Raw genomic sequence first — 56,500 nt, forward strand, 5'->3', positions numbered from 1 at the left:
AGAGCAGGCCTTGGATGTGTATCAGCGCGACGGCAAATTCATCGACCTGGTCCTGCTGGACTTGAGCATGCCGGGCATGGGCGGATGCGAATGTCTCCAGGCGCTGTTGCGCCTGGACCCCTCGGCCAAGGTGTTGATCATCAGCGGGAATGCGGCCAAATGCCAGAGCAAGGATCTCCTGTTGTCCGGAGCCAAAGGCTTTCTCGGAAAGCCGTATCACCTACGGGACCTGGAGGCCAAAGTGAGCGAGGTTCTGGGGTGATTTCGGCTGGAATGCGGCCCCCTTGGCTCATCCCTGCCCCATGTCGTCTCCGGGCAGCACCACTTCCATGGGGTGTCCGCGTTCCCGGGCCATTTTGAGCAGTTCGACGCGCAGGACCTCTCGCGCGCCTTGATCGCCGTGCACCAGACGGATTTGGCTGGGCCATTTGCGCATCCGCTTCACGAAATTGACCAGGTCGCGTTGATCGGCATGGGCCGAGTAGCCACTGATGGTTTCCACTTTGGCGCGGATGGTGAGCCGTTCTCCGTCCAGGATCACCCAGCCGCCTTCTGGTCCGTAGCGCTGAATGGCATGACCCGGGGTGCCCGGGGCCTGATAGCCGACAAACAGGACATCGTGCCTGGGGTCACCGAGCATGGCCTTCAGGTAGTTCACGATCCGCCCGCCCGCGGCCATGCCACTGGCCGCCAGGACCACTGCCGGATGTCTGGTCCGGGCCAGTCGTTCTACCATCTCCATATGTTGCTTGTGGCTGTCCACGGTGGTCAGGTTCTCGAAAGCCAAGGGGTGCCGGCCGGCGCGCAGCCGGTCATGGGCCTCGGTATCCCAGTAGGACTTCAGTTCACGGTAGACCTTGGTGAATCTGTTTGCCAGGGGGGAGTCCACGATAATCTCCAGTTCCCGCCATTTTGTCCCGCCGTCATGGGCCAGGGATTCGAACTCGTAGAGCAGTTCCTGGGTTCGCCCGATGCTGAACGCCGGGATGAGCACGGTCCCGCCGTCGGCCAGAGCACGGTCCACCGCGGCCTTGAGCCTGTGCCGCCGGGTGTGGCGGTCTTCATGCAAGCGGTTGCCGTAGGTGCTTTCCAATACCAGGGTGTCCGCCCGGTAGGGAGAGCGGGGCACGGGCAACAACGGTGCATGCGGTGCGCCCAGATCCCCGGAAAAGACCACCCGGTGGTTGGAACTCGAGCTTTTGCCCGCGCTTCTGGATGTCCGCTTGGCGGTGATGTCCACCTCCACGTAGCTGGACCCCAGGATATGTCCGGCACGTTGCAGCTTGATCCGAACCCGCAAAGATTGATCATCGATTAATGTATGCCACTGCTTGTACTCCAAGGCTTGCAACCTGGAATTCACCTTGGCTAAAAAATCATTGATCAGTCGTTTATTGCGGGTAAATCCGATCTTCAAGGCATCCTCAATTACCAGAGGCAGCAGTTTGGCCGAGGGTTTGGAGCACAGGATCGGCCCTGTATAGCCCGCGGCCACCAGATGCGGCAAACGGCCGATGTGGTCGATATGCACATGGGTGACCACCAGAGCGACCAGATCGTTAACAGGAAAATCAATGGCTTGATTGGCGGAATCGTCTCCTTCAGGCGCGTCCGTGCCTTGGCGGAGGCCGCAATCCACCAACAAGGCCCGCTCCTTGTCCAGGCGCAGGTGATGGCAACTGCCTGTGACGCCCTTGGCGCCTCCGTAATGATCAATGATCGGCTGCATGAATTCTCTCCTTTCAAAACGTTGGAACTCCTTGGCACTATAGGAATTACCTGCCGAACTTTGCAAGTCAGCCACATTCCAGTGGCCCCAATCCTCATTGTGCTGAACAGTTACGGAAGCGACGGTCTTTTTCGCGTGAGGTGCGACGATTACAGGTATACCAGCACCGTTCCGGCCAGGGCCAGGAAGACGTTGGCAAAGGTGTAGGTTCCGGCGTAGCCCAGGGCGGGGATGGGGCTTTTGGCGGCTTGGGTGATCACGTTCAGGGAGGGGGTGCTGGTCATTGCGCCGGTGATGGCTCCCAGGAGCAGGGCGGGTTGGATGCCGAGCACGAAACGGCCGAAGAGCAGGCCGACGATGACAGGAGTGAGGGTGATCACCATTCCGCTGAAAAAAAGCGGCAGGCCCACGGACAGCAGGGCGTCCACGATGCCTACCCCGGCCTTGACCCCGATGCCGGCCATGAAAAAGAGCAGGCCCAGTTCCCGCAAAATCCAGCGCGCCGCGGGCGGGACCCGGCCGAAGGTCGGGTGCATGGAGCGCAGAAAGCCGATGATCAGTCCGGCGAAGAGCAGGCCTCCGGCCGTACCCAGGCCCACGGCCACGTCGCCGATCTTTACGCTGATCTGGCCCAGTAGCATGCCGCCGACAATGCCAAAGCAGAAGGTCAGCAGGTCGGTCTGCACGAATCGACGCTCCACGTAACCGAAGGTGCTGACCAAGCGCTCCAGGCGGTTCTTCAGGCCGGTGACCACCAGCACGTCGCCCTTTTCCACCTGAAAATCCAGGTTCATCGGCAGTTCCACCTGGGTCCGGATGACCCTGGTAATGAAGCAGCCGTAGACCGCGGGAATGTGCAGCTCGCTGATCCGCTTGCCCACGGCCTCGGGCTTGCTGACCACTACGGCCACGGTGTCGATGGGGTTTTCCAGGAGATGGGCGTCGAAAGTTCCCGGGCCGATGTAGTCGGTCAATCCTTCCAGCTTGGACAGTGGGCCGGCCACGGCGACCAAATCTCCCTGTTGCAGGGTGGTCTGGGCGTCGGGCAGGAACAGTTCATCCCCGCGTCGAACCTGCTGGATCACGCACCCCGTGGTCCGCACGAACTGCAAGTCCCGCAGTGGTTTACCGATGATCTTTGGATTGGTGACCTCAAAGGCCCGGACTCGCAGGCTGCGGCTCTCTTCCAGATCCTGGTCCTCCCCCTCGTCCGTACCGAAGCCGCTCCGGCTCTCCCGGGCCAGCTTGGCGGCTTCGGCCGGCAGGTCTATGCGCAGCAGCCTGGGCAGAAACCGGATGCAGGCGATCAGTCCGGCCAACCCGAAAAGATAGGTGATGGCGTAGCTGGCCGTGAGGTCGCCCAGGAGAACTTCGATTTGCTCTGCGGACAGGGCGTGGGCCAGACCGTCGCGGATTCCGGCCTCGGAAGCGGCCAGGGTCGGCGTGCTGGTCAACGCGCCGGCGACCATTCCGGCGATCATGGCCGGACCGAGTTCCAGCATGGCCCCCAGGAGCAGGGCCGCGCCCATGGCGCTGAGCACGACCACTACGGACAGGGCCAGGTACTTCAAGCCGTCCTGGGCGAAGACGCTGAAAAACCGGGGGCCGGCCTGCAAGCCCACGGAGTAGATGAACAGGACGAACCCGACTTCCTGCACGGCGTGGGGCACCAGAAAACCGAAGTGGCCGAAGAACAAACCGGCCAAGAGCACCCCGGAGGTCGCGCCCACTTCGAACCCACGCCAGTTCAGGTTGCCGACCAGGTAGCCCAGGCCAAGAACAAGGAAGAATACCAGCAGGTTGTTGGCGTGGAGCAGCGAAACGACGTCGATGACCATGGAAGCAACCCGTAGTCGCTTTCCAGTGCCATTGCAAACCCGTGAAGCTTGTTCTCGCGCGGCTGATGAGCGAGCATTCAGCTTGCTTTATCCGATCTAATACCATTTCTAAATCAGCGATTCTCTATCGGCGTCGCTATCGGAATCGGCGCTTCGCTATCGGGGTCGAAGTCAGACTATGGGTATTAAATCCTCATCGATTCCGATGCCGACTCCGACGCCGACCCCGATAACTGCATTATCTTTAGCGAATAGCGCATTATCGAATTAGATTGGTATAACGCCATGACTTGACGGGTTTGGCTTTCTCCGTGCCTCGATTGTTCGTGGGCGACGGACGGGGATGCCTCAGGGGGGTGCTCCGAACAAAGATTGCGCAATACCTGAACTGCGGACCTCCAAAATTTCCTCCATGCCATCCCCGCCAACTCTGACCAGAAACAACGCCTCCACCCCGGACAGGGATTCAACCAGTTCCAGGCCTTTTTCAACGCCAAGCACCATCAGGCCCGTGGCCAGGGCGTCGGCGAAGGTCGCGTTTTCAGCCAGGACGGTGACGCTGGACACGTTGTTGTCCAGCGGGCGGCCGGTGCGCGGGTCCAGGATGTGGCTGAAAAAATGTCCATCCTGCTCGAAGAATTGCCGGTAGTCGCCGCTGGTCAGTACAGCGCCGTGGCCAGGGCGCAGCACCAGCAGGACCTCGTTCCAGTCTTGGCCTCGCTCTGGTTTGTTCACCCCAATGCGCCACGGCTTCCCTTCCGAACTGCGTCCGGAAACACGGACGTCGCCGCCGATGTCCACCAGATAGTCTCGTATCCCTCGATCCTCCAGCAGCTCGGCCAGCGCGTCCACGGCAAACCCCTTGGCCACGGCCCCCATATCCAGTTGCACGTCCGGATGCAGCTTGCCCAGCCGTCCGGACGTCGAGGCGTCAACCATGTGCAGCCCCACCGAAGCCAGAGCATGGCGCACGGCTTCTTCCGGTGGAGGACGCCATGATTCCCGATTCGCGGCTTCCGGGCCGAAGCCCCAGATGTCCAGCAAGGGGTTGACCGTCGGGTCGAACGCCCCTCCGGTCTGGTCGTGAACCTGTGCGGAAACCCGGAGGACGTACTCAAAGTCTTCGGAAATGGGCATGGATTCACCCATGGAAAGGGCGTTGAACCGGGAAATTTCACTTTCCGGACGATAGACGGACATGGAGGCGTTGATCTGCTCCAGTCGGTCCTGAATCGCCTTTTCCAGTCCGGAAAGAGCCGAGGCCGGAGCATGAGTCGCGCGTACCGTATACGCCGTGCCCATGGTCTTCCCGCGAAAGACATGCTCCGAGGGCCGGTCGCAGCCGAAGAGCAACGACAAGATTCCGGTCAGCAGGGCTGCGCTGAATACGGATGCAAAGCAGATTCGAAGGTCATACCGGGAGGCGCGAGAGAGAAAAAAAAATTGTGGAAACATGGGCAAGGTAGCGCGAAAAACCGGGCCGAAGCCCTCAATTCATGTACCAGCCAAGAACACGCCAGGAGATGCGTCCGGCCTGGTCCACGTCGTATTCCAGCCAGAGGTTGCCGCGAACGTGGCCGTCCTCGAACCCGGCCAGGACCCATCTGTCGGTGAGGACGTAGGTTTCCCCGGTGATGATGTGCATACTGCCGCCGAAGAAGGCTTCGGCTGGGATCAGGTCCGAGCGGCTGGCTAGATTCTGAATCAGGTCATAGACCGGATTGGACAGGCCCTTGCGTTGTAAGCGGCGCAGTTCGAACTCGCTCAGCCTGGGTTGAATTTCGCGCTGGATGGAGAGCAGCGGCGCCAGATTGGCCACGTCCAACTGCTCCCGCAAGTCACGGCTTTCCATTTCGCACAGACGCAGGGCGTCCCGTGATTGGTGCAGCTTGGCGTAGAGCGACAGGCAGGCTACGGCCAAGGCCAGTGCGACGACCCAGGGGAGGATATGTATGGAACGGGTGATCACCTGGGCCTACCTGTCTTGCCCGCCTCGCCCGTCGTGACTATAACCCTCGGAGCCTCTGTTTGAGGATGAATGCCGAGCTTGCGGGCCAAGCCCGCTGCTTCCGGAAACTTCTGGTTCAGTTCCCAGAGCCGGTTTTCCACGGCCCAAAGATTGAGCGGCAGGCCCAGGACCGCGAGGCGGTCAATGATATGGCCCGCCTCGGTCCACTCCGGTTGCTCGGAAGCCAGCAGTTCCAGAATATGCCCGGTCAGGCGGATATCGAATTCCCTCAGTGGTCTCCAGTTGGTGCGCAGGAAGGCGTGGAATTCCTCCTGGTCGTCAGCCGTCCGACCCAGGACGAGTTCAGCCCAGGCCAGTCCGGGCAGATGCAACAGCCAAACGTCTTCCCGAACCGGAAGATGTTGGTCTTCCTGCCATCCTTGAAACTGGACCAGGGCGGAGTTCGCGAATCGGAGCTGCCCGTCCCACCAAGCCTGGGTCCGACGTTCCAGCCATGCCAGGGAAATCAGTTCACGCCTGTTCCAGGCCAGATCCGCGATGGAACAGGAATCCACGGCTCCTTCCGGTGTACCCACGATTACGCAGACGCGCCCAGAATGTTCCGGCTTCCAGCGCCAGGAAAAGGATTCGACAGCTCCGGTATTGGAGGACGTTAGCTGACCGCTGCCTCGAACTTCCGCGCCGTCGGCCTCTGAAGTCCTGTCCAAGTCCAGTACCAGTTGCGCTCCGACCCAGGTGCGTTGGATGCGTCGCCCTGAATCTCGGTCGGCGTGCGCTTGCTCACCGTTTTCTCCGTCCATGAGCAAACCCAGCAGGGTCCAGGAGGCCAAAGTCATGCTACGAGGCAGAACGTGAGTGCGCCACAGGTCCGCTCCCGTGCCCTTGCCCGGAATGTTCGACATCGCCGCGGCCATGATCCGAACGAAATCCGGTGACCAGTCTCTGGCCCCGGTGGACCGGGCCAGCTCCATGGAGCGCAGGGTATAGGCCATGGCGTTGAGCGGTTCCACCCGGCTGATCTCGTCGAAAAACCAGGCGCAACTGGCCAGGGAACACATGGCCCATTCCTGCATGGCCAGCAGGTTGACGGCGGTTGCCTCCTCCCGCGAGGAAAGTCCCGGAGCGGCGTGCTGGTCGAGAAAATCGGATCGCGAGACGCCGCCGGCCAGCAAGCGGCCATAATCCAGCAAGGCGCGGCGAGGATCAACGAAGCACCGTCGGCCGGCGATGAAATAGTGCTCATCCACGCGCTGTTTGTTGCTGTGCAGAGCTTCGCGCAACGGCCCTCGCCAGCGCTGCTTCCAGCCCGGATGCCCGCCGTCAGCGCAGCCGCAGTCCGTGCGCCAGCGCTCCACCCCATGGACGCAGCTCCAGGAGGACGGTTCGTGGAGCAGTATCCGGCGAGTGGGCGGGTTGACGGCCAGATAGGCCGCGAAGTTGGTCAGCTCCAATCCTTCCCGACCCTGACGAATCTGCTCCAGGACATAGGCCAGGGCCATTTCGCCGAAGGAAAAATGATGGCCATAGGTCTCCCCATCCGTGGCCACGCAGAGCAGTCCCCGGCCAGCAGCCTGATTGATCCGCTGGAAGTAGCGCCCGCCATCTTCCAGGAGCCGTTCAAAGGCCACGGCCTGGGAGATAGGCCCATGATAAAAAAATACGGACAGCTCCCGCCCGGACGGCAGCGCGGCGGCATAGGGTTCGCTAATGTCCAGGCTGGATTCATCCACGTCGCGTTGGTTCGCGCCGTCCAGGTCGGCCACGGCCCGGGCCTGGCGTGGGGCCAGGACCACGAAGCGGAATCCGGCCTGGGCCACGGCTTCCAGAGTCGGGGTGTCCACCGCTGCCTCGGAAAGCCACAGCCCTTCCGGCTCACGCCCGTAACGCACCCGAAAGTCCGCCGCGGTCCAGGCCAGTTGCACTTCCTTGTCCAGGGGCGAGGCCAGGGGCATGATGATGTGGTGATAGCACTGGGCCAGGGCGTTGCCGTGCCCCCAACGCTCCAGGCTCTGACGGTCGGCGTCCAGAATCCGGGCGTAGCACGCGGGATCGGCTTGCTCCAGCCAGGAAAGCAGGGTTGGGCCAAAATTGAAGCTGGTCCAGGCATAGCAGTTGATCAGGTCCGTGATTTGACCCTGGGCGTCCCTGCGCCGGGCCCAGGCCAGCGGTGCATAGGACTCCTCCAAAATCCGCTGGTTCCAGTTCAGCCCCGGCGCGGCACTGCCCTCGGGCAGCAGTTCGCGCAGCCACGGATCAACGCGCGGAGGCTGATAATAATGCCCATGGATGCAGACCTTGCGTGTGGTCATCATGATCGTTCCTCCACTTCCCCTGTTGTTTCCTCCCGGATTCTGTCCCTGGCCTCCCGGCCGGTGAAGCCTCGTTTGGCCGCGAAAAACTCCAAGTTCTCCTCGGCATCGCAGGGCCGCAGGTACAGCGGTTCGATGGGCGTTAGGCCGAATGTGGCGTTCATGGCCGCCTGAATCAAGACATGGGCCTGGGGAGCATCCCAGGAAGGATCGAGAACACGCGCTTGGGGCAATTCGGCTTTGATCCATTCCAGGTTGCGCCGCACTCCACTGCCCAGCAGATACAACGGCTGATCATCGTCCCCCAGGAGCGAATGGAGATCGGAAGGGATGTCCACGGCCAGAATTCGCGGATCGTTCAGGGGCGTTACGCGAAGTTCTGTCGAGATTTCCCGGGAAGCAGGCGAGGCGGAGACTTGAAACGACTGGGCATGGACCAGCCGGGTCCGGGCATGGGTCAGTACGGCCAAGCGGCCCTGGAGCATCGGGGCCGGACCAGCGGCCAGCAAAGGCAGGTAATCCAGCCCGCCCATGGGCAGGCCCGCGCCCATGGCCAGACCATAGGTCGTTGCCAGACAAAGGCGCAGGCCGGTGAAATTGCCCGGCCCCCGGACGCAGGCGATGCCGGAAAGATCGTGCATTTTCAGCCCGAGAAGATTCAGAGCTTGCTCCAGGGCTGGAACCAGAAAACGCATCACCCGAGCCGGGGCGGCCCATTCCTGGTGCAAAACCAGGGTGGTTCCCCGGGCCAGGACGATCTGGACTCGGTCCTCCACGCCGTTCAGCGTCAGCAGGAGGCGCGACGGAGCTTCACCGCTTCCGGTAATAACGGACCCCGTGGAAGAGCGGTCACTTGAAGAAGCGATGGATGTCATTAAATACCGCGAAGGTCATCAGCGCGATCAGAAAGGCGATTCCCAGCTTGTAAGCGATTTCCTGCATCCGGGGGTTGAGTGGTTTTCCGGTGATCGTCTCAATGGTGTAGAAGAGAATGTGCCCCCCGTCCAACACAGGTATAGGCAAAAGATTCAGCAGACCGAGATTGATGCTGATCAGCGCGGTCAGGGCCAGCAGGTTGGTCAGCCCCTCGGAGGCCTGCTCGCTGACCAGTTGGGCGATGAGGATTGGTCCACCGATGTTGTCCGCCGGAATAATCCGCTCGATGAGCTTGATGATTCCCTGCACCGTGAGCACGACGATGGTCCAGGTTTGTTCCGCCCCAGCGACCAGGGCCGTGCCCGGACCCAAAGCGATGGACTGGGTCTCCCCCGAAGCCGTGATGCCCAGCATGGCCACCTTGATGTCCTCGCCGAAAAGGTTTTGGCGGACCTCCACCCGGGGCTGAGCCGCGACGTCCATCACCCGGTTTTCCCGTTGCACCGTCAGGAGCATGGTCTGCCCCTCGGACTGCTGAATACGCTCGGCCAGCTCGCTCCAGTAGCGGATGTCCTGGCCGTTGACGCTCAGGACCATGTCCCCGTCGCGTAAATCCGCGGCCTGGGCCGGACTGTCCTCCAGCACCTGGCCCACCACGGGCAGCAATTCCTGTTGCCCGTGCGCCCAGAACAGCCCCCAGTAGATGAATATGGCCAGGACAAAGTTGAAGACCGGGCCGGCGGCCACCACCAGGATACGTTGCCAGGGCGGCCGGAGGCTGAAACTGGATTCAGGCGGAATGCCCTCGCCCAGGTCGTCCTGGGCGCTTTCCCCGGCCAGCTTGACGTATCCGCCCAGAGGAACGGCGCAAAGCCGATATTCCGTGTCGCCGTATTGGAACCCGAACAGCTTCGGCCCGAATCCCAGCGCGAAAACCGGTACGCCGATTTTGAATAGACGAGCCACGATGAAGTGACCCAGTTCGTGAAAGAAAATCAGAACTCCAAGGACGAGAATAATGGCTAAGACGCTTTGCATTCGAAACTCAATGGCTGTTTGGTTGGAAGAAGGCTTCGGCTCGCGCTGGTATGCGGCTCAAAATGCCGGTCAGTGACAACCGACGTTTCTCATGGCCGAACCGAAGAAAGGAGCGTAATGGTCTTGGAAGGTATTTTGAGACTTCTCGGTCGCAAGTCAAGCCTTGCCACGAAAACTCAGACACCGGCACCGGAGTCGGCCAAGCGTCGCGTCTGGCCCTGGACGAGGATGCTAAGCTCCAGAATCGTTTCCAGGGAGTCCACGGACTGCCCGACATGGTTATCCAGAGCGCGGCGGATCAGGGCCGGGATGTGCGTGAAGGAGATACGTTCGTTCAGGAATAGATCCACGGCGGCCTCGTTGGCCGCGTTCAGGACCACCAGATGGCTGGGGCCCGCGCGGTAGGCCTCCCGTGCCAGTTCCAGACAGGAAAAAAGGTCGGTCCGAGGCTCCCGAAAGGTCAGGGTTCCGGCCTGAAGCAGATCCAAGGGGGCCAGACTCAGTCCCAGACGCTCCGGATACCCAAGACAATGGGAGATGGGCACCTGCATGTCCGCGGGGCCAAGGTGGGCCAGCAGGGAACGATCCGTGAACTCCACCAGGGAATGAACAATGCTCTGGGGATGAATCAGCACGGCCACTTGGTCCATATCCAGTCCGAACAGCAGGCAGGCCTCGATCACTTCCAGACCTTTGTTCATCAGGGTTGCGGAATCCACGCTGATCTTCGCCCCCATGGACCAGTTGGGATGGGCCAGGGCCTGACCCACCGTGACCGCGTCCAGCTCCGCCGCGTCCAGATCCCGAAACGGACCACCCGAGGCCGTAAGAATGATCCGCTGCAAACTGGAGCACGTCTCGCCGCGCAAGGACTGAAACACCGCATTGTGCTCTGAGTCCACGGGCAAAATCATGGCCCCGTAACGGCGGCAGGCGTCTCGGATCATGGCTCCAGCCAGGACCAGAGATTCCTTGTTGGCCAGGGCGATGATCTTCCCGGCACGGGCAGCGGCCAACGTGGCCGGCAATCCGGCAGCACCCACCTGGGCGGAGAGGACCATTTGGGCTTCAGGCAATCGGGCCAGCCCCTCGTACCCCTCCTGGCCGTGAACGATCTCCGGAGCATAACCCGAAGGCAGCAGCTCCCTCAGTTCATCTGCCAAGGCCGCATCCAGCACCGCCAACATCTCGGGCCGCCACCGCGCAGCCTGTTCAGCCAACAGGCGAACGTTGCGCCCCCCGGCCAGCCCCAGCACGGAAAAGCGTTCCGAGTGCTCGCTGATCACCTCCAGGGCGCTGCGACCGATGGAACCGGTACTGCCCAGGATGACCAAGCCGCGCGGAACGGACGTCGCTGCCGGAGGCAAGGCGCTGATATATCGGCAGGCGTGGAGGGAGGGCATATTGGACGGGTCCGGTACGGTGGAGTGATGGGTCACGGTATTAACTGTTGAAAACAGTCCTTTGTCGGCAGTCCGTTCAAAAAAACAACTGCAAGGAGCAAAAAACGTTCAAGATCGAAGCGTATTTATTGATACGTGAAAATTTGTTTTTTTACGGCGACGCGGCAATGGGGGATATTATAACGGACTGCTAAAAGAAAGGATAAACAAGGCTCAGGGCCGAGTAAGCCGGTAAAACGAAAAGCAGGCTGTCGATGCGGTCCAAAATGCCGCCGTGGCCGGGCAGAAGCGTGCCGGAATCCTTGACGCTCTGGGAGCGCTTCACAGCGGACTCGAAAAAATCCCCCACCTGGGCGGCCAGGTTCAAGACGACCCCGAGGAGGATGAACGCCGGAGCACTCGCCGCGCCCCAGGCCAACCCCACGATCACGCAGGCCCCCACGCAGGCCGCCATTCCGCCGCCGCTGCCCTCCCAGGTCTTCTTGGGGCTAATGGACGGCCAGACGTGACGACGGCCCCACTTGGAACCGGTGTAATAGGCGGCCGTGTCGGAGAGAAACGCCGCTGCCACCACCAGCAACAGTTCCGGCCAAGCCAACCCCAGGGCGAAGTGCAGCAACAGGGGCAGGTAGCAGCAGCCCCAAAAAAGCAACAACGCATCCGAGAACGACGCGGTTTCGGGGTCAGAGCTGTAGCTGACCAGAAACAAGACTCCGAACAGACAGAACAGTCCGGCCAGGGCCGCCGGAACGGCGGGTGGGGCCAGGTACGCGGCCAACAAAAAAAACGCCCCGCTGGTGACGCCCACCACCTTCCAACCTGGTCGTTCTCCCTTCCAGAACATGGAATACAATTCCCATTGGCCCAGAGCGGCCAGGATCATTACGAGAAGCAACAGCGGCACCCCGCCGGAAAACAAAATCCAGAGCAGGATGGGCAACGGCAGTAGCCCGGTCAACAAGCGTTTGTGGTGCGAGGTCAAGGGCATGATGATGCTGGTCAGAGGTTCGTGGTGAGGATGGGTTTTAAGGAAGGGGGCAAGAAAAAAAACTGGAAGGATCAGGCAACGTGTTGCTCCAGGCCCCCGAAACGGCGGGATCGTCTGGCATACTCGTCCAGGGCCTCTTGCAGGCAGTCTTCGTCAAAGTCCGGCCACATCACCGGCGTGAAGACCAGTTCGCTGTACGCGGCCTGATACAGGAGAAAATTGCTCAACCGCTGTTCGCCGCTGGTCCGGATGATCAGGTCCGGGTCAGGCTGGCCGGCAGTGTCCAGATTGTCGGCAAGGAGTTGTTCAGTGATCCGATCCGTGGGTATGCCCTGGCTGACGAGTTTTCGGCAGGCCCGGACGATCTCTTCGCGGCCGGAATAGTTCAGGGCCAAATTGACGACCATGGATTTGCAGTGGCTGCTCTTGGAGCAGACGTGCCGCAGGATCTGGCGCAGGGCAAAGGGGAGTTCGTCCCAGTCACCGAGCACATGCAGTCGGATGTCCCGCTCCAGCAGGGAATCCATCTCGCTCTTGAGATAAGACTGGAGCATCTCGAACAAAAACGAGACCTCCTCCCGGGGCCGGGACCAGTTCTCTTTGGAAAAGGTATAGAACGTAACGTGCGGGATGCCTAGCTTGCGGCACTGGGTGACGATCTTGCGGGCGGAGCGGGTGCCGGCCTTATGGCCTTCGGTGCGCGGCAGGCCGTGGTGTTCGGCCCATCGTCCGTTGCCGTCCATGATGATGGCGATATGCCGGGGAAAGGAGGACAAGTCGGCTCAGATCTCCATGATTTCTTTTTCCTTGACCGCGAACACGGCGTCAGTCTTGGCGATGTAGTCGTCCGTCAGCTTCTGGACATCGTCCTGAGTCTTGCGTAGCTCGTCCTCGGTGATCTCCTTGGCCTTTTCCTGCTTCTTCAGCGCATCATTGGCGTCGCGCCGAATGTTGCGAATGCTGACCTTGGCCTCCTCGGTGAACTTCTTGGCGATCTTGACCAGTTCTTTGCGCCGCTCCTCGGTCAGGGACGGGATGATAATCCGCAGGGTCTTACCGTCGTTGACCGGGTTCAGGCCCAAATCAGACTTGAGGATGGCCTTTTCCACATCCTTGAACGCCCCGCGATCCCAGGGCTGGATGGAAATGGTCCGGCTGTCCGGGATGGAGATGGAAGCCAGTTGATCCAAAGGGGTCGACGTGCCGTAGTAGTCCACCCGAATCCCGTCCAGCAAGGCCGCGGAGGCCCGGCCGGTGCGCAGCCGATTGAATTCCCTGTCCAGGCTTTGCAGGGACTTTTCCATGCGTTCCTTGTTGTCGTCCAGTACGGATGCCATGCTTACTCTCCTCCTGTGACCAGCGTTCCCGTCGGTTCTCCCAGTGCGACCCGCTTGATGTTGCCCTTGGTGAAAAGATTGAAGACCACGATGGGCAGATTGTTGTCCATGGCCAGGGAAATGGCCGTGGAGTCCATGACTTGCAGGCGCTTTTTCAGGACGTCGATGTAGGAGATGTGCGAGAACAGCTGGGCGTCTTGATCCTTTTTCGGATCCTTGTTGTAGACTCCGTCCACCTTGGTGGCCTTGAGGATGGCCTGAACCTTAAGTTCGGCCCCGCGCAAGACCGCGGCGGTGTCCGTGGTAAAAAACGGGTTGCCGGTGCCCGCGGCGCAGATCACCACCCGTTTTTTCTCCAGATGCCGGATGGCCCGACGGCGGATGTAGGGCTCGGCCACCTGTTGCATTGGGAAGGCGGTCATCACCCGGGTGGTCAGCCCCAGCTTTTCCAGGCCGTCCTGCACGGCCAGGGAGTTGATCACCGTGGCCAGCATGCCCATGTAGTCCGCCCCGGCCCTGTCCATGCCCCGGGAGGCGGCGGAGAGACCGCGAAAAATATTCCCCCCGCCGATCACCAGGGCCAATTCGACCCCAAGTTCGGCGACCTCGACCATTTCCCGGCAGAACGTGTCGATGGTCTCGGGGTCGATTCCGAACTGGTTGGGCCCGGCCAGGGCTTCGCCGCTGATTTTCAGCAATATTCTGGGATAGCGCAGTTCCGTCATGCCTACTCCAGCGGCCCGGGCCGCCCGTTGAACGTGTATCACCGTGGGGGCGCGGCGCGCCGTGCCCCACGGTCATCTGTCTTTTGTTAAGCTTCTTCGCCCAGGGCCATCCGCACGATCCGGCCGACCTGGATGTTTTCGCCGAGCACGGCGATGGTTTCGGTGATCAGAGCCTGGATTTTGCGGGAATCGTCCTTGATGAAGGCCTGCTCCAGGAGGCAGACTTCCTGGGCGAACTTCTTCATCCGGCCGTCCACGATCTTGGGGATGATGTTTTCCGGCTTGCCCTCGTCCCGGGTCTGCTGGGTGACGAATTGGCGTTCCCGCTCCAGAACGTCCTCCGGAATGTCCTCCGGGGCCACGCACAGCGGAGCCGTGGCGGCTACCTGCATGGCCAGATCCTTGGCCAGTTCCAGGAACTTCTCATTCTTGGCCACGAAGTCGGTCTCGCACTTCAGCTCGACCATCACCCCGATCTTGCCGTTGGAGTGGATGTAGGACCCGATATAACCCTGGGACGTGGCCCGGCCGGACTTCTTTTGGGCCTTGGCCAAGCCTTTTTCACGCAGCCAGAGCCTAGACTTTTCCTGATCCCCGTCGCACTCCTGCAGCGCTTTTTTGCAATCCATCATGCCAGCGCCGGTACACTCGCGCAGCTCCTTTACCAGACTTGCGGAAATGGCCATTTATTTCTCCTCCGTAGCGTCGTTTTCAATTTCCGTTTCAGCCCTTTCGTCCTCCGCGGCGGCCTGAGTCAGCGCGGCCTCGGCGGACTTTTCAGCGGCCTGGTCCATGTCGCGCATCCTGGCGGCGCCCTCGGTGCAGGCGTCAGCGATGCTCGCGGAGAACAACTTGATGGCCCGGATGGCGTCGTCGTTGCCGGGGATGATGAAGTCGATCAGATCCGGATCGCAGTTGGTGTCCACCACGGCGACCACCGGAATGTTCAACTTGCGGCATTCCTGGATGGCGATGTCTTCCCGGTTCGGGTCGATGACAAAGGCTGCCTGGGGCAGGGACTCCATGTCTTTGATCCCGCCCAGGGCCAGGTTCAGCTTTCCCACGTCACGCTGCATGCGCACGATTTCCTTCTTGACGAACCGGCTCACGGTGCCGTCCTCGAACATGGCTTCCAGCTTCTTCAGGCGCTGAATGCTACTGCGAATGGTCTGGAAGTTAGTCAGGGTGCCGCCCATCCAGCGATGGGTCACGGAAAACATGCCCACCCGCGCGGCTTCTTGCTTGATGATTTCCCGGGCCTGGGGCTTGGTGCCCACAAACATGACCTTGCCACCCTGGGCCACGGTATCGGCGATGAAGTCGTGGGCCTTCTGGAACATCTTCACGGTCTGCTGCAGGTCGATGATGTGGATGCCGTTGCGCGCGCCGAAGATATACGGCCGCATCTTGGGATTCCAACGCCGGGTCTGGTGACCGAAATGCACGCCGGTCTCCAGCATCTGCTTCATTGTCACGTACGCCATTGCAATACTCCTTAGAACTGGTGGGTTTTTCCTCCATCCTCCGCACTTGAACCCGCTCACTTTCGTCACGGACGAAAGACCCTCGGGTTTCTCGGAGGATGTGCGAATTTCGAACCGTGTTCAATTAGGCTAAAATTGAACAACTGGCAAGCAAAAAATCAAGCAACTTCCTTCCGAAGCCATCGAAACCCTTTACAGGGGGTTCAGATTGCGATAGCCAATTTTCATAGCTGGGGGAGCCGTAAGGCTGAGAGGGGGCAGAGGCCCCGACCCTTGGAACCTGACACGGATTATACCGTCGTAGGGAAGCACCGCGCAGACCGCCTTTTCGGAACGCAGAGCTTCACGCCAGGTTCCGAAAAGGCGTTTTTATTTGCCAATCAGGGGACATGATGCAGGTGATCATCAACGGCAAACCGGAAGAAGTCTCAACGGGAGTCACGCTCTTGGAACTCATTGAGACCAGAATATTGGACCCGTCCAGGGTCGTGGCCGAACTGAACCGAGAGATCGTTCCCGGTGATCGTTTCGCGAACACGGTCCTGAGCGAAGGCGATAGGCTGGAACTGCTGCAATTCGTGGGAGGTGGTTGATGCAAAGCATGGGGGACGACCTCTTCGAGATCGGCGGGGAACGCCTGGGCAGCCGTCTGTTCACCGGTACAGGCAAGTACGGCGACGACGCGGTGATTCCGGATGTCTGCGCGGCCTCCGGGTCCGAGGTGATCACCGTGGCCCTGCGGCGGGTGGATTTCCAGGCCGCCACGGGCAACGTCATGGAACACATCCCTAAAACCATGCGGTTGCTGCCCAACACCTCCGGCGCGCGCACCGCGGACGAGGCCGTGCGCATCGCCCGGCTGGCCAAGGCCATGGGCTGCGGGAATTGGATCAAGATCGAGGTCATCGCGGACAACAACCACCTGCTCCCGGACGGATACGCCACGGTGCGGGCCACGGGAATCCTGGCCGCCGAGGGCTTCGTGGTTCTGCCCTACGTCAACGCGGACCTGTACGTGGCCCGGGATCTGGTTTCCGCCGGAGCCGCGGCGGTGATGCCCCTGGGCGCGCCCATCGGCACCAACCGCGGCCTGCAAACCAAGGAGATGATCCGCATCCTGATCGAGGAAATCGACCTGCCGATCATCGTGGACGCCGGGCTGGGTCGGCCTTCCCATGCTTGCGAGGCCATGGAGATGGGCGCGGACGGGGTGCTGGTGAACACGGCCATTGCCACGGCCGCCGATCCCGTGAGCATGGCCCGGGCTTTCGGTGAAGCGGTGCGGGCCGGACGGCGCGGGTTCCTGGCAGGGCACGGGGCGCAACGCCTGAAGGCCGACGCTTCTTCGCCGTTGACCGGCTTTTTGGAGGGAGACGGCTCGTGAGCTTTGCAGAAGTCATGGGCGCATACACAGGCATGATCACGTCCAAGGCTCTCCAAGAGCGTCAACGACAGGACGTAATTCGGGCCTTGAGCAAAGACCGTCTCGGTCCGGAGGACCTCCTGGCCCTGCTCTCGCCGGCCGCCGGAGCCATGCTGGAAGACCTGGCTCGGCGGGCCGCAGAGATCACTCTGCGCCATTTCGGTCGGGCTGTGCAGTTGTTCACCCCGCTTTACGTCTCGGACTTCTGCGCCAACCGCTGTGTGTATTGCGGCTTCAACGCGGACCGGAACGGTCCGCGCCGCCAGCTTTCCCTGGAGGAAGTCCGCGTCGAGGCCGAGCGCATCGCCGCCACCGGGTTGCGTCAGGTCCTGGTGCTTACCGGCGACGCCCGGCCCAAGGCGCCGCCGGAGTTTTTGGAGCAGGTTCTCGCCGTGCTCCGGGAATTTTTCCCCAGCCTGCTCCTTGAGGTCTACGCCCTGACCCAGGGGGAGTACGCCCGGATGATCGACGCCGGGGCCGAGGGGCTGGTCATCTACCAGGAAACCTACGATCCTGAACAATATGACAGGATGCACCCCAGCGGCCCCAAGCGGGACTACGCGTTCCGCCTGGACGCGCCGGAACGGGCCTGCCATGCCGGCATGCGCTGGGTGGGCCTCAGCGCGCTCTACGGGCTGGGCGATTGGCGCACGGACGCCTTCTGTGCGGCCCTGCACGCCCGCTGGCTGCAGGATCACTTTCCAGGTGCGGAAATCAGCCTGTCCCTGCCCCGGATGCGCCCCCATGCCGCGGGCTGGCAGCCGGAGCAACCGGTTTCAGACCGCGATCTGACTCAGATCCTTCTGGCCCAGCGCCTGTTCCTGCCTCGAGCGGCCATCACCCTGTCCACCCGGGAATCTCCCCGGCTTCGGGAAAACCTGCTCCCCCTGGGCGTGACCCGGCTCTCCGCCGGAGTCTCCACCTCAGTGGGCGGTCATGGGGCGGACCAGTCCGGAACGCCGCAGTTCGAGGTGGCCGACGACCGAAGCGTGAGCGAGATCGCCGCCATGTTGCGGGAAAAGGGCTATCAGCCTGTGTTCAAGGACTGGCAGCCATTAGACCAGGTAACGCCATGACCCTCCTGGAACAAGGCATCGCCCACCACATCGGCCCGGAGGCCCTGGCCCGCCTGCAACGGGTGCGCGTCGGCCTGGCCGGGGCCGGTGGTCTGGGCTCCAACTGCGCCCACGCCCTGGTTCGCTCCGGGTTCAAGCGCTTCGTGCTTGTGGATTTTGACCGGGTGGAGGCCTCCAACCTGAACCGGCAGTTCTTCTTCCCGGACCAGGTCGGCCTGCCCAAGGTCGTGGCCCTGGCCGCCAACCTGCTGCGCATCAACCCGGACCTGGAGTTGGAGCTACTGGAGTCGCGGATCATGGAAGACAACGTTCAGGGCCTGTTTGCCGGTTGCGATGCCGTGCTGGAATGCGTGGATGACCCGTTCGTGAAAAAGCTGCTGGCCGAGGCCATGCTCCCCACGGCGGCCTTGTTCGTGGCCGCCTCCGGCATTGCCGGATGTGGGGACGCCGACCGCATCCGCACCAGACGCCTCCGGGCCAATTTCTTTCTCGTTGGCGACGAGCAAACCGCCGCCTGTTCAGATACGCCCCCGCTGGCCCCCCTGGTTGCCATGGCTGCGGCCAAGCAGGCCGACGTGGTGCTGCATCATTTTCTGCGCCTTCAAAGGGACAAAATTGCCCCGGCAATCCGGACATGGGGCGTACGCAGGGCGCATACAAAGGGCGCACACACAGGTGCGCCCCTACAGAATTGCATTGGTCAACCGTGAACCGTTGAACCCTCGACACCCAAGGAATCACCTCATGAGCAATCCCCTGCACAACATCGATCTCTACTGCCTGACCAGCGAGGAGCACTCCCTGGGCCGGTCCAACCTGGAGGTGGTCCGGGCCATGTTGGACGCCGGAATCAAGCTCATTCAGTACCGGGAGAAGGACAAGCCAGGACGGGTCAAGCTGGAGGAATGCTCGGCCATCCGGAAGCTGACCCGCGAGGCCGGGGCCCTGTTCCTGGTCAACGACGACGTGGCCGTGGCCCAGGCCGTGGACGCGGACGGGGTGCATGTGGGCCAGGACGACCTGCCGGTGCCGGTGGTCCGCCGTCTGATTGGACCGGACAAGATCATCGGCCTGTCAACCCACTCCCCGGACCAGGCCCGGGCCGCTGCGACGGCCGGGGCGGACTACATCGGCGTGGGGCCGATCTTCGCCACCAAGACCAAGAAGGACGTCTGCGCGCCGGTGGGCCTGGAATATCTGGAATGGGTCACGGCCAATCTGTCCATTCCCTTCGTGGTCATCGGAGGGATCAAGGAGCACAACATCGGGGAAGTGATTCACAGAGGTGCGTCCTGCGTGGCCATGATCACGGAAATCGTCGCCAAGCCGGACATCGCCGGGCAGATCCGGGCCCTGCGCAACGCCATGAACAATACTATAAAGGAATGACGATCATGAACTGGACAACCCAGATGGATGCGGCCCGCGGGGGCATTATCACGGACCAGATGCGCACCGTGGCGGCCAAGGAAAATCTGCCCCTGGAAACCTTGATGGAACGCATGGCCGCGGGTGAGGTGATCATTCCGGCCAACAAGAACCACGCCCACCTGGACCCCGAGGGGGTCGGACGGGGATTGCGCACCAAGATCAACGTCAACCTGGGCATTTCCAAGGACGCTTGCGACATGGACCTGGAAATGGAAAAGGTCCGCCACGCCCTGCGCCTGGGGGCCGAGGCGATCATGGACCTGAGCTGCTTCGGCAAGACCCGGGAATTCCGCCAGGCCCTGATCGCCGAATCCCGAGCCATGATTGGCACGGTGCCCATCTACGACGCCGTGGGCTTCTACGACAAGAACCTGTCCGACATCAGCGTTGACGAGTTCTTCGACGTGGTCCAGACCCATGTGGACGACGGCGTGGATTTCCTGACCATCCACTGCGGTCTGAACCGGCTGACCGCGGAGCGGATCGAGAAAACCGACCGCCTGACCTCTCTGGTCTCCCGGGGCGGCTCCCTGCTCTACGCCTGGATGAAGGAGAACGACGCCGAGAACCCGTTCTACGAGCATTACGACCGGCTGCTGGAGATCTGCGTGAAGCACGACGTGACCTTGAGTCTCGGCGACGGCTGCCGCCCGGGCTCCCTGCACGACGCCACGGACGCGGTCCAGGTCCAGGAAATGATCGTTCTGGGCGAACTGACCAAACGGGCCTGGGAGCGCGACGTTCAGGTGATGATCGAAGGTCCCGGCCACATGGCTTTGAACGAGATCGCCGCGAACATGGTCCTGGAAAAACGGCTCTGCCACGGCGCGCCCTTCTACGTGCTCGGCCCCCTGGTCACGGACGTGGCCCCTGGGTACGACCACATCACCAGCGCCATCGGCGGAGCCGTGGCCGCGGCCGCCGGCGCGGACTTCCTCTGCTACGTCACCCCGGCGGAACACCTGCGCCTGCCCACCCTGGAGGACATGAAGGAAGGGATCATGGCCGCCCGCATCGCGGCCCACGCCGCGGACATCGCCAAGGGCATTCCCGGCGCAAGGAATTGGGACGACAAGATGTCCAAGGCCCGCGCCGACCTGGACTGGGAAGCCATGTTCACCCTGGCCCTGGACCCGGAAAAAGCCCGTGCCTACCGCGAATCCTCCAAACCGGCCCACGAGGACTCCTGCACCATGTGCGGCAAGATGTGCGCGGTGCGGACCATGAAGCGGATCAAGGAGGGGAAGGATATACGGTTGGATGATTGAGGGGGGGCATAATAAGTGGATTCGCTGAACAGAGAATGCTTGCAAGCCAAGGGCAGACTTGACCCTTCTCCTACAGGTGATCTGGAGGGCGGAGGAGAGCGAGACTTGAATTATTTCCAGGCGGTCGGCCATTGCCTGAGGCGGTTTCGGGCGGTATAGCGCTGATGATGCCCGAGAGGTTGTCACTTCTTGCCCTATTACTTCATGGAGCCCGCCCATGAACAAGAAAGCCCTCACTGAAGCGGACATCCGCACCAAGTTCGTCACCCCCGCGCTTGTGGGCCCAAGCGGCGACAAGTGGGATGTGATGACCCAGATCCGGGAGGAATGCTACTTCACCAAGGGCCGGGTCATTGTCCGCGGCAGGACCGTGAAACGCGGCGAGGCCAGGAAAGCCGACTACATCCTCTATTACAAGCCGAATCTGCCCCTCGCGGTCATCGAGGCCAAGGACAACAACCACTGCGTGGGCGACGGGATGCAGCAGGCCCTGGAATACGCCGAGATCCTGGACATCCCCTTTGCCTACAGCACCAACGGGGACGCCTTTTTGGAGCACGACCGGACCAAAACCACCGGTCAAGGCGTCGCCGGCCCCGTCACCCGGGAAATCCCCCTGGACCAGTTTCCCGCTCCCGCCGAACTCTGGGCCCGCTATCTCGCGGCCAGGGGCTACACCGCCGCGCAGGAAGCCGTGGCCGCCCAGGAATACTACGACGACGGCTCCCTGAAGACGCCTCGCTATTACCAGATCATCGCCGTCAACCGCACCGTGGAGGCCATCGCCCGGGGCGAAAACCGAATTCTGCTGGTCATGGCCACGGGCACGGGCAAGACCTACACCGCCTTTCAGATCATCTGGCGGCTGTGGAAGTCCGGGGCCAGGAAGCGCATCCTGTTCCTCGTTGACCGCAACATCCTGGCCGACCAGACCAAGACCAACGACTTCAAGCCCTTCGGCCCGGCCATGACCAAGATCACCAACCGCACAGTGGACAAGGCTTTTGAGATTTACCTCTGTCTCTACCAAGCCGTGACCGGGACCGAGGAAGAGCAGAACATCTACAAGCAGTTCTCGCCGGATTTCTTCGATCTGGTGGTCGTGGACGAATGTCACCGGGGCAGCGCCGCGGATGACGCGGCCTGGCGCAAGGTGCTGGAATACTTCTCCTCGGCCGCCCAGGTCGGCCTGACCGCCACGCCCAAGGAGACCAGGGACGTTTCCAACATAGAGTACTTCGGCGAGCCGCTCTACGCCTACTCCTTGCGCCAGGGCATAGCCGACGGCTTTCTCGCGCCCTACAAGGTGATCCGCATCGGCCTGGACAAGGACCTGGACGGCTGGCGGCCCGAGGACGGGCAGACCGACAAGTACGGACGGGCCATCGAGGACCGCGAATACAACGACCGCGATTTCGACCGCAATCTGATCCTGGAACGGCGCACCGCCTTGGTGGCGGCCAAGGTCACCCGGTTCCTTCAGGCCACGGATCGCTTCTCCAAGACCATCATCTTCTGCGAAAACATCGACCATGCCGAGCGCATGCGCCAGGCCATGGTCAACGCCAACCCGGATCTGGCCGCGGCCAACAGCAAGTACGTGATGCGCGTCACCGGCGACAACGACGAGGGCAAGGCCCAACTGGACAATTTCATCGACCCCGAATCCACCTATCCGGTCGTCTGCATCACCTCCCGGCTGATGAGCACCGGGGTGGACGCCCAGACCTGCAAGCTCATCGTCCTGGACCGGCGCATCAATTCCATGACCGAGTTCAAGCAGATCATCGGGCGCGGCACCCGCATCAACGAGGACTATGGCAAGCTCTACTTCACGATCATGGATTTCAAGCGGGCCACGAGCCTGTTCGCGGACCCGGATTTCGACGGCGAGCCGGTCCAGATCTACGAACCCGGCCCGGACGACCCGCCGGTTCCGCCGGAAGATCTCTCGGAAGATCTCTCGGCAGATCTCTCGGCAGATCTCTCGGCAGATCTCTTGGAAGATCCTTCGGAAGCGACTTCGGAAGCTTTTTCGGACGAGACCGCCTATCCATTGGGCGATGATCCGGGAGATCCGACAAATGCTCGGCAACCGCCGGTCAAATACTACGTGGACGACGTGGAAGTCCGCGTGGCCACGGAGCGGGTCCAGTATCTGGACGAACACGGCAAGCTGATCACCGAATCCCTGAAGGATTACTCCCGCAGGGCCGTGCGCCGGACCTACGCCACCCTGGACTCGTTTCTGACCGTCTGGAACGACGCCGAACGCAAACAGGCCGTTCTGGAGGAACTGGCCGCCCGGGGCGTGTTCCTGGACGAACTTGCCGAGCAGGTGGGCCGGGACTATGACGCCTTTGATCTGGTCTGCCACGTCGCCTTTGACCAGCCGCCGCTGACCCGCACGGAGCGGGCCGAAAAGGTCCAAAAGCGCAACGTGTTCGGGAAATACGGCGACAAGGCCCGCGCGGTCCTGAACGCCCTGCTGGCCAAGTACGCCGAAACCGGCATCCAGAGCGTCGAATCCCTGGACATTCTCAAGGTGGACCCCCTGCGCACCTTCGGAACCCCCATCGAGATCATCAGTCTCTTTGGCGGCAAGCCCGCGTACCTGGCCGCGGTCAGGGAGCTGGAGGCGCAACTTTACATGGACGTCGCGTAAAGCAGCATTGCCAAACACCCCAAAGCTTGACGCATAACGATACGCGTTATACAATGCTCACATGATTGAAAGCTTCCGGTGCAAAGAAACGGAGCGGATCTTCCAGCGCGAATATTCGCGAAGGTTGCCGACCGACATCCAGAGAACCGCCTTCCGGAAGCTGCGCATGCTGAATCGCAGCGCAAGCCTAGATGACCTGCGCATCCCCCCGGGGAACCGCTTGGAAGCTCTCATGGGCAACCGCCAGGGGCAGCATTGCATCCGTATCAACGACCAATGGCGAATCTGTTTTGTCTGGCGCGATGGCGGCGCACATGACGTTGAGATCGTCGATTATCATAAGGGGTGAGAAATGAAGAAAATTCTTCCCGTACATCCTGGTGAGATTCTGGAAGAGGAGTTCCTTAAGCCGCTGGCCATCAGCCAGAACCGGCTGGGCAGGGATCTTGGCGTCTCCCCGCGCAGGATCAACGAGATCGTTCACGGGAAACGCGCCATAACGGCGGACACGGCCTTGCGGCTCTCCAGATACTTCGGCAATTCCTCCAGCTTTTGGATGGGCCTGCAAATGGACTACGAACTGGACATGGCTGAGGACGCACTGGCCGAACGGATCAACGAGGAAGTCCGGCAACTGGCCGTTGCCTGAAGGAATGCGGACAACAGCCTGTACACGGATTTTTCAGCCCGCGACAGATGGTTCCAAGTTTGTTGACTTTTTATCGTGGAATTGAATGCTGCGGCAGGGCGGGCTCCCGTTCCTGTCCTGCTTGATTCACGACCTTGAAAAAATGCCACGAAACGGGCAACCACGAAGGGTTGCCCCTACACCTGAACCATCTCGCATAACCCATGCCCAACATCTCAGGCATCGTAAAATCCATCCAGGACATCATGCGCAAGGACGCCGGGACCTACGGCGATGCCCAGCGTTTGGAACAGCTCGGCTGGATGTTCTTTCTGAAGATCTTCGACGACCGGGAAAAGGAGATGCAGCTCCTGCGCGACGCCTACCGCTCCCCGCTTCCGGAGAATCTGCGCTGGTCCGCCTGGGCCGCGGACGAGGAGGGCATTACCGGCGAGGCCCTGCTGGATTTCGTCAACAACGCGCTCTTGCCCAAGCTCAAGTCCCTGACCGTGGCTGGCGACAAGATCAGCGGCCTGATCCGGATGTCCTTCGAGGACGCCAACAACTACATGAAAAACGGGACGTTGATGCGCCAGGTGATCAACAAGATCAACGCCATCGACTTCAACGCCTCGGACGACCGCCACATGTTCGGCGACATCTACGAGAAGCTGCTCAAGGATCTCCAGTCCGCGGGCAACGCGGGCGAGTTCTACACCCCCCGGGCCGTGACCCGGTTCATCGTCGAGCAGGTCGACCCGCGCCTGGGCGAAACCATCCTCGACCCGGCCTGCGGCACGGGCGGCTTTCTGGTCTGCGCCATCGAGCACCTGCGCAAACAGGCCAGAAGCGAAGCCGACGAACAGACCATCCAGGACTGTTTCGCCGGAATCGAGAAAAAGCACCTGCCCCACGTCCTGTGCATCACCAACCTGCTTTTGCACGGCATCGACGTGCCCGCCAATGTTCGCCACGACAACACCCTGGCCCGCCCTTTGCGCGACTGGGGCCCCAGGGAGCGCGTGGACGTGGTGGTCACCAATCCGCCCTTCGGCGGCATGGAAGAGGACGGCATCGAAGCCAACTTCCCCTCCGAGTTCCGGACCCGCGAAACCGCGGACCTGTTCCTGGTCCTGCTGATGAAGATCCTCAAGCCCGGCGGCCGGGCCGGACTCGTCCTGCCCGACGGCACCCTGTTCGGCGAAGGCGTGAAAACGCGCATCAAGGAAGCCCTGCTCACCGAGTGCAACCTGCACACCATCGTCCGCCTGCCGGGCGGCGTGTTCAACCCCTACACCGGCATCCGCACCAACCTCCTGTTCTTCACCAAGGGCGCGCCCACCCGGGAAGTCTGGTACTACGAGCACCCGTATCCGCCCGGAGCCAAGAGCTACAACAAGGGCAAGCCCATCCGCATCGAGGAGTTCGAGGCCGAGCGGACCTGGTGGGGGAGGGAAGAGGACGGCTTTGCCGGCCGCGTGGAGAACGAACGGGCCTGGCGCGTGCCCATCGACCAAATCAAGGCCGGAAACTACAACCTGGACCTGAAAAATCCGCACAATGCCGACACCGGCCCGGGCGACGTGGAGCACCTGCTGCCGGAATACGAAAAGCTGCTGGAGCAGATCGCCGAGACGCGGGGGAAGCTGAAGGCTCAGCTTATGGAGGCATTGAGTCGATGAAAACGGAAAAACCTGGGAACGTGGGGCTCCGCACCCGCTCTTTAAAAACCGCGAGTACGGAGCCTCGCGTTCCCAGGGGTTGGCATTCGCGCGGATACCTGCCGCATTTCGACTCCAATGACGTGATTCAGCATGTCACATTTCATCTCGCCGACAGTCTGCCGAAGGAAACCGTCGAGCGTCTGCTGGCGAAAATTCAGCAACTGGATCCGAATCAACGCGACATCGAAAAACGCCGCAACCTCGAAGCCCTTGTCGATGCCGGTCATGGGGCCTGCTGGTTGCGTCGTCCGGATTGCGCCCGGATCGTTCAGGACGCGCTTCTGCACTTCGACGGTGAACGCTACCGCATGATCGCCTGGGTCGTGATGCCCAACCATGTCCACACGCTGTTCCAAACCCTGCCGGGGTGGAGCATGAACACCGTGGTCGGATCATGGAAGACGTTTTCCGCCAACGCCATTGGGCGGCTCGTCCGCCAACCGGACAAGCCGCTGCCCCGCATCTGGCACCCCGAGTTCTGGGATCGCTTCATCCGCGACAAAAAGCACTTCGCCAGCGCCCTGGCCTACATCCACAACAACCCGGTCAAAGCCGGACTCGCAACCCGCCCCGAAGACTGGCCCTGGAGCAGCGCCGGAAACGTACCCCCTGGGCACGCGGGGCTCCGCACCCGCTCTTCAAAACCCGCGAGTGCAGAGCCTCGCGTTCCCAGCAAAGGCCACCCATGACCCTCGAAACCTTCTTCGAAAAATTCAACCTCTTCGCCGACGCGCCGGGAGCGGTGGGGAAGATGCGGGAGTTGGTGCTGGAATTGGCGGTGCAAGGAAAGCTCACATCCAGACATGCAGACGATGGAACAATCCCATCCGTCGTCGAGTTCCGTGATAATGCCGCTGTGGTCGCGGCAACGCTTGGATTACGCCCGCCAAAAGAGTCTGTCGAAATAGTCGAGCCACCGTTCGATGTTCCTTCCTATTGGCAATGGATAGCACTTGCCGACATTGGCGCAGCACAAACAGGAACAACCCCGAGCAAAACTGACCACGATGCTTTTAACGGCGATATTCCATTTATAAAACCTGCGGACATACTTCCCAATTCGGTCAACTATTTGAATGAGAGTCTCACTCGGCACGGTGCGGAGAGTAGTAGCCGCCTTGCCCCAAACGGTAGCCTCCTCATGGTCTGCATTGGGACGATTGGGAAATGCAATTTGATTGAACGTGAATGTGCTTTTAATCAGCAGATCAACTCTCTAACGCCCGTCCCATTCGTAGATCCACGATATCTATTGATAGCGGCTCGCTCACGCTATTTTCAGTCAACTGCATGGAGGAAATCCAGTAGCACAACGATTGCGATTCTGAATAAAGGAAAGTGGCTTTCCATCCCAGTTCCAATTCCTCCCCTCGCCGAACAACGCCGCATCGTGGCCAAGGTAGATGAGTTGATGGCGTTATGTGATCAACTGGAGGCGCAGCAGAGAGAACGTGACGCTCTAGCCGCGAATCTTCTCTCCGCCCTGGTGACCGAACTCACCGGCACAACCAACGGCCTCAACGTTTCCGCCACGCCCGTCAAGCACGCTGCCCCAGCGCCACGCGCCCCCATTGCTCCGACATCGAAGCCTTCAGGCCCGGCAATTCCGGCTCCACCCACCGCACCCAAAACCGCCCGCACCCTGGCCGAACTGCGCAAGGCCGCCGGGCTGTCCCAATCCGCCGTAGCCAAGGCCCTGGGCCTGAACCAAGCCTACATCTCGCAGATGGAAAACGGGAAACGCGCCATCACAGATGAGCAGCGACGGCAGTTGGTGGATATATTGGGGGCTTAATCTGGACATAATCCGAGCATAGCGACGAATGTAATTTTACATAGTGAAAAAATCCAAAGGCTTCGAGCGTGAAATAATATGGGACAACCACTGAGTAATTTATCGGTCAGCGGCTTTAAGTCCATCCGATCCTTGAACAATTTTGGACTTGGCAAACTCAACCTTCTCATTGGCGCAAATGGGGCCGGGAAAAGCAATTTTGTTTCTTTTTTCCGAATGCTGCGCGCCATGTCCGAGGAAGGGCTGGCGAGTTTCGTCACCGAAAACGCCGGGGCTGACGGCTTCTTTTTTGGCGGTCCCAAGGAGACTCCGGAGATCGAAGCCCATCTGAAGTTTGGACGAAACGAATACAGGTTTGCGCTTGCACCAACCGCTTCGATGAAGTTGATGGTGAAAAGGGAAAGCACTCTATACACTGCGGGGGGAGATTGGGAGCACCATGTCGGTGGAGGCACCGAATCTCTCCTTAAGCAGTGGAAAGGAAAAAGCTCCAAGTGGGGGCCGTACCCTGGCCCGGAATCGTATGTTTATGAGGCGGTTGCCAGCTGGCTGGTCTATCATTTTCACGATACGAGTACGACCGCCGGCATGCGACGGGATCATTCAATACGCAATTGGCGTGAACTCCAACCTGACGCGGCAAACATCGCTCCCTTCCTGTTCCGCCTGAAAACAAAGCATCTTGAATACTTTGAAAAAATACGAGAGACCGTTCAAATCATCGCTCCGTTTTTCGACGACTTTCTTTTGGAATCTGAAGACCAGGGAGGCAACGAAGTCGTACGGCTTGAATGGAATCAGAAGGGGTCTTCTTACCCATACCAACCATGGCAGCTCTCCGATGGAACCATCCGCTTCATCTGCCTGGCAACGGCCCTGCTACAACCTGCTCCACCATCCACGATCGTTATCGACGAACCCGAACTGGGCCTGCATCCTTTCGCCCTGGATGTGCTGGCCGGGGTTATGCGAGACGCGGCGGAACGCACCCAGCTTATCGTTTCAACCCAATCCGCCTCACTGTTGAATCATTTCGAGCCCGAGGAAGTCATCGTCGTTGATCGCGACGAGGGAGCCTCCAGATTCCGTCGACTGGAGGCCGCCCCCCTGGCGGAGTGGCTGAAGGATTTTACCCTAGGAGAACTGTGGCAGAAAAACGTTTTCGATGGAGGCCCGTCACATGAGTAGGGTGTTGGTTCTCGTCGAAGGACCGACCGAACGCGCGATTGTTGACCGGGTATTTGCTCCGGAAATGGGAGGAAGGGGAGTCTACCTTTATCCTCGTGTCGTGGGAAAGCCGGGGCATAAAGGTGGCAACAAATTCGCCACGGTGCTTCGGGAGCTGAAGGCTCTCCTTTCTCAGGAATCGGACAGCACGGTGACCATGCTTTTTGACTACTATGGCTTGCGGGAAGATTGGCCGGGATTGGCAAGCGCCAAGGGAAAAAGACCTGAAGAAATCCCAACCATTATCGAACCGGCCATTGCGGCTGAGGTAGCCGCTGAAATGGGGCTGGATTTCAACCGGAATCGATTTATTCCCTACGTTCAGCTTCACGAGACCGAAAGTCTGCTTTTCGCATGCCCGGATAAGATGGCTCAGATTTTCCAGCGTCCCGAACTCGAAGCGGAATTCACAAAAATCGTCGAAGAGTGCGGCGGCTGTGAGGCGATCAACGATGACCCGGAAACCGCTCCGTCCAAACGTATTATCCGGCTGTTTCCCGGATACAAGAAAGGGAGCAGCGTCAACGCCCACGCACACCGGATCGCCCGGCATATTGGCCTTCAACGCATGCGTGAACAGTGTCCTCATTTTAACGAATGGATGACAAAGATTGAGCATCTGGCATGAGTTCGTGCTCCGGATTGTCTGGGGAGCCCGAGCAAGGAGTTGGCGCGGCTGACAAAGAACGCCTATCAAAAGGTCGGCGGATTCCGGGACATTGGACTATTGGAGGCAGCGGGACCGGGGTCAGGTCTTGTATTTCAGCATTTTGACAACGCGAAGCCGCGTCGGTTCGCTTGCCGGCAGGCAAGTCTCGGCGGGCGGAACGGCGTGGACGGCGCACTATGCACCCGCCTGATCATCCTCGGCATCCAGCCGCTCCAGGATCTCCAGTGCCCGGTTCACATTGCCCGTCGCCGCCAAGGCCCGAAAATGGTTTTCCGTATCCCAGGCCGCCAGCGCATGCGCGCTCAACTCCTCAATCAGCTTGTTCGTGCTCAAGCCACGGCTCTTGGCAAGCGCCTTCAGGCGCTGCGCCGTATCGTCGGGCAAACGGATCGTCAATGTGCTCATGGCCATTCCTCCAAACATTGCGCGGGCGTCAGGATGCGCAGCGAGCCGAGGTGCAACTCGCCACGGCCAACATCCCGCACGTTTTGCATGACAATCGCCTCGGCATTACCCGCCAAGGCCAACTCGATCAGGTGATTATCGGCCTCATCCGGCAAGTTTGGCCGCCAGCCGTAATAAATTGTTACCCAACGGCCGCGTTGGGCCAGAGCCGCTAAAACCTCAAGACGCTCCGTCGCCGAAGTTGCGTCGCCCCACACCGGGCGATCCAGCAAATCGCGATACTCAAGCCACAGCGCGTTGCCGAACAAAGGCTCATAACGCCCCATCAACGCACGTCGCAAAACTTCACGCGAAGCGCCCCGCGCCGAACGCAAACCCGCCACGAAAACATTCGTGTCAATCACCAAGGGAATCATTGTGATAGCATATATGCCATCATGTCGCATGGCAAGCGCGGGGCTCTGGGTCAGGTCTTGTATCTCAGCATTTTGACAACACGAGGTGCTTTGGTTCGCTTGTCGGCAGGCAAGTCGCGGCGGTCGGCTACACCCTCGGTATTGTGCCCCACCGGTCCGGGTGATGACAGGATTAACGAATCCATGAATCAACGAATCCTCGAACAAGAAAGTTGCCTTTTTTTCGATACCCGGTAAATCTTCTTGAAAATAGTTGGGCGTCTTGATTTTTAAAAAAGGAATCCCGGCATGTTCGATGCTCTTCCTACGAAAGATTACACCTCCCCGCACCGCTCTCTCTCCTGGTTCACCAGAACTTTTCCCAGCGCGATCTTTTATCCCAAGATGATCGGGGTTGTCTTTCGGGCTGCGAAAAAAGCCAGGCGGTCGATGTATGACGGCCGGGCCTGGATCGAAAGCAGCCGGACCATCTGCTCTGCCCTGGAAAGCGCCGGCGTCCGCCTGAAGATCGAGAACGTTCCCCTTCTGGCGAAGCTCGACTCCCCATGCGTTTTCGTGGGCAACCACATGAGCACCCTGGAGACGTTTGTCCTGCCATCGATCATCCAGCCGCACCGGCCGGTCACCTTTGTGGTCAAGCGCAGCCTGGTGAAGTATCCCGTGTTCAAGCATGTGATGATCGCCCGCGATCCGGTCGTGGTAGAGCGCCAAAACCCACGGAACGACTTCAAGACCGTCGTGGAGAAAGGCTGCAGACGGCTGGAGAAGGGTATCTCGATTGTGGTCTTTCCCCAGTCGACCCGAGAACCGGAGTTCGATCCCCGGAAATTCAACTCCATGGGGGTAAAGCTGGCCAAGCGGGCCGGGGTCCAGGTGGTTCCTTTCGCGTTGAAGACCGATGCGTGGGGCAATGGAAAACTTATCAAGGATTTTGGAAAGATAGACCCAAAGAAAACCGTCCATGTCCACTTCCATGAACCCATGACGGTCACCGGGCCGGGCAAGGATGAGCACGCGCACATCGTGGATTTCATTCAAGGGAAATTGGAGCAATGGAACAGGGAGGGGATGCCCCGGCCATGACATCCATGATAAGAACGTCAAGGGGGCCAGCGGGGTCAGATCGGCAGATCGGGGTCAGGTCTTGTATTTCAGCATTTTGACATCGCGAAGCCGCGTCTGTTCGCTTGTCGACAGGCAAGTCTCGGCGGGCGGAACGGCAAAGGCGGCGCACTCTGCACCAGCCTGATTATCCTCGGCATCCAGCCGCTCCAGGATCTCCAGCGCCCGGTTCACATTCCTCGTCGTCGTTGTTGGCGGTCACAGCTATAGAGCCACCTGCGGGCCGGTATAATGAGGCCACCTCATGGAGGAATAAGGGACAGGCTAAATATGCTTATATGGACATCATCAGGACCTTCGGAGCTGTGGGGATCATTCCGGCCGGGAATCCGCCGGCGCCGCTAGGGCATATTGCCAGGGGAATGGTCAGGTCGTGGATTTTCCGACGGGCTGTTTAGGAAGGTGCTGGGAGCCGAAAGGGTGATTCGGTCAAGTATCGGGCATGCCGCTGGGCCAGGCTTGTGCACCATGCAGGATGCGCAGAATGCGGACAACGCCTTCTTGAACACGATAGGCGACGATAAACGGCGTTCTGTTGATGACCAGTTCGCGTGTGCCTTCGACCCGGCCCGGACGGCCGCATTCCGGGAAACGAGCCAGCTTTGCCGTCTGCTCCATGATCCGTTCATCCACGGCAATGGCGGATCGAGGATCGTCCTGTTCGATGTAGTCGAAGATGCTGGTCCGGTCTTCGACAGCGAACCAGGACCACTCGATTTTCACGACAGGGTTTCCTCAAGCTTGCGACGCGCCGTGGCCCGGCGTTCCTCAAAACGGGCCTCGACCTGATCCCCGGGGATTGCAGGCCGCGTGTCCTCAAGCGCCTCTTTGACCTTGGCCCGGAACCAGGCGTCATGGACGGCGGGGTCCATGGTCAGTCCTGCAGGCAGGCTTCCTTCGCGGGCTACGCGGGTCAGCAGGATGCGCACGGCATCGGAGACGGTCAGGCCCATGCCTTCCAGCACGACGGCGGCGCGTTCCTTGAGTTCGGCATCAATCCGGGTTTGGACAAGAGCATTGGCAGCCATGAGAACCTCCATGCAAGATGTGAACAAATAGAAGCGTAATGCGATTGCATGACAAAGTCAAAGCCCTCGGCCCAAGAAACTCGGCCCAAGAAACTATGAACACGACCCTACGCCATCCTGCACCATGTGCGGCAAGATGTGCGCGGTCAGGACCATGACGCGGATCAAGGAGGGGAAGGATATTCGGCTGGATGATTGAGGGGTAGGGTGTTACGGCAAAAACCTACATGGCGTCATCGAATTCATCCCGGTACCGCGCCGTGCCTCCAGCCTTGGGCAGGGCGTCAGCGTTCAGCACCGCGACCATGAAGGCCTCATCCGGTACCCCCTCCCATTGGCTGACGAGTCGATACTTGGAGGCTGGCTCGAAACCGAAGCGTGGGTAATACTCGGGGTGCCCCAAGACGATGACGAAGGGGCAGCCTGTGCGGCGCAAATGGTCAAGCCCGTGCCGGACCAGCCGGGAACCAACGCCCTTTCGCTGATGAGAGGGCAACACCGCCATGGGCGCCAGCCCCATGCCCACGGCGTCGGAACCGTCCACCGTGACCGGGGTGAACAGGATGTGGCCGATCACAACGCCGTCTTCCTCAGCCACGAAGGCGAGGTACTCACTGCAGGAGGCCCGAAGAGCGTCAACCAGGGCCGCTTCCGGGCCGTTCTCGAACGCGGCCAGGTTCAGACGATGGACGGCTTTCTGGTCTCGGGGGTCTTCTTTTCGGATTTCGAGCATAACAAGGTTCCTTTTTCAGAGTGGAAGCGACGTGAGGGGTGAAGGCTACTCGTTCGCCACAATCATTGCCAGCGTGGTACTCGACGGTGAGGAGGTGGATGCCTCCTGTTCCAAGCGCATCTATTCGGGGCTGTCATCCTGTCCGTGGCCAGTTGTACGGCCCGAGCCAAACGAGTTCAAGTGGGACCATCCAGAGCCTATTGGTGATCAGAATATGTCCGGTCTCTGTTCGTGCCCCGCGGAAGCGTGGTTCTTCATCCGGCGGTTCCCCGCATCCGCATTACTGGCAATAGATGAAAAACTCGGGTAAGTGGTATCCGGTTGACGCGCGGGGGCGCGCCATCCGCAACGGCCCCGGTTTTCGTTGAATTCGGCTGAATTCCGGTTGCACCCATCCACCCGCTCCGCGATGACGAGGTAGCCCATCCCATGCCCAAAAGAACGGACATCCACAAGATTCTGATCATCGGTTCCGGCCCGATCATTATCGGCCAGGCCTGCGAATTCGACTATTCAGGCACCCAGGCCTGCAAGGCTCTGCGCGGTCTTGGCTACAAGATCGTGCTGATCAATTCCAACCCGGCCACGATCATGACCGACCCGGAAACGGCCGACGTCACCTACATCGAGCCCCTCAACGTGGAAAGCCTGACCCGGATCATCGCCAAGGAACGGCCCGACGCGGTTTTGCCCAACCTGGGCGGGCAGACCGGTCTGAACCTGACATCCGGGCTGGCCAAGGCCGGGGTTTTGGATGAGTACGGGGTAAAGGTCATCGGCGTACAGTTGGACGCCATCGAACGGGGCGAGGACCGGATCGCCTTCAAGGAGACCATGGGCCGCCTGGGCATTGAAATGCCACGCAGCGAGCCGGCCTACAGCGTGGAAGAGGCCGAGGCCATCGCCGCGCGCCTGGGTTTTCCCATCGTCATCCGCCCGGCTTACACCATGGGCGGCACCGGCGGCGGCCTGGTGTACAACCTGGAGGAACTGCGCACCGTGGCCCGGCGGGGCATTGCCGCGAGCATGACCGGGCAGATCCTGGTGGAAGAGTCCGTGCTGGGCTGGGAGGAACTGGAGTTGGAAGTGGTCCGCGACGCCAAGAACCAGATGGTCACGGTCTGCTTCATCGAGAACGTCGATCCCATGGGCGTGCACACCGGAGACTCCATCTGCACCGCGCCCATGCTGACCATCAGCCGGGAGCTGCAGGAGCGGCTGCAACGACACGCCTACGACATCGTGGAGGCCATTGAGGTCATCGGCGGCACCAACACCCAGTTCGCCCACGATCCGAAAACCGGACGGGTGGTGATCATCGAGATCAACCCCCGCACCTCGCGTTCATCGGCCCTGGCCTCCAAGGCCACGGGCTTTCCCATCGCCTATGTTTCCGCGCTGTTGGCCTGCGGCCTGACCCTGGACGAGATCCCTTACTGGCGGGACCAGACCCTGGAGAAGTACACGCCCTGGGGGGACTACGTGGTGGTCAAGTTTCCGCGCTGGGATTTCGAAAAATTCCCCGGGGCCCTGGACGCCCTGGGCACCCAGATGCGGGCCGTGGGCGAGGTGATGAGCATTGGCAAGAATTACAAGGAGGCGCTGCAAAAGGCCGTGCGCTCCATGGAGCGGGGCCGCTTCGGCCTTGGCTTTGCCAAGGATTATCACCGGAAATCCGCCGAAGAGCTGCTGGAGCTGCTGGCCTTGCCCACCAGCGAACGATTGTTCGTGATGTACGAAGCCCTGCGCAAGGGCGTGAGCGTGGATGCTTTGCACCGCAAGACGTTCATCAAGTCCTGGTTCATCGAGCAGATGCGGGAATTGGTGGAGCTCGAAGAGCGGATTCTGGCCCACAAGGGTCGGCCCGTTCCGGACGATCTGCTCATCCAGGCCAAGCGCGACGGCTTTTCAGACCGCTATCTGGCCAGGCTTTCGGGTGTTTCCGAGAAGGATGTCCGCACGCGGCGCCTGGCCCTGGGGCGCGGCCAGGCCTGGGAGCCGGTTCCCGTGAGCGGCGTGCGGGAAGACGCTGAATACTATTTTTCCACCTACAATTCCGCGCATCACCTCCCGGTCAGCGGGGGCAGGAAGATCATGGTCCTGGGCGGCGGGCCCAACCGCATCGGCCAGGGCATCGAGTTCGATTACTGCTGCGTGCACGCGGCCCTGGCCATCCGCGAGGCCGGGTTCAAGTCCATCATGGTCAACTGCAATCCGGAGACCGTGTCCACGGACTACGATACCTCCGACCGGCTCTATTTCGAGCCGCTGACCGTGGAAGACGTGCTCGGCATTTACGAGAAGGAGCAGCCCGAGGGGGTGATTGTTCAGTTCGGCGGGCAGACGCCTTTGAATATCGCGGCGGAGTTGGCCCAGGCCGGGGTGCGCATCCTGGGCACCTCGCCGGAAACCATCGACCTGGCAGAGGATCGGGACCGCTTCAGCAAACTGATGCAGAGTCTGGACATCCCCATGCCCGCATCCGGCATGGCCGTGAACCTGGAAGACGCCCTGGCCGTGGCCGGGCGGATCGGCTACCCGCTGATGGTTCGGCCGTCCTACGTGCTTGGCGGGCGGGGCATGGAAGTCGTGCATGACCGGGAAATGCTGGAAGCCTACCTGGCCGCTGCCGTGGACGTGACTCCGGACCGGCCGATTCTCATCGACAAATTCCTGGAAAACGCCATTGAGGCCGAGGCGGACGCCATCGCCGACGGCACGGATGCCTTCGTGCCCTCGGTCATGGAGCAGATTGAACTGGCCGGCGTGCATTCCGGCGACTCGGCCTGCGTCATCCCGGCGGTGAGCATCAAGCCCGAGCACCTGGAGACCATCCGGGAGTACACTCGGAGGATCGCCGTGGCCTGCAACGTGGTCGGCCTGATGAACATTCAGTACGCCGTGGCCGGGGACAAGGTCTACGTCCTGGAGGCCAACCCACGGGCCTCGCGGACCGTGCCCCTGGTCTCCAAGGTCTGCGGAATCGCCATGGCCCGCCTGGCCACCCGGATCATGCTCGGCGAGAAGCTGTCCGACCTGGGGCTCTCCGAGCGGCATCCCAGGCACTTCGGCGTCAAGGAAGCGGTGTTTCCGTTCAACATGTTTCCGGAAGTGGACCCGGTGCTCGGCCCGGAGATGCGCTCCACGGGCGAGGTTCTGGGCTTGGCGGATTCCTTCGGCCTGGCCTTTCACAAGTCCCAGGTGGCGGCGGGCCAGGAAATGCCCCGGGAGGGCGGGGTGCTGATCTCGGTCAACGACCGGGACAAGGAGGCCATCCCGGAGGTGGCCCAGGGGTTCCGCGAACTCGGCTACCAAGTCATCGCCACCCAGGGCACCCGGGATTTCCTGGAGAGCCGGGGTATTCCCGCGGAATCCGTGCTGAAGATGCATGAAGGTCGGCCGAACATCGTGGACGAGATCAAGAACGGGCGGATTCGGCTGGTGGTCAATACCCCGGCGGGCAAGACGAGCACCGTGGACGATTCCTACATCCGCAAGGCCGCCATCCAGTTTCGCGTACCGTACATCACCACCGTGGCCGCCGCCGCGGCCACGGTCAAGGGCCTTGCCGCCGCGCGCCATAACACCGACGAGGTCAGGTTCCTGCAGGACTACAACAGGTAGTGGCGCGTATCCCGCTTCGCCGCGCCGAAGCAGCCAGGGGCGCTCCAGCGCCCCGTTTAGGCTCGGTGCCAGGGATCATTTCCGGTCAGCCCCGGCTATATCATCTCCACTTCAAAGCTTCTCTTTCGGAATCGGTATCGGGGTCGAATTAACGGTATTGACGAACATACAGTATCGATTCCGATTCCGACGCCGACCCCGATAACTCCATTTTTTTCAAGCGAAGAACGCATTATCGGATTAGAATTGGTATTACTCCCCGTCCTTCAAATACATCTCCCGCAGGGCGACCTTGTTGGTCTTGCCCACGCTGGTCTTGGCGACGGACTCCACCAAGCGGACTTTGACCAGTACCGCCTCCTTGGGCAGCACGCCCTTGTCCACGAAGCTCTTGACGTGGTGGGCGATGCTCTTTTCCGACAGCGCGACGCCCTGCCTGGCCACGACCAGGGCCAGGGGCGTTTCTCCCCAGCGCAGGTCCGGCTTGCCGATCACCGCGGCTTCGGCCACGTCCGTGTGACGCAGGATGATGTCCTCCAGTTCCAGGGAACTGAGCCATTCCCCGCCGACCTTGATCACGTCCTTGGTCCGATCCGTGATGCGCAGACTGCCCGAGGCGTCGCGGCAGGCCACGTCTCCGGTGTTCATCCAGCCGTCGGTCCATAATTTTTCCGAATTGCGCTCATCCTTGAGATAGGATCTCGTCAGCCACGGGGCGCGGACTTGCAGGGCTCCGGGGGTTTTATCGTCGTCGGGCGCTTCCCGGTCGGCGTCGTCGACCAGGCGGAGCCGGACCAGGGGCAGGGGACGGCCGGTGCGGACGCGCAGGGCGATCTGGCTCTCCTGATCCTGAAGCAGTTCGGCATTGGACAGGTGGGTCAACGTCAGGATGGGGCAGGACTCGGACATGCCGTAGCCCGCGAAAATGTCCACGCCCCGATCCAGGGCCGCCTTGCACACGGCCTTGGGCAGGGCCGCCCCGCCGATGACCACCTTCCAGCCGGACAGGTCGTAGCTCGCGCACTTGGGATCAGAAAGCAGCATGTGCAGAATAGTCGGCACGCAGTGGCTGAAGGTAACCTTTTCCGTGCTGATCAGCCGGGTCAGCACCTCGGGAATGTATTTGCCCGGATAGACCTGTTTCACCCCGAGCAGGGTCGCCATGTAGGGGATGCCCCAGGCATGGACGTGGAACATGGGCGTGATGGGCATGTATACGTCCTCGCGGTGCAAGCGGCCCTGGGTGGCGTTGGAACTGAAGGCGGTCAACCCGGCCAGGGTATGCAGGACCAGTTGCCGGTGGCTGAAGAAGACGCCTTTGGGCAGGCCCGTGGTCCCGGTGGTGTAGAAGGTGGTGGCCCGGGTGTCTTCGTCGAAATCCGGAAACACTACCAGCGGCTCGGCGGCGGCCAGCAGGGCCTCGTACTCGCCGGACAACGGCAAGGCTGTTTGCGGAGCCTCTTCGCCGTCCGTGAGCAGGATATACTCGCGCACGGTGTCCAGCCGCCCCTTGATCTGCTCCAGCAGGGGCAGGAAGTCGGCGTTGACCAGGATAACGTCGTCCTCGGCGTGGCCGATGGTGTAGACCAGCTGCTCCGGGGAAAGGCGGATGTTGATGGTGTGCAGCACCGCGCCGATCATGGGCACGGCGTAGTAGCACTCCAGGTAGCGATGGCTGTCGTAGTCCATGACGGCCACGGTGTCCCCGGGCTTCACGCCCCGGGCCAGCAGCATCCCCGCCAGCCGGGCCACCCGTTCGCGGAACCCGGCGTAGGTGAAGCGACGGAATTCGCCGTAGACGATTTCCTGATCCGGATGGTTCTGAATAGGGCCCTGAAAAAGATTTTTGATCAGCAGTTGCTGGGATGGTTGCATGGATGTTCCTTTAATTTTGTTTGTTCTTTCAAAATGACACTCTCAGATCGACGTTACACTGGACTCAGGATCATAATCCGTAATGTCCTGGCAAACGCCGCCTGTTGTTCTTGCATCGTGACGTCCTGGAGAAAGAGCAGGATGAAACCGTTACTGACTATCTTCTCTATCATCATGCTTGCCTTGGATAATACTGAGTGGTCCGACATTTCCTGACTGCTCGACAAAATGGGTATGAAAGAGTTCATCTTTTCGCTTTATACCGACCAGCTTCCGCGAAAAAGGTTATATCTGAATATCCCTCATAAATCTTTCCTGAATGCAAAACGCCGGCGGGAATAGAATAAATATCGCCTTTCCTGAATTGCTTTTTTACACCGTCGATGGTCAATTCGATGACACCGCTCAAAACAAAACCAACTTGCGCCGCATGTGAATGTTCCGGCAGATCAGCATCCTTTTCAAACTGCATGAAGAGCAATTGGTGGTCAGCGGCTTGCGACAAATACGACGTGATGCCGTCGATGGGTATATCAGCTTCGGGCAAAGCTTTGATCGGAGGGGGGAAAATGTTTTCCAATTCTTAATCTCCTTCTCTACAGAGTTCAACGCGTTGCATGCGCTTCGGCTGGACGAGCCAAGTCTTACGCCGTAGCTTTTGCAAGCTCTCTGACCGTGTAGCCATCAAGCGCACGCCCCGCCGTACCGTCTGAACGCTCAATGATTTGACCAGGAACGATACTTTGATTTGTCCAGGCTGGGCTACCGATCGTCATAGACAATATCTCGAAGGCTTTTCTCAATCAATTCGGCATCTTCTACAGAGATTTTATCGGGGAATGACATAAGCTTCAGATGCAATGCACTGCCATCAGCCTGTAATGGAGGCTGGATGTGATGGTGCTGGTTCAGATGGAATCCCAATCGTTCATAAAATTTGATTCTTCTGAGAGTTGTATCATCCACTGGCGGTTCCACTTCGAGAACCACATTTCTTCCAGACTGGATCAAATTGTTCATTAGAATGGAGCCGATACCACGCCCTCGGCCTGTTTCGGCAATGGCAATGTGTTCAACAAAATAATATCCGCCTATATCCCAATAGGCGATAAAACCCATCATGCTGTCAGCCTCAGAATAGAAATTCACTGCATATTCTTTTCTTGTAAGTACGGCTAGTTGGCCGGCACGATCTCTTTTCTCGTACTCCGGAAATGATTCAGAGTATATTTCCCAGAATGATTCGAATTGTTCATCAGTCATGATTTATCTTCGTCGCCATAGTGGCTGCGTCATATCTTCGATTTGCCGCGGAACGGGGTCAAGTCTGCTTTGGCTCGCAAGTGTTTTTTCTGCGAATCCACTTTTCTCCGAAGCGCCTTTTCCTTCTTCAGCCTGGATTGGAGGCGGAGCAGGATTCTGCTGACTGCACGGTAGGTCCGTATCCAAATGCCTCCGCGATACAAGAAAGTGTATCATCGCCACGAAACGATCTGAAGAGCTGGATCTCGACGACGCGATCCGCTTCATGCGGTTAGGAGTTGTACTCCATCAATATTTCAATATGTCCAGTGTGTTCGTCAGCGATTTCCTTGACTGAGTGTTGAAAAAGTCCTTATCCTCAGTCCGTTCAAAAACCCAAAGTGCAAGAAGCAAAAAAAGTTCAAGATCGAAGCGTATTTATTCATACGTGAGAGTTTGAACTTTTTGCAGCGACGCAGCAATTGGGAGTTTTTCAACGGACTGCTAACGTGCCGGATGGACGCAGCCAGCCTTGAGGCGTTTCGGGTGGAGCGCTCGGCGCGGACCCCGAAGTCGACTCCGAGGTTTTGCTTGGTGAACGTCGTCACCCGATGATTGTCAGTGCAATCCACGGTACAATGTTGAAGACGAATACGAAAATCTTGTACATGCCAATGAATGAGTAAATAACCGCATTGAATGTTTCCCGAGGCATAGGAAAAAACTTGCCGTGCATTCGATAAACGAAATCTCCGCCGAATCCAAATGCTACGACCAGAAACGATAGCACCAGAAACGCCACGTTCAGGATGGTGCACCACATGAAAAACTGTGTCAGCAGATCAATATTCATTTCGTTCTCCTATATCCACCAAAAGCAGAGCTTTGCGGTAATTATGGAGCCACGAAGCTGTGGAAAAATTGTCCGACAACAACGACTTGTTAAAAGTGAAGAAGGGTCAAGTCTGCTCTTGACCCACCACTATTCATATTCTTACCGAAACCACCCTTCTCCAAAGCGCTTTCCTTAGACAGCGCGAGGAACGAGCGTCCGGTGGCCGCGGGGAGCGAATTTGATGGCCCTGTAGACACGAATCAGCTACTCCGGAATCTCTTTCAGGTTCTCCAACGGCACCCAGCCCGACGCCGAGCCGTTGGATTTCTCACACCATAGCCAACCATTCAAGGCTCTTGTGCCAATGAGCACCTCTCCTTCTTGCACATCAAGCTCTCTGGCCGTGTAGTCATCAAGCGCACGCCCCGCCGTACCGTCCAAACGCTCAATGATTTGACCGGGAACCCATCCTGGCTCCTGCCCTGGCGTGCTGCAGAGAAACCAATTATCCCAGCCCTCCGATCCCTCATATTCCTCACCAACGACAAGAGGAGCACCTTTCCTGAAAGTTATGGGGCTAGGGAACTCACTTTCGTGTGGACTGACGACGAGATACTTCTTGACGCTCATATAGCTTCCCTTGTTCTGGCTACCGGGCGGGGCGCGTTTTTTTGCGCTCCCGTGTAGCAAGTTGTTAAATATCAAAAATCAATCCGGTCAATGAGTATCTTCCTTTTGTATGATGGTAAATATATTGATCCATATCTTTCTAATTCATCAATTCGAAAAGGCAACCATTCTTTAATAAGTAAATTTTTTATTTGGCCAGAAACTTTAAGATAGGATCTTATTGTATCAACTGATGCGCCAATTTTGCTTTTGAGTTTACCGCGGAGATGCCACAATCTATCTAACGGATTTGGGTGTGTTTTTGATATGTTATCTCTAAGCGCCAAGTATTGAAGAACATGATCAAGAATGTCAAAATAAATGAAAATTAAAAAGGCAGAATCGGCCATAATACTTCGGAAGTGATTATTATTGCGTATTTTTTTTATCGCATATAAATCTGCATTATACTCCTTTTTATGCTCATAGCTATAGGCTTTTATATCTATATCGCTTCGTTCGGTATGCATAATTGTTTGTAAAGGATATTTTTTAATGCTTGACGACGACAAATGGCCAAGAGTGTGATGGGCATATTCATGTCCAAATATAAAAATGAGTTGTAACTCTGTATAATTCGAGATCTCTTTATGAATTTTCGGAGGCAAATCACCCCTAGGATCAATGTCGAAATCAAGCGACTCACTTCCCAGCATAATTCGAATAGCGATAGCTAAAGATGCTGAGATATCGGAATAGTCAATTCCATGTTCTCTTCCAAGAAACACTATGTTCATATAGTAAAGAAAAAATGTAAGTGCCTCATTAGCAACAATCACATTCCCGAACTTCGTATGAATACACATCGCGTTAACATCGCGAACAAATGCCATGCCTGCAGGGATGTTGGATGTTTTTGACTTGAATTTTCCCCCTGCCATCTCCAAATATTTCTTGTCATAGGAAAAATTGTCCCTGTAATATTTTGTTAGTGACCAACCTTTCTTCCCCGCAGCACGTTTTCTGAATACTCGCACCGCACGTGGAGAATCTGCTATGGCCTCCGCTCGCAACCAAAGCAAATAATCTGATGAACTGCTTTGGTTTCTTATTCTTAATATTTCCTCTTTGGTGCAGAATGGCAGATAAAAGGTTTCCTCAGTTGCAAGACCCTTAGTTTGTTCTTCTGTAAGCACGCCAAACACATGAAATCTTGCATTTTCGCCACTTATTATAAAACCATCTGCGGCTTTTTGTGCGCCCGGTATAGTACTAAATATTTTATCAAGGTCTGGATTTTTCAAAACTATTCCTGATACATTTAACGGTTAGCTCACCGGCGGGGATGAGGCAGCAGCGGAATCCCCGTCCGGTGTCGCTTCTGGTTGGGCTCCGATCTTGTTGCGTATGCCCTTGAGGGCAGCTATGCCATCCTTGACCGCCTGCTGTGAATCTACTCCCAACCATCTGCCATTATGCACTATGTCGTTTCGGAGCTTACGCAAGGCGTTGATTCGGCCCACAGTTGTCTTGGTTGTCTGGTCAGTCATATCAAGGAGAAAGTATGAAAGCAGGTTCAGCATCTGTGAGAATGTCAAGTCGTTAAAAGCATCTTTCTCCTTTGACTTTGTCAGTCCTCGGCCAAGGAGCTCCTGTCGTATGCAGTCAGTCAAAAATGTTTCGCAGGCCATGCAAGCGAGAATGCACGCTAGGGAAAGCTCACCAGACCTAAGCAGAAGTGTAGCCCTGTCCAAGAGAACTTTGGGCATATCGATATCTGTCGTTCCTGCGCAAAAAGCTTCAATGGTTGAGATGTCACATGAGAACTTACAGAACGGCTGTATCTGACAGGCTGCTACGTGTGCCGCAAAACGGAGAGGCTTACCTATCTCCGTACCTTGACACAGAACATAGATGGGGCAGAACTTGCCGATGTCATTGCACTCTGGCACCTCATAGGAATCCTCGTCGAGATGGTAACGCATTGCGGTGATGAGAGTAGGTAAATCGCGGTTCAGAATCGCTATCCAGTCCGCGAAGCTTGCTTCCACGGCATCGGAAGCGGATGCAGCTTCAGCGACGAACTTAGCGATTACAAGAGATTTGGCCATGATGACTTGGTTCAGCTTAGTTTTGAGCTTCTCTGCCAAGCCTTCCCGACTCAGGTAGTGTGCGAGGAAATATTCGTCTGGTTTACCGTCCAGAAACACCTCGCAATGCCTGTTGGAAACAACGTATTCCATATTCCCTATCGTAACGGCATATTCATCGGCATCTCCGTGCCTGGGCAAGAAAAAAGGCAACTGAACAGCGAGCTCGAACTCATACCTTCCGTCTCGAGGTGAAATCTCTTTCCAAATGTCCAAGCTGGAATCCCGATTGAGATCGTCCGTAGCGCACCCAACCATGTGATCGCGCTTGATGGAGAAGGCATACTTGAAAAAGTCCGAGCGCTTGAAAAGATTCGAGTTCTTCGGCGCATCCTCATTACAGATGAGCTTGATAGGGATGTAATTGAACTTCGGCTTCATATGGTTGCCCAACGGGCCGGGGCGGACGCAGTCAGCCCCGGCCCGTTCCCGCGACGCGGATGCGTCGCGGGAACAGCGTTATTATTCTGACTTCGCAAAAAAACCACTTCCTTCCATCTGGGTTGATCAATACCGTTTCAAGCAATTATCGGCTATAGATTTTTACAAATTATTTCAAAATGATAAACTGCCAATCATAGCATTCATCTGGTGCTGAGGTCAGCTTTATGCCTTGGGTTGAAGTCAGCATTATGCGGCAACCATGGGTTCATCCTCAGGGACGTTGCATAAAGCCGACTTCGACGCAATTAAAGTGAACCCTGTGAAACTCTACGCCCCAAGCAGTGCACCGCCAATCATCTCGACGATTCCAATGTCCTGGCCGACTGCGACCGGAAGCTGGAGGCCATGGAGCTCGGCTAATGGGTGGCTCCCGACCGCGGCGTGACCGGCGCGGGCCGGGGAAGGAACGCCGAGCCGCTTTCGTATGACATTAACATACATTAACATGATTGGCCGTAATTCAAGCGGAAGGGGTTTGCAAGCTTGTTCCGCAAAAGCGTGGTACAGGCCAAAGGGGCCTTGCCGCCCGACGTGCGGTAAGCCGCGGGCAGGGTGGCGACGCCGTGCCGTGATGACTGGCCGGACTTGCCTCGCGGTCATGGCGAAGAGAAGTGAGTGCGTTGCGAGATTTGACAGCCTTGGTCGCAGATGCTAACCAATACACATTCACATATCTAACTACATATATGAGTACAAGACATGAGTGAAACAACCCTTCTCAGAGCACTCAAAGTGGTCGACGAAATATCCAGGCATCCGGAAGGTCTTGGTTTCTCGGCTATCCGCATCTTCCTGGGCAACCCCAGTCCGACCACGGTGAACAAGATCCTGAAGGAGCTTCTGGGCATGGATGTCCTGCAAAAGACATCTGGAAAAACGTACGTCCTGGGCACCAGGGCCTATTTCTGGGGCAAGGCCGCGGCCAGAAGCAACGACCCCATGCGGGTCGTCAGGGCGCATATGCGCGGGCTACATGAAGAATTCCAGGCGTCCGTGAATCTGTTCACCTGCTCCCAAGGCAGTTTGTTCTGTCTGGAAAGCTTCGTGGCCCCGCACTCGCCGTCCATGTGGTCCGCGGGGCAGAGTCTGGCCTTGAGCCTGCCCGTGGTGGGCTCGGTGTTTTTCCATGACCCCGTGCAACTCCGGGACGAAGGATTTTTGCAGCAAGAGCTTGCGGCGCATCGTGAAGAAATTTCCCTGGACGACGTGAAGAACATGATCCGGGAAGCTCTTCAAACGCGGATCCAGGATGACGGCGGCCTGTTCTATCCGGGGATGCGGCGGTTCGCCGTTCCCATCAGGGAACAGGAGCGAACCGTGCTGGTTCTGGGACTTGGGGTGCTTGAGGCGCGTCTCAACAGGAGCGAAATCCGCGACAGGATCGTCTCCGGAATGGTAGAAGCAAGGGAAAGCATCGAACAGAGATTCAACCACCAGTATCCGGAAAAGGACTGATAATGGCTGCAAGCAAACCGAACATCCTGATCATCCAAGTGGACCAGTTGGCCGCGCTGGCCCTGCCCTGCTATGGACATCCGGTCACCAAGACGCCGCACATGGATGCATTGGCCGATGACGGCGTGATCTTCGACAATGCCTACTGCAACAACCCGCTCTGCGCCCCTTCGCGGTTCTCCATGCTGTCCGGGCAACATACGTCCAAAATCGGGGCCTATGACAACGGGGCGGAATTTCCGGCGGACATCCCGACATTTGCCCACTACCTCAGGGCAAACGGATACAGGACCACCTTGTGCGGCAAGATGCATTTCGTGGGCGCGGACCAGTTGCACGGGTTTGAGGAACGTCTGACCACGGACGTCTACCCGGCCGACCACGGCTGGGCCCCGGACTGGGAAAGGCCGGACCATCGCTTTGACTGGTGGTATCACAACATGGACAGCGTCTACCAGGCCGGGCCCTGTGAACGGACCAATCAGATCGATTTCGACGACGAGGTCGGTTTTCTGGCTGAACGACACATTTATGATCTGGCCAGAGCCAGGACCAGAGCCAGGAAAAGCCCCGAGGACGGGAACGGGGACGACCGCCCATTCTGCCTGACGGTGTCCTTTACCCACCCCCACGATCCGTATGCCTGCCCGAAAGAGCACTGGGATCGCTATGACCACGAAAAGATCGATCCGCCCCGGGTCGGGCATATCGCGTATGACCGGTGCGACCCGCACAGCCGGAGGCTGCGCCAGGCCTGCAAAATGGGCCGGGGGGAGATAGACGGGGAGTATGTCCGCAATGCCAGACACGCCTACTATGGCCAGATCAGCTACGTCGACGACAAGATCGGACGCATCCTGAAGGCCCTGGAGCATGCGGGGCTGCGGGAAAACACCGTGATCATTCTTACGGCGGATCACGGCGACATGCTGGGTGAACGCGGGCTCTGGTACAAGATGTCCTTTCATGAATGGTCGGTCAGGGTGCCCCTCATCGTGTCCGGCCCTGATTTTTTTCAACCGCGCAGGATCGCCGCCCCCGTTTCCCTGGTCGATCTTCTGCCGACCCTGCTGGAATTGTCCGCCGATCCTCATGCGCAAAATCCGGCGGACGAACTGGACGGCAAAAGCCTGGCGCCCTTGCTCCGGGGAGAAGCGGACGATTTCGAGAGGCCGGTCATTTCGGAGTACCTGGGCGAAGGCGCCGTCGCGCCCATGATCATGGTCAGGAAGGGCGGATACAAATATATCCACTGCCCCGCTGATCCTCCGCTGCTCTTTGATCTTGAGACGGACCCCGACGAACTTGAGAATCTTGCCCCCAACAGCGCATACCGCGACGCGTGCCTGGAGTTCGAAACCATCGTCGCCCAACACCAGGACCTGAATGCTCTGCACGACCAAATTCTGAAAAGCCAGAAAAGAAGAAGGCTCGTCTTCAAGGCGCACATGACCGGGAAACATACATCGTGGGATTTTCAGCCCATCCAGGACGCATCTCAGAAATACATGCGCAATCACCTTGATCTCAACGATGTGGAACATTGCGCCAGGATCGCTTCACGGACATGAACAGCCCGCGCGCAAACCCGGTTCCCGAAAATTGATGGGGAGCATTACGCGTTTATGACAAAATTCTGCGTTCGCTGAGGTAGGTCGCCCTTACAGGGCTCGTCTGCTTTCCCATCGTTGTCCCAGGGCGTTGCCCTGGGCTATAACATGTCGCCCCTTTGGGGCTGAAATCAAGCCCTGAAGGGGCGAAACAAGTACAGCCCAGGGCAACGCCCTGGGATATCAATGAGATAGTTTATCCAGCCCTGAAGGGGCGGCCTAAAAGAGTGAGGCTCATCAAAAAATGTGTAATGCTCCCATCCCGATTTACAGAAACGCGTAATGCTCCCAAACTGATGCGCGCTTTTTCCTTGCTGGTGAAGCCGGCTTCCGCTGACTGCAATCTCGTGTGCGCGTATTGCTTTTATCTGGATAAAAAAAAGCTCTCCCCGGAAGACCAAAGACCCCGGATGTCCGACGCAACGCTTCAGCGCATGTTGGAACGGTATTTTGCAACCAGGCAGCAGGTCTACTCCCTGACCTGGCAGGGAGGAGAGCCGGCCCTGATGGGCGAGGAGTTTTTTCAGCGGGTCACGGATCTGCAGAAAAAAACAGCCCGAAAAGGTTCCCGAATCGTCAACTGCATCCAGACCAACGCCACCCTGATCACCCCGGAAATGGCCGCTCACATGGGGAAGTACAGATTTCTCGCCGGATGCAGCATGGACGGCCCCGCCGCCCTGCATGACGCCTTCCGCAAAACGCCGCGAGGCGGGCCCACCCATGACAAGGTCGTCGAAGGGGTCGGGATGTTCAGGAAGCACGGCGTGCCGGTAAACGCGGTCTGCCTGGTTTCCTCGGCCAATGCGCACCGTCCGGAGGCGGTGTACGACCATCTGACGAGCCAGGGGTTCAGGCATATCCAGTTTATCCCCTGTTTGCGGCAAGATTCCTGGAACAACGGCCCCGACCCCGGCCTTGGCTCCGGCCCTGGCCCCGGCCCTGGCCTTGGCCTGACCGGACCCGAATGGGGAGAATTTTTGCTCCGGATTTTTGAACAATGGTTCGCGGGCGACATGGGCACGGTCAGCGTCCGCAACTTCGAATCAATCCTGGCGCGACTGGTCATGGGCAAGGCGGCGGAATGCCGCATGGCGGACCGTTGTGATCAGTATCTGGTCGTCGAATATAATGGCGACGTCTATCCCTGTGATTTTTTTGTCCAACCCGGGCACAAACTGGGCAACGTCCACGACGACTCCTTTGACGAAGTGCTTGATTCAACAGGGTATCTGCAGTTTTCCGATCAGAAGTCGGCCTGGGCTCCAAAATGCGCCCGCTGCCCCTATCTTCAACTTTGCAAAGGCGATTGCCCCGCGTTCCGCCTGACAAAAAACAACCACGCAAGCGTCCTGTGCGAGGGATGGAAGTATTTTTACGACAAAACAGTCCCTCGCTTTATGAGCATCGCCCGCGACATTTCCGGGCGACCGGCCCCGGCCGGCTCTCTTTTTTGAATCGCAACCAAGGAGGAAGCATGAAGAAATCACTCACCATCCCGTGCCTGGCCATCATTCTCTTTTTGAGCTGGGGATCCGTCTCCCTGGCCCAAGACCCCATTCGGTTCGGCGTGCCGCCCTGGCCCGGCGTGGAGGTCAAAACCGAAATCGCGGCGCAACTTCTGGAAGCATTGGGATATGCGACGGAACAGATCCAGGTCGGTCCTCCCGTGGTGTACAAGGGCATGGAAAACGGCGACGTGGATGCGTTCCTGGGAGCCTGGACCCCGCAGCAAAATCCACTGCTGACTCCCTTACTTGAAAAAGGAGCGGTGGAAATCGTCCAGACCAATCTGGACGACGCCCTGATCAGTTTATGCGTGCCCGACTACGTGGCGGAAGAAGGAGTCCAAAGCTTCGCCGACCTTGCCGCCCATGGCGACAAATTCAGCCGCCACATCTACAATATCGAAGTCGGCTCGCCCATGCACACGGCCATGGAGGAAATCATCGCCAATAACGTGGCGGGGCTCGGCGACTGGGATCAGACGGGGACCACGACTCCCATCATGCTGGCGGAGGTCATGAGGCTGATCGACAACGGCCAATGGGTCGCGTTCGCCTGCTGGAAGCCGCACTGGATGAATATCAGAATAGACATGGAGTACCTGGAGCCTGTCCAAGGCACGGAAAGCTTCGCGAGCGCGTCGCTGATCCACACGGTCGTCCGCGACGGGTTTAAAGCGCAATACCCCGACGCCTATCAGTTTCTTCAGCAAATGACGGTCACATCCGAGACGCAAAGCCTCTGGATCAACGCATACGGACAGGAAGGTCTGCCCGCCGCCGAAGTGGCCGGAACCTGGATAAAGAACAATATGGACATTGTTTCGGGCTGGTTCGCGGGCGTCTCAACCCCGGACGGCACTCCAGCCATGGAGTTGATTCAAAACACGTTCAACTAGCCGAGTACTGCAACGATCCTAATCCGGCGGTCCGCTGAAAAACTTCAAGTACGAGGAGCAAAAGAGACCGAGGTCCGGCTATGCAAACGCGAGAGTTCGAAGCCTTTGCGACGGCGCGGCGGTTCGGCATTTTTCAACGGACCGCCGGTCGCGGGGTGATCAATTCTTCCCCGGCCGGGCCTCGTCTCCCCAGACCTGGTTCAGGCGCGAATAGCGGCCGCATCGGGTCACATAGTACCGATAACGCAACGGATTCTTTTGGTAGTAGTTCTGGTGATGCTCTTCCGCCGGGTAGAAGGTGGTTCGTTCGAGAATTTCCGTGGCAATCGGTTTATCGAAGCGCCCGGAGCGATCCAGTTCCTCCTTTGATTTCCGGGCCGCCCGGTATTCGTCCTCGCCGTGGACAAAGACGGCCGCCCGGTAATGGTCGCCCCGGTCGCAGAACTGCCCCCCGCCGTCCAGCGGGTCGACATTGCGCCAGAAGGCGTAGAGCAGTTCCTCGTAGGAGACCCGCGAGGGGTCGTACTCGACCAGCACGCTCTCGTAGTGGCCGGTGCCCCCGGCGACCACCCGTTCATAGGATGGATTCTCGACATGGCCTCCGGCGAAGCCGGACGTGGTGGCGACGACGCCGTCGACCGCGTCGAACGCCTCTTCCACGCACCAGAAGCAGCCCCCCGCGAACAGGGCCGTGGCCCGCTGCTCATCGTCGGCAAAGCCGGTCGCGGGGACAAGCACGCAGGCCAGCAGCAGGACAGGGATCCACGGCAGTTTCCGAATCAGTATCATTATCGGTTTCATTTTTCAGCCTCGCAGTTGCGGCAGCGGCTCGTCGACCGGCACGAAGCGCAGGGCGAGCCCGTTGTTTCACCAGCGTTGGCCCGTGGGCTTGGGGCCGTCATCGAACACATGGCCCTGGTGTCCGCGGCAGCGGATGCAGTGGTATTCCGTGCGCACCCTCCAGAGCTTGCGATCCGCTTTCGTGCCCATATGGCCTTCGAAGGGTTGGTAGAAGCTCGGCCAGCCGGTGCGACTGTCGTACTTGGCGTCAGAACTGAACAGCGGCAGGTGACAGGCCGCGCAGACGTAGGTGCCGTCCTCGTAGAGCTTGTCCAGCGGGCTCGAGAAGGGGGGCTCCGTCCCGTCGCGGAACAGGATGTCCCATGCGGCGTCAAAGACGTGGTCACGCCAGTACGCCGGGTCGTGCGTGAGGGGGCCGAGGTCCCAGGAACGATCCGTCACGGGATGAAACTCGCGCACCCCGACATTGACGTTGACATTGCCCATGGCCGCTCCCGCGGGCAGCATCAGGCTTACGCCCGCTCCGAGAGTGAGCAGCAGAAAGTCACGACGATGCATTTTGGCCTCCCGTGTTACGGGGTCAGGTCTTGCTTTTTTACTTGTCTCGTTCTTTTTTTGATGATCCTGCTGACAATGGCATAATGAAGCCCGAGATGCGCGGCAATAGACTGCTGGGGGGAGCCGTGCCCAATGTGTGCTGTTGCAGTGGCCTTGTTCCGGTGCGGGCCTCAAGCGGAACGTACGTCTTTCGAGCCATGCCGGACGTCCGGCATGGCTCGCCCTCACCGATCGTTCCTGGTCCGCGCTTATTTTTCCGTCTTTCCCGCGGTGCGTTCTTTTTCAAACATGGCCGGGTTGATGCTTCTGGATTCCGGCCCTCCGCATTCCGGCGTGTAGCAGGTCACGTCCACGAATAGGCACTTTTGGGCGCAGGCCGGACAGATTTCCGGCGGCGTTCGCGCCTCCACGGTGTTTCCGCAGTTGTCGCATTTGAAGTAAGCCATCTTTCGCTCCTTGAGTGAGTCGTGTTTTCGCGCCGAAGTCCACGCGCTGCCATGTCACGCCTCTTCGACAATCCTCGCTTTCCGTTGGGCTTTCAAGCCCTTGGTCCGCGAGGGCGGGCTATTCAAATATTTCCCTGAAAAACGCCTCCATGGCGATGAAAGCCCGTTGGGCAACCAGCGGGTGGTATTCGTTCCTGCCGGGAGTGTCCGCGTGCGGGTCCGTGAAGGAGTGCACGGCTCCGCCATAGTGGATGAGTTGCCAATCCACCCCGGCGTCACGCATTTCCTGGATAAAGGTCTGAACTTGTTCGTCCGGCACAGCCGGATCGTTCGCGCCGTGGAGCACCAGGATTTTGGCCTTGATCCGTTTCGCGTCGGCCGGGTCCGGCGTGTCCAGGTTGCCGTGAAAGGAGACCACGCCGGGCAGTTCCGTGCCGCCGCGGGCCAGTTCCAGCACGACCCCTCCTCCGAAGCAGAAACCAATGGCCGCGATCCGGGAAGGATCCAGCGGAACGTCGCCGGCTTGTTCCTTGAACACCTCCAGCGCGGCATTGACCCGTTCGCGCATCAGCCGCCTGTCCGCCCGAAGCGATCCGGCGGCCGCCGCGGCTTCGGCGCGGTTCGTCGGCCTGACCTCCTTGCCGTACATGTCGATCATGAACACGACGTACCCATCACCGGCAACACGAGCCGCCTTTTCCACGGATTGCGCGGTGGGGCCCATCCAATTGGGAACCATCAGAACCCCTGGCTTGTTTTGGGACGAGTAGCCTTGGTAGACTATCGTTCCCTCGAATTGCGTCTCGCCAATGGCATAGGGCACGGTCTTGGTGATTGGCTCGGCCCATGCCGAAAGCGTCAGAGCCAAAAGCAGCAACGGCGTGCAAGCGAGCGACTTCATGGCGATGCCCTCCTTGGAGTTGCGGGTTGAGCGGAGATTTTTTAGGCAAAGGTGGAATATGAAGGGTTCAGGGCTTGTAGTATTGCTTGAACTCCGGACTCGGTTCGCGCTCGGAGTAAATGTAGAGAACGACGCCGTTCGGGTCTTGAACGGCGAACCCGCGATCTCCCCAGGGATGATCTTCGAGAGGCATGACGGCAACCAAACCGGAGGCCGTGAGCGATTGGAATTCGGCATCAACGTCCGAGACGCTGAAGTTGTACGTCAACCCGGCGGGATTGCAGGCTGGTTGATCGGGCTGGGGAGCCATAAACTGAAGGCTTGCGCCCTTATTGAATTCGAGATTGACGTACCAACCGCAATCGAAAGTGACCTTTGCACCGAAATGCCGGACGTAAAAGTCACGGGACTCCTTGACCTTGGCGGTGATGATGCAGGGCGATAATGAATTCACCGTAATGGACGCTCCTTGTTGTGAGATCCAGTCGGACGAAGTCCGGCCCAGGCGGTTGTTCTCGAAGCGCTTGCGCGGCGAGGGCAACCGGATGGACGCGGTCAACCCCGGCATGGTTATGTGATTGCTAGATTTGAGTAAAATCCAAAATTTCCTTGACCAACGCATCAGGTTTCTCTTCGATAACCAAGCGACCCGCATTGTCAATGACGTGAAGAGCCGATCCTGGAATCATGCTCTGGAGTACTTCCCCCCGCTCCAGCGGTATCCAGCCGTCCTCTCGCCCCCACAGGATCAAGGTAGGCGTCGTAATCGTAGGATAAAGCACCCGGACGGTCAGCTCGTGGTTAAATCGGAAGGTGGCCTCGCGGATCGGGAAGTTACACTCAGCGCGGTCACGGTGACCAATATCAGCCCCATGCCCAAAATTTGCGGACCAACCAGGGTTTGTTGCAAAATCACGACGCCGAACAGCGACGCGGTGACCGGCTCAACCATGGCCACGATTGAGGCCACGGCCGGTGCCGTATGTCTCAGGCCGATGATATAAAGAACGAACGACAATCCCGCGCCGAACACGCCCAGTACCACGAACAGCGGCCAATCCGGAGTACTCAGTACCGCAACGGCCTGGTCGGCATCACCCGGCCAGATCAGGATGACGGCAAGTACCGCGAACGCAATGGCGAGAATCGCCTGCGGGCTGCCATGCGGTGCCGCATACTTGAAGCCGAAAATGAATATCGCGTAGGACAGCCCGGAAAGCAGCCCGGCGCCCGCGCCAATGGCCGTGACGCCGCTCGCGCCGATGTCGTAAATCCCAGTGAGCAACACGATGCCGAGCATCACCACCGCGATCGCGGCCCACTTCAGCGGGGTGGGCCTTTCAAGCTTCAGGGCGAATGACGCGAGGTACACGAACACGGGTGCGCAGTACATCAACGTCGCCGCAACCGCGACGCTTCCCTGGCCGATGCTCACGAAATAGAAAGAGAAATTGCCCGCTACGCCGAGACCGGCAATCGCTGACCAGAACCATAACCGGCGATTTGCCAGTCCACTGCCGCGCGGGCGCAGCATCAGCCAGACGAGGACGCACAGCAGTCCGATCACGCCCCGGTAGAATGAAACGACGAACGCGTCCCAGCCGTCGGCCATAAGGATGCCGCCGATTCCACCGGACAACCCCCAGAAAAAAGCCGCCAGCGCCACGAAAGCCGTACTCGCGCCCATCATGTGATCTCGTTTTTTGATACTGAAATAAAAAGGTCGCGGCGGCCAGAGTTGCAGTCGAGGAGTTTCGAGATGCGGTCGGCGGACATGGCGTCAGGGCTTGGAGTATTCCCTGAATTCCGGACTGGGTTCGCGCTCGGAATACGTTAATTGAGTTTGCGAGGCCGTCGCCGTTCCGCCGCGTTCTTCACGGCATCCACGAAGGCTTGCGCCTCCTCGACTCGATCTCGCGAAACCTTGGTGGAGTATGCCAGCTCTGGTGACTCGAAGATGAGCGTAGCGGATGTCGTGCGCATGATACCGTTGTTTCCGCTCTCTTGCTCGACGGTCGAACCTAAAAGCCCCCCTCCGATGGCCCCAAGCGGACCCGCGATAGCGCCGCCGATCACCGAGCCGCTGAGAATCCCTGCCCCTGATGCATGATACCCGCCCCCGCCGTATTCGAGCGAGCGGTTCCTGATGATGTCGGCTCTCGTTATTTTGTTCAGCGTCAGCACGCCGTCGGGCGTGTGCACCCCCTCTTCGTCAAGCACGAGATCCATGAACTTGCGGCGCTGCACCATGGCTGCCTTCCCCGGTTCTTCGCTTTTATCATCATCTCCAAAAAGTTTTGAAAAGAATCCCATTGAATATCCCACCTTATCATTATGCTGACGGGCCGGGGCTGATCGGCTTCAGGAATGAAGGATCGCTGAAACGGCGCAGACCGACTACGATGAAAAGCAGGCCAGCGACGACAAACGCCGAACCAAATCCTCCCAGAAATCTGACAACCTCCCACCGAATCTCTCGGTCGAGCACGGATTCCGTGGGATCATCCGGATTGACCCAAACCTGCACTTCCCCACTTCGTTGAGCACGACGGAGTTTTTCATACATGCGTTGGTGATAGTCGCCGATGCTATCACTGTATTTGCTTGGCTGGATGCCGACCCGGTCGCCGACATGGCTGGCCCCATCCACCGAATAGCGATATTCCGCGACCGTCCGATAGGTAACGCCGTGCATGGAGCCCAATCTGCCGCCACCCCGAAACTCCACGCTGATAATCTCACCCGGTACGGCCTCCCAGCTCTGCATGCGCTGCCGATCCTCGAACTGTGGAAGCAGGTGCGACAACAGTACCCATAGCCCAATGATCGTGCAGGCGACTCCCGCGATAAGGGTTACCCACGGCCCTGGCGCACCCTTTGGCTTCATCTCGTTCTTCCCGTCGCAAGTACGATGGAAACAATTCCGTTGAGATCGTCATACATGCCATTCAGGTCGATCTCGCGGTTTCCATGCCGGTCACTGATCAGATAGAGTTTTCCGTTTGCCAGATAGATCTTGCCGTTTTCACTGTGTGCGTTATCCAGCGCCTGGACAAGATCGGCTGTCGGAAAGGTCTGTTCGCGGACTTGGCCGGCAGGATTTTTTGAATAACGCAGCAGGTAATTTCGCGGTGAGGGCCGTCCCGGCGGCGCCGCCCGTCGAGGCGTGAGGGCGCGAAGAAACCGACGCACACTACCGAGGGGCGACACCTCCAGAGTGCTGGGCATGCCGGGCACATCGACCGCCATCCGGGCGTATATCCGTATCCGGTTGTTTCGCTTGAAGATCACCTGATCGAAGAAGAACGGCAGCCCCCTGAGTTCACCGTGCAATACGGCAGTTCCGGCTACGGGTCGGTGGAGTGAAGGGTTGGCGCTCCGGTTTCTCCGCTGGAAAATGTGCCCGGCCCGGTTCCAGTCGTGCCCTGGTGGATCACTCTCCCGAAGGGCGTCTGCCTGTACTTCCCGAAGCGCATGGGCTTGCGCAAACCGCTCTACACGCTGCGGCCAAGCCCGATCTCTTCGCATGGAGTGGAATATGCGGTACGGCCCCCAGATGGCCAGGGCTAGAATGGCCCCCCAAATGAGAATGTCCGCCCCCGTCATCTCGTACTCCTCCTTGCCTGCTCCGCACGCCGCGCCCCTCGCAAGCGCACCATGATCATGCCTGCCAGCACAAAAGCGGAAGATCCGGCAAGCAGCAGGCCGAACCCGAACATGAACCAGTTCCACCAGCCCACCCGGTACATCAGGGGCCAGTTGCTCGTGGGTTCTTCAGACAGGTAGTGCACCAGGATACGATCACCCTCGCGTGGCAGCGGGATACCCCGCTCGTAACTTAGCTGCGCGGAAACTTCTATGGTGTTCTCGAACGCTGCTCCGTCGACAGTGAAACAGTAGGTTGTCACCTTCCAATGTTTGGCGGGCTCGCCACTGGAAGGGCTGGTCCGCTTTGACGTCACCTTGACGACCTCGCCTTCGGCCGTCAGGCCGCGATTTTGCAACTCCCTTTCCAGCCAGATTCCGCTCCCGCCTTTGACGATGCCGACGATACCACCCACCAGAAATACCATCATCAATGGCAGACCGATCCAGAAGCCTGCCGTCTTTCGTTTTTGTTCCAAATCAGCACGGTGCATAAAGCCGACTTCGACGGATAGAAGTGAACCCTGCAACCCCCCGCGCTCCAAAGCGCATCAAAGCAGGTTCCCCGATCACGAGCCGAAATACTGGCCCGGA

At 59.1% G+C, this 56,500-nt stretch carries 58 protein-coding genes and 1 riboswitch (1 of these 59 running past the window's edge); of the genes, 21 read left to right on the forward strand and 37 right to left on the reverse strand.

Annotated features, from left to right (window positions below):
• Window positions 1–262, forward strand: the final stretch of a protein-coding gene (locus C6366_RS00245; RefSeq protein ID WP_158269575.1) for an ATP-binding protein. It extends 1,514 nt beyond the left edge of the window; only the last 262 of its 1,776 coding nucleotides appear in the window; its start codon lies off the left edge, out of view; it ends in the stop codon at window positions 260–262.
• A gap of 27 nt (window positions 263–289) precedes the next feature.
• Here the strand turns inward: C6366_RS00245 and C6366_RS00250 are convergent, their stop codons facing one another.
• The 14 genes from C6366_RS00250 to rpsB form a co-directional block, all read right to left on the reverse strand.
• Entirely contained in the window at window positions 290–1,729 is a 1,440-nt protein-coding gene (locus C6366_RS00250) for an MBL fold metallo-hydrolase RNA specificity domain-containing protein (RefSeq protein WP_107735352.1), read from the reverse strand.
• A gap of 149 nt (window positions 1,730–1,878) precedes the next feature.
• A complete protein-coding gene (locus C6366_RS00255; protein WP_107735353.1) occupies window positions 1,879–3,567 on the reverse strand; it encodes an aspartate:alanine exchanger family transporter in 1,689 nt (562 codons plus the stop codon).
• 348 nt (window positions 3,568–3,915) lie between these two features.
• Window positions 3,916–5,022: an FAD:protein FMN transferase gene (locus tag C6366_RS00260; protein ID WP_107735354.1), complete on the reverse strand. Its 1,107-nt coding sequence runs from the start codon at window positions 5,020–5,022 to the stop codon at window positions 3,916–3,918.
• A gap of 34 nt (window positions 5,023–5,056) precedes the next feature.
• Entirely contained in the window at window positions 5,057–5,536 is a 480-nt protein-coding gene (locus C6366_RS00265; protein WP_107735355.1) for a hypothetical protein, read from the reverse strand.
• Window positions 5,533–7,848 (reverse strand): DUF3536 domain-containing protein, encoded by a 2,316-nt coding sequence (locus C6366_RS00270; protein ID WP_233248343.1) that lies wholly within the window; start codon window positions 7,846–7,848, stop codon window positions 5,533–5,535. Before C6366_RS00270 ends, C6366_RS00265 begins: the two co-directional genes overlap by 4 nt.
• Window positions 7,845–8,720 (reverse strand): tRNA (adenosine(37)-N6)-threonylcarbamoyltransferase complex dimerization subunit type 1 TsaB, encoded by an 876-nt coding sequence (gene tsaB / locus C6366_RS00275; protein ID WP_107735356.1) that lies wholly within the window; start codon window positions 8,718–8,720, stop codon window positions 7,845–7,847. The genes C6366_RS00270 and tsaB overlap by 4 nt, the downstream gene beginning before the upstream one ends.
• The gene (rseP, locus tag C6366_RS00280; RefSeq protein ID WP_107735357.1) at window positions 8,695–9,759 is read right to left on the reverse strand and encodes an RIP metalloprotease RseP; all 1,065 of its coding nucleotides are present in this window, start codon (window positions 9,757–9,759) and stop codon (window positions 8,695–8,697) included. The genes tsaB and rseP overlap by 26 nt, the downstream gene beginning before the upstream one ends.
• 176 nt (window positions 9,760–9,935) lie before the next feature.
• Window positions 9,936–11,162 (reverse strand): 1-deoxy-D-xylulose-5-phosphate reductoisomerase, encoded by a 1,227-nt coding sequence (gene dxr, locus C6366_RS00285; protein WP_107735358.1) that lies wholly within the window; start codon window positions 11,160–11,162, stop codon window positions 9,936–9,938.
• 190 nt (window positions 11,163–11,352) lie between these two features.
• A complete protein-coding gene (locus C6366_RS00290) occupies window positions 11,353–12,150 on the reverse strand; it encodes a phosphatidate cytidylyltransferase (protein ID WP_107735359.1) in 798 nt (265 codons plus the stop codon).
• Window positions 12,151–12,221: 71 nt separating this feature from the next.
• Entirely contained in the window at window positions 12,222–12,926 is a 705-nt protein-coding gene (gene uppS, locus C6366_RS00295) for a polyprenyl diphosphate synthase (protein ID WP_255412068.1), read from the reverse strand.
• A 6-nt stretch (window positions 12,927–12,932) separates the two neighbouring features.
• Entirely contained in the window at window positions 12,933–13,487 is a 555-nt protein-coding gene (gene frr, locus C6366_RS00300) for a ribosome recycling factor (protein WP_107735360.1), read from the reverse strand.
• A 2-nt stretch (window positions 13,488–13,489) separates the two neighbouring features.
• On the reverse strand, window positions 13,490–14,212 hold the full coding sequence (gene pyrH, locus C6366_RS00305; RefSeq protein ID WP_107735361.1) for a UMP kinase: 723 nt from the start codon (window positions 14,210–14,212) through the stop codon (window positions 13,490–13,492).
• 86 nt (window positions 14,213–14,298) lie between these two features.
• Window positions 14,299–14,898 (reverse strand): translation elongation factor Ts, encoded by a 600-nt coding sequence (gene tsf / locus C6366_RS00310; protein WP_107735362.1) that lies wholly within the window; start codon window positions 14,896–14,898, stop codon window positions 14,299–14,301.
• Window positions 14,899–15,696 carry a 30S ribosomal protein S2 gene (rpsB, locus tag C6366_RS00315; RefSeq protein ID WP_107735363.1) on the reverse strand — a complete coding sequence of 266 codons (798 nt, stop codon included), beginning with the start codon at window positions 15,694–15,696 and terminating at the stop codon, window positions 14,899–14,901.
• A 222-nt stretch (window positions 15,697–15,918) separates the two neighbouring features.
• Window positions 15,919–16,020: riboswitch (TPP riboswitch) on the forward strand.
• A 65-nt stretch (window positions 16,021–16,085) separates the two neighbouring features.
• On the opposite strand from rpsB, the gene thiS reads away from it, so the two are divergent.
• The 14 genes from thiS to C6366_RS00385 all read left to right on the forward strand — a co-directional run bounded on the left by thiS (window position 16,086) and on the right by C6366_RS00385 (window position 29,561).
• Window positions 16,086–16,289 (forward strand): sulfur carrier protein ThiS, encoded by a 204-nt coding sequence (thiS, locus tag C6366_RS00320; protein ID WP_306460414.1) that lies wholly within the window; start codon window positions 16,086–16,088, stop codon window positions 16,287–16,289.
• 8 nt (window positions 16,290–16,297) lie between these two features.
• Entirely contained in the window at window positions 16,298–17,080 is a 783-nt protein-coding gene (locus tag C6366_RS00325; protein ID WP_107735547.1) for a thiazole synthase, read from the forward strand.
• Window positions 17,077–18,195, forward strand: coding sequence for a 2-iminoacetate synthase ThiH (gene thiH / locus C6366_RS00330; protein ID WP_233248344.1), 1,119 nt, complete (start codon window positions 17,077–17,079; stop codon window positions 18,193–18,195). Before C6366_RS00325 ends, thiH begins: the two co-directional genes overlap by 4 nt.
• Window positions 18,192–18,905 carry a sulfur carrier protein ThiS adenylyltransferase ThiF gene (thiF, locus tag C6366_RS00335; protein WP_107735364.1) on the forward strand — a complete coding sequence of 238 codons (714 nt, stop codon included), beginning with the start codon at window positions 18,192–18,194 and terminating at the stop codon, window positions 18,903–18,905. The genes thiH and thiF overlap by 4 nt, the downstream gene beginning before the upstream one ends.
• A gap of 34 nt (window positions 18,906–18,939) precedes the next feature.
• A complete protein-coding gene (thiE, locus tag C6366_RS00340; RefSeq protein WP_107735365.1) occupies window positions 18,940–19,584 on the forward strand; it encodes a thiamine phosphate synthase in 645 nt (214 codons plus the stop codon).
• A gap of 5 nt (window positions 19,585–19,589) precedes the next feature.
• A complete protein-coding gene (gene thiC, locus C6366_RS00345) occupies window positions 19,590–20,894 on the forward strand; it encodes a phosphomethylpyrimidine synthase ThiC (protein WP_107735366.1) in 1,305 nt (434 codons plus the stop codon).
• Between the two features lie 217 nt (window positions 20,895–21,111).
• Window positions 21,112–23,559: an EcoAI/FtnUII family type I restriction enzme subunit R gene (gene hsdR / locus C6366_RS00350; protein WP_107735367.1), complete on the forward strand. Its 2,448-nt coding sequence runs from the start codon at window positions 21,112–21,114 to the stop codon at window positions 23,557–23,559.
• Window positions 23,560–23,620: 61 nt separating this feature from the next.
• Window positions 23,621–23,908, forward strand: coding sequence for a type II toxin-antitoxin system RelE/ParE family toxin (locus C6366_RS00355; RefSeq protein ID WP_107735368.1), 288 nt, complete (start codon window positions 23,621–23,623; stop codon window positions 23,906–23,908).
• 3 nt (window positions 23,909–23,911) lie between these two features.
• Window positions 23,912–24,208, forward strand: coding sequence for a HigA family addiction module antitoxin (locus C6366_RS00360; RefSeq protein ID WP_107735369.1), 297 nt, complete (start codon window positions 23,912–23,914; stop codon window positions 24,206–24,208).
• Window positions 24,209–24,411: 203 nt separating this feature from the next.
• Window positions 24,412–25,869, forward strand: a complete 1,458-nt coding sequence (locus C6366_RS00365; RefSeq protein ID WP_107735370.1) for a class I SAM-dependent DNA methyltransferase — start codon at window positions 24,412–24,414, stop codon at window positions 25,867–25,869.
• Window positions 25,866–26,600 carry a transposase gene (locus tag C6366_RS00370; RefSeq protein ID WP_199221382.1) on the forward strand — a complete coding sequence of 245 codons (735 nt, stop codon included), beginning with the start codon at window positions 25,866–25,868 and terminating at the stop codon, window positions 26,598–26,600. Before C6366_RS00365 ends, C6366_RS00370 begins: the two co-directional genes overlap by 4 nt.
• Window positions 26,597–27,706 carry a restriction endonuclease subunit S gene (locus tag C6366_RS00375; RefSeq protein ID WP_107735371.1) on the forward strand — a complete coding sequence of 370 codons (1,110 nt, stop codon included), beginning with the start codon at window positions 26,597–26,599 and terminating at the stop codon, window positions 27,704–27,706. The genes C6366_RS00370 and C6366_RS00375 overlap by 4 nt, the downstream gene beginning before the upstream one ends.
• Window positions 27,707–27,784: 78 nt before the next feature.
• A complete protein-coding gene (locus C6366_RS00380; RefSeq protein ID WP_107735372.1) occupies window positions 27,785–28,894 on the forward strand; it encodes an AAA family ATPase in 1,110 nt (369 codons plus the stop codon).
• Window positions 28,887–29,561, forward strand: coding sequence for a DUF4276 family protein (locus C6366_RS00385; protein WP_158269576.1), 675 nt, complete (start codon window positions 28,887–28,889; stop codon window positions 29,559–29,561). The genes C6366_RS00380 and C6366_RS00385 overlap by 8 nt, the downstream gene beginning before the upstream one ends.
• Window positions 29,562–29,777: 216 nt before the next feature.
• Here the strand turns inward: C6366_RS00385 and C6366_RS00390 are convergent, their stop codons facing one another.
• Both C6366_RS00390 and C6366_RS19955 read right to left on the reverse strand, forming a co-directional pair.
• On the reverse strand, window positions 29,778–30,008 hold the full coding sequence (locus C6366_RS00390; RefSeq protein WP_107735374.1) for a ribbon-helix-helix protein, CopG family: 231 nt from the start codon (window positions 30,006–30,008) through the stop codon (window positions 29,778–29,780).
• Window positions 30,005–30,754 (reverse strand): putative toxin-antitoxin system toxin component, PIN family, encoded by a 750-nt coding sequence (locus C6366_RS19955; RefSeq protein ID WP_199221383.1) that lies wholly within the window; start codon window positions 30,752–30,754, stop codon window positions 30,005–30,007. Before C6366_RS19955 ends, C6366_RS00390 begins: the two co-directional genes overlap by 4 nt.
• Between C6366_RS19955 and C6366_RS00400 the strand changes: the two genes are divergently transcribed.
• Window positions 30,713–31,507, forward strand: a complete 795-nt coding sequence (locus C6366_RS00400) for a 1-acyl-sn-glycerol-3-phosphate acyltransferase (protein WP_107735375.1) — start codon at window positions 30,713–30,715, stop codon at window positions 31,505–31,507. The genes C6366_RS19955 and C6366_RS00400 overlap by 42 nt on opposite strands.
• Before the next feature lie 54 nt (window positions 31,508–31,561).
• On the opposite strand, the gene C6366_RS19455 is transcribed toward C6366_RS00400, so the two are convergent.
• The 4 genes from C6366_RS19455 to C6366_RS00415 all read right to left on the reverse strand — a co-directional run bounded on the left by C6366_RS19455 (window position 31,562) and on the right by C6366_RS00415 (window position 33,307).
• A complete protein-coding gene (locus C6366_RS19455; protein WP_158269577.1) occupies window positions 31,562–31,720 on the reverse strand; it encodes a hypothetical protein in 159 nt (52 codons plus the stop codon).
• A 255-nt stretch (window positions 31,721–31,975) separates the two neighbouring features.
• Window positions 31,976–32,269 carry a type II toxin-antitoxin system RelE/ParE family toxin gene (locus C6366_RS00405; RefSeq protein ID WP_107735376.1) on the reverse strand — a complete coding sequence of 98 codons (294 nt, stop codon included), beginning with the start codon at window positions 32,267–32,269 and terminating at the stop codon, window positions 31,976–31,978.
• The gene (locus tag C6366_RS00410) at window positions 32,266–32,574 is read right to left on the reverse strand and encodes a type II toxin-antitoxin system RelB/DinJ family antitoxin (RefSeq protein ID WP_107735377.1); all 309 of its coding nucleotides are present in this window, start codon (window positions 32,572–32,574) and stop codon (window positions 32,266–32,268) included. The genes C6366_RS00405 and C6366_RS00410 overlap by 4 nt, the downstream gene beginning before the upstream one ends.
• Window positions 32,575–32,797: 223 nt before the next feature.
• On the reverse strand, window positions 32,798–33,307 hold the full coding sequence (locus C6366_RS00415) for a GNAT family N-acetyltransferase (protein WP_107735378.1): 510 nt from the start codon (window positions 33,305–33,307) through the stop codon (window positions 32,798–32,800).
• Between the two features lie 429 nt (window positions 33,308–33,736).
• On the opposite strand from C6366_RS00415, the gene carB reads away from it, so the two are divergent.
• On the forward strand, window positions 33,737–36,931 hold the full coding sequence (gene carB, locus C6366_RS00420; RefSeq protein WP_107735379.1) for a carbamoyl-phosphate synthase large subunit: 3,195 nt from the start codon (window positions 33,737–33,739) through the stop codon (window positions 36,929–36,931).
• Between the two features lie 252 nt (window positions 36,932–37,183).
• Here the strand turns inward: carB and C6366_RS00425 are convergent, their stop codons facing one another.
• From C6366_RS00425 to C6366_RS00460, 7 genes are all read right to left on the reverse strand, one after another.
• The gene (locus C6366_RS00425; RefSeq protein WP_107735380.1) at window positions 37,184–38,806 is read right to left on the reverse strand and encodes a long-chain fatty acid--CoA ligase; all 1,623 of its coding nucleotides are present in this window, start codon (window positions 38,804–38,806) and stop codon (window positions 37,184–37,186) included.
• A 244-nt stretch (window positions 38,807–39,050) separates the two neighbouring features.
• Window positions 39,051–39,386: a cupin domain-containing protein gene (locus C6366_RS00435; RefSeq protein ID WP_107735382.1), complete on the reverse strand. Its 336-nt coding sequence runs from the start codon at window positions 39,384–39,386 to the stop codon at window positions 39,051–39,053.
• 182 nt (window positions 39,387–39,568) lie between these two features.
• The gene (locus C6366_RS00440) at window positions 39,569–40,069 is read right to left on the reverse strand and encodes a GNAT family N-acetyltransferase (RefSeq protein WP_107735383.1); all 501 of its coding nucleotides are present in this window, start codon (window positions 40,067–40,069) and stop codon (window positions 39,569–39,571) included.
• Between the two features lie 583 nt (window positions 40,070–40,652).
• Window positions 40,653–40,901 (reverse strand): DUF6868 family protein, encoded by a 249-nt coding sequence (locus tag C6366_RS00445; protein WP_107735384.1) that lies wholly within the window; start codon window positions 40,899–40,901, stop codon window positions 40,653–40,655.
• Between the two features lie 246 nt (window positions 40,902–41,147).
• Window positions 41,148–41,513: an SH3 domain-containing protein gene (locus C6366_RS00450; RefSeq protein ID WP_107735550.1), complete on the reverse strand. Its 366-nt coding sequence runs from the start codon at window positions 41,511–41,513 to the stop codon at window positions 41,148–41,150.
• Window positions 41,514–41,584: 71 nt separating this feature from the next.
• Window positions 41,585–42,796, reverse strand: coding sequence for a hypothetical protein (locus C6366_RS00455; RefSeq protein WP_107735385.1), 1,212 nt, complete (start codon window positions 42,794–42,796; stop codon window positions 41,585–41,587).
• Window positions 42,797–42,820: 24 nt separating this feature from the next.
• The gene (locus tag C6366_RS00460) at window positions 42,821–44,023 is read right to left on the reverse strand and encodes a hypothetical protein (protein ID WP_146164729.1); all 1,203 of its coding nucleotides are present in this window, start codon (window positions 44,021–44,023) and stop codon (window positions 42,821–42,823) included.
• A gap of 762 nt (window positions 44,024–44,785) precedes the next feature.
• Here C6366_RS00460 and C6366_RS00470 point away from each other — a divergent pair.
• From C6366_RS00470 to C6366_RS00485, 4 genes are all read left to right on the forward strand, one after another.
• Window positions 44,786–45,541, forward strand: coding sequence for a transcriptional regulator, IclR family protein (locus C6366_RS00470; RefSeq protein WP_107735388.1), 756 nt, complete (start codon window positions 44,786–44,788; stop codon window positions 45,539–45,541).
• 2 nt (window positions 45,542–45,543) lie between these two features.
• A complete protein-coding gene (gene betC, locus C6366_RS00475; protein WP_107735389.1) occupies window positions 45,544–47,112 on the forward strand; it encodes a choline-sulfatase in 1,569 nt (522 codons plus the stop codon).
• A gap of 335 nt (window positions 47,113–47,447) precedes the next feature.
• On the forward strand, window positions 47,448–48,608 hold the full coding sequence (locus tag C6366_RS00480; protein WP_107735390.1) for an anaerobic sulfatase maturase: 1,161 nt from the start codon (window positions 47,448–47,450) through the stop codon (window positions 48,606–48,608).
• A gap of 20 nt (window positions 48,609–48,628) precedes the next feature.
• Entirely contained in the window at window positions 48,629–49,555 is a 927-nt protein-coding gene (locus C6366_RS00485) for an ABC transporter substrate-binding protein (protein WP_107735391.1), read from the forward strand.
• A 159-nt stretch (window positions 49,556–49,714) separates the two neighbouring features.
• Here C6366_RS00485 and msrA read toward each other — a convergent pair whose 3' ends face one another.
• The 10 genes from msrA to C6366_RS00540 form a co-directional block, all read right to left on the reverse strand.
• Complete coding sequence (gene msrA, locus C6366_RS00490; protein WP_233248345.1) at window positions 49,715–50,356, reverse strand: peptide-methionine (S)-S-oxide reductase MsrA; 642 nt, start codon at window positions 50,354–50,356, stop codon at window positions 49,715–49,717.
• A 66-nt stretch (window positions 50,357–50,422) separates the two neighbouring features.
• Window positions 50,423–50,914 carry a peptide-methionine (R)-S-oxide reductase MsrB gene (gene msrB / locus C6366_RS00495; protein ID WP_107735392.1) on the reverse strand — a complete coding sequence of 164 codons (492 nt, stop codon included), beginning with the start codon at window positions 50,912–50,914 and terminating at the stop codon, window positions 50,423–50,425.
• 248 nt (window positions 50,915–51,162) lie between these two features.
• Window positions 51,163–51,360: a rubredoxin-like domain-containing protein gene (locus C6366_RS00500; RefSeq protein ID WP_107735393.1), complete on the reverse strand. Its 198-nt coding sequence runs from the start codon at window positions 51,358–51,360 to the stop codon at window positions 51,163–51,165.
• Between the two features lie 118 nt (window positions 51,361–51,478).
• Window positions 51,479–52,261, reverse strand: coding sequence for a dienelactone hydrolase family protein (locus C6366_RS00505; RefSeq protein WP_107735394.1), 783 nt, complete (start codon window positions 52,259–52,261; stop codon window positions 51,479–51,481).
• Between the two features lie 67 nt (window positions 52,262–52,328).
• Window positions 52,329–52,829 carry a VOC family protein gene (locus tag C6366_RS00510; protein ID WP_199221384.1) on the reverse strand — a complete coding sequence of 167 codons (501 nt, stop codon included), beginning with the start codon at window positions 52,827–52,829 and terminating at the stop codon, window positions 52,329–52,331.
• Between the two features lie 222 nt (window positions 52,830–53,051).
• Window positions 53,052–53,951 (reverse strand): DMT family transporter, encoded by a 900-nt coding sequence (locus C6366_RS00520; protein WP_107735395.1) that lies wholly within the window; start codon window positions 53,949–53,951, stop codon window positions 53,052–53,054.
• A 143-nt stretch (window positions 53,952–54,094) separates the two neighbouring features.
• The gene (locus tag C6366_RS00525; RefSeq protein ID WP_107735396.1) at window positions 54,095–54,574 is read right to left on the reverse strand and encodes a hypothetical protein; all 480 of its coding nucleotides are present in this window, start codon (window positions 54,572–54,574) and stop codon (window positions 54,095–54,097) included.
• A gap of 19 nt (window positions 54,575–54,593) precedes the next feature.
• Window positions 54,594–55,148: a DUF3592 domain-containing protein gene (locus C6366_RS00530; RefSeq protein ID WP_107735397.1), complete on the reverse strand. Its 555-nt coding sequence runs from the start codon at window positions 55,146–55,148 to the stop codon at window positions 54,594–54,596.
• The gene (locus tag C6366_RS19155; RefSeq protein WP_146164730.1) at window positions 55,145–55,594 is read right to left on the reverse strand and encodes a hypothetical protein; all 450 of its coding nucleotides are present in this window, start codon (window positions 55,592–55,594) and stop codon (window positions 55,145–55,147) included. Before C6366_RS19155 ends, C6366_RS00530 begins: the two co-directional genes overlap by 4 nt.
• A 269-nt stretch (window positions 55,595–55,863) precedes the next feature.
• Entirely contained in the window at window positions 55,864–56,400 is a 537-nt protein-coding gene (locus C6366_RS00540; RefSeq protein ID WP_146164731.1) for a DUF3592 domain-containing protein, read from the reverse strand.
• Between the last annotated feature and the right edge of the window lie 100 nt (window positions 56,401–56,500).

It is taken from the genome of Desulfonatronum sp. SC1, assembly GCF_003046795.1.
Classification (GTDB): Bacteria; Desulfobacterota; Desulfovibrionia; order Desulfovibrionales; family Desulfonatronaceae; genus Desulfonatronum.

Excerpts from the sequence above, each read along its gene's own strand:
- C6366_RS00250 (WP_107735352.1), bottom strand. The coding sequence starts at position 1,729 with ATGCAGCCGATCATTGATCATTACGGAGGCGCCAAGGGCGTCACAGGC.
- C6366_RS00255 (WP_107735353.1), bottom strand. The coding sequence starts at position 3,567 with ATGGTCATCGACGTCGTTTCGCTGCTCCACGCCAACAACCTGCTGGTA.
- C6366_RS00260 (WP_107735354.1), bottom strand. The coding sequence starts at position 5,022 with ATGTTTCCACAATTTTTTTTTCTCTCTCGCGCCTCCCGGTATGACCTT.
- C6366_RS00270 (WP_233248343.1), bottom strand. The coding sequence starts at position 7,848 with ATGATGACCACACGCAAGGTCTGCATCCATGGGCATTATTATCAGCCT.
- tsaB (WP_107735356.1), bottom strand. The coding sequence starts at position 8,720 with ATGACATCCATCGCTTCTTCAAGTGACCGCTCTTCCACGGGGTCCGTT.
- rseP (WP_107735357.1), bottom strand. The coding sequence starts at position 9,759 with ATGCAAAGCGTCTTAGCCATTATTCTCGTCCTTGGAGTTCTGATTTTC.
- dxr (WP_107735358.1), bottom strand. The coding sequence starts at position 11,162 with ATGCCCTCCCTCCACGCCTGCCGATATATCAGCGCCTTGCCTCCGGCA.
- C6366_RS00290 (WP_107735359.1), bottom strand. The coding sequence starts at position 12,150 with ATGCCCTTGACCTCGCACCACAAACGCTTGTTGACCGGGCTACTGCCG.
- frr (WP_107735360.1), bottom strand. The coding sequence starts at position 13,487 with ATGGCATCCGTACTGGACGACAACAAGGAACGCATGGAAAAGTCCCTG.
- pyrH (WP_107735361.1), bottom strand. The coding sequence starts at position 14,212 with ATGACGGAACTGCGCTATCCCAGAATATTGCTGAAAATCAGCGGCGAA.
- tsf (WP_107735362.1), bottom strand. The coding sequence starts at position 14,898 with ATGGCCATTTCCGCAAGTCTGGTAAAGGAGCTGCGCGAGTGTACCGGC.
- rpsB (WP_107735363.1), bottom strand. The coding sequence starts at position 15,696 with ATGGCGTACGTGACAATGAAGCAGATGCTGGAGACCGGCGTGCATTTC.
- thiS (WP_306460414.1), top strand. The coding sequence starts at position 16,086 with ATGATGCAGGTGATCATCAACGGCAAACCGGAAGAAGTCTCAACGGGA.
- C6366_RS00325 (WP_107735547.1), top strand. The coding sequence starts at position 16,298 with ATGGGGGACGACCTCTTCGAGATCGGCGGGGAACGCCTGGGCAGCCGT.
- thiF (WP_107735364.1), top strand. The coding sequence starts at position 18,192 with ATGACCCTCCTGGAACAAGGCATCGCCCACCACATCGGCCCGGAGGCC.
- thiE (WP_107735365.1), top strand. The coding sequence starts at position 18,940 with ATGAGCAATCCCCTGCACAACATCGATCTCTACTGCCTGACCAGCGAG.
- thiC (WP_107735366.1), top strand. The coding sequence starts at position 19,590 with ATGAACTGGACAACCCAGATGGATGCGGCCCGCGGGGGCATTATCACG.
- hsdR (WP_107735367.1), top strand. The coding sequence starts at position 21,112 with ATGAACAAGAAAGCCCTCACTGAAGCGGACATCCGCACCAAGTTCGTC.
- C6366_RS00355 (WP_107735368.1), top strand. The coding sequence starts at position 23,621 with ATGATTGAAAGCTTCCGGTGCAAAGAAACGGAGCGGATCTTCCAGCGC.
- C6366_RS00360 (WP_107735369.1), top strand. The coding sequence starts at position 23,912 with ATGAAGAAAATTCTTCCCGTACATCCTGGTGAGATTCTGGAAGAGGAG.
- C6366_RS00365 (WP_107735370.1), top strand. The coding sequence starts at position 24,412 with ATGCCCAACATCTCAGGCATCGTAAAATCCATCCAGGACATCATGCGC.
- C6366_RS00370 (WP_199221382.1), top strand. The coding sequence starts at position 25,866 with ATGAAAACGGAAAAACCTGGGAACGTGGGGCTCCGCACCCGCTCTTTA.
- C6366_RS00375 (WP_107735371.1), top strand. The coding sequence starts at position 26,597 with ATGACCCTCGAAACCTTCTTCGAAAAATTCAACCTCTTCGCCGACGCG.
- C6366_RS00380 (WP_107735372.1), top strand. The coding sequence starts at position 27,785 with ATGGGACAACCACTGAGTAATTTATCGGTCAGCGGCTTTAAGTCCATC.
- C6366_RS00385 (WP_158269576.1), top strand. The coding sequence starts at position 28,887 with ATGAGTAGGGTGTTGGTTCTCGTCGAAGGACCGACCGAACGCGCGATT.
- C6366_RS00390 (WP_107735374.1), bottom strand. The coding sequence starts at position 30,008 with ATGAGCACATTGACGATCCGTTTGCCCGACGATACGGCGCAGCGCCTG.
- C6366_RS00400 (WP_107735375.1), top strand. The coding sequence starts at position 30,713 with ATGTTCGATGCTCTTCCTACGAAAGATTACACCTCCCCGCACCGCTCT.
- C6366_RS00410 (WP_107735377.1), bottom strand. The coding sequence starts at position 32,574 with ATGGCTGCCAATGCTCTTGTCCAAACCCGGATTGATGCCGAACTCAAG.
- C6366_RS00415 (WP_107735378.1), bottom strand. The coding sequence starts at position 33,307 with ATGCTCGAAATCCGAAAAGAAGACCCCCGAGACCAGAAAGCCGTCCAT.
- carB (WP_107735379.1), top strand. The coding sequence starts at position 33,737 with ATGCCCAAAAGAACGGACATCCACAAGATTCTGATCATCGGTTCCGGC.
- C6366_RS00425 (WP_107735380.1), bottom strand. The coding sequence starts at position 38,806 with ATGCAACCATCCCAGCAACTGCTGATCAAAAATCTTTTTCAGGGCCCT.
- C6366_RS00440 (WP_107735383.1), bottom strand. The coding sequence starts at position 40,069 with ATGACTGATGAACAATTCGAATCATTCTGGGAAATATACTCTGAATCA.
- C6366_RS00445 (WP_107735384.1), bottom strand. The coding sequence starts at position 40,901 with ATGAATATTGATCTGCTGACACAGTTTTTCATGTGGTGCACCATCCTG.
- C6366_RS00450 (WP_107735550.1), bottom strand. The coding sequence starts at position 41,513 with ATGAGCGTCAAGAAGTATCTCGTCGTCAGTCCACACGAAAGTGAGTTC.
- C6366_RS00460 (WP_146164729.1), bottom strand. The coding sequence starts at position 44,023 with ATGAAGCCGAAGTTCAATTACATCCCTATCAAGCTCATCTGTAATGAG.
- C6366_RS00470 (WP_107735388.1), top strand. The coding sequence starts at position 44,786 with ATGAGTGAAACAACCCTTCTCAGAGCACTCAAAGTGGTCGACGAAATA.
- betC (WP_107735389.1), top strand. The coding sequence starts at position 45,544 with ATGGCTGCAAGCAAACCGAACATCCTGATCATCCAAGTGGACCAGTTG.
- C6366_RS00480 (WP_107735390.1), top strand. The coding sequence starts at position 47,448 with ATGCGCGCTTTTTCCTTGCTGGTGAAGCCGGCTTCCGCTGACTGCAAT.
- C6366_RS00485 (WP_107735391.1), top strand. The coding sequence starts at position 48,629 with ATGAAGAAATCACTCACCATCCCGTGCCTGGCCATCATTCTCTTTTTG.
- msrA (WP_233248345.1), bottom strand. The coding sequence starts at position 50,356 with ATGAAACCGATAATGATACTGATTCGGAAACTGCCGTGGATCCCTGTC.
- msrB (WP_107735392.1), bottom strand. The coding sequence starts at position 50,914 with ATGCATCGTCGTGACTTTCTGCTGCTCACTCTCGGAGCGGGCGTAAGC.
- C6366_RS00500 (WP_107735393.1), bottom strand. The coding sequence starts at position 51,360 with ATGGCTTACTTCAAATGCGACAACTGCGGAAACACCGTGGAGGCGCGA.
- C6366_RS00505 (WP_107735394.1), bottom strand. The coding sequence starts at position 52,261 with ATGAAGTCGCTCGCTTGCACGCCGTTGCTGCTTTTGGCTCTGACGCTT.
- C6366_RS00510 (WP_199221384.1), bottom strand. The coding sequence starts at position 52,829 with ATGCCGGGGTTGACCGCGTCCATCCGGTTGCCCTCGCCGCGCAAGCGC.
- C6366_RS00520 (WP_107735395.1), bottom strand. The coding sequence starts at position 53,951 with ATGATGGGCGCGAGTACGGCTTTCGTGGCGCTGGCGGCTTTTTTCTGG.
- C6366_RS00525 (WP_107735396.1), bottom strand. The coding sequence starts at position 54,574 with ATGGGATTCTTTTCAAAACTTTTTGGAGATGATGATAAAAGCGAAGAA.
- C6366_RS00530 (WP_107735397.1), bottom strand. The coding sequence starts at position 55,148 with ATGAAGCCAAAGGGTGCGCCAGGGCCGTGGGTAACCCTTATCGCGGGA.
- C6366_RS00540 (WP_146164731.1), bottom strand. The coding sequence starts at position 56,400 with ATGCACCGTGCTGATTTGGAACAAAAACGAAAGACGGCAGGCTTCTGG.